The sequence below is a fragment of the Paenarthrobacter sp. TE4293 genome (genome assembly GCF_050435325.1).
Classification (GTDB): Bacteria; Actinomycetota; Actinomycetes; order Actinomycetales; family Micrococcaceae; genus Arthrobacter; species Arthrobacter nitroguajacolicus_C.
Map to the genome: position 1 here is coordinate 1 of NZ_JBNJRY010000014.1, position 57,671 is coordinate 57,671.

Below are 57,671 nucleotides of genomic sequence, written 5' to 3' on the forward strand. Positions count from 1 at the left end.
TCAGCCCGGCAGGCAACATGTGCGGACGTAGCTCAGCTGGTAGAGCACCACCTTGCCAAGGTGGATGTCGCGAGTTCGAATCTCGTCGTCCGCTCCATTCCCAAGAAAGCAGCTCCCCGGAGCTGCTTTTTTTGTGCCCATATCCGGCCCATTTCATAAACGTCACCTGAGCTAACCGATACACCTCAGATGAAGTCGCTTTATCTAATGTGATTCGACTCGCATAATGTACTGCGAGCTCATCACCGTTCCACGCCAACTGGCAGGAGTACCCCCATGAACCAACAGACGGCTTCCAAGTCCGTCCTGAGGCGCAAGCCCATCGACGACATCGAGGAAGAAAGCAAACACAGCGGACTTTTCAAAAGCCTTGGCCTTTGGCAACTGACGGCCATCGGCGTCGGCGGAATCATCGGCGTCGGAATCTTCTCACTGGCAGGTCTCGTGGCCCACGGCAGCGAAGGCAACCCGGGCGTTGGACCCGCAGTACTCTTTTCCTTCCTGATCGCCGGCCTGGCGTCCGGTGCAGCGGCACTGTCCTACGCCGAATTCGCCGGCATGATCCCCCGCGCAGGCTCGGCGTACACCTACGGCTACGTAGCGTTGGGCGAGATCATCGGCTGGTTCATCGGCTGGGACCTCCTGCTGGAATACATCGCCATCGTGGCTGTGGTGGCCATCGGCATCTCAGGCTATTTCGATGCGTTCCTTTCGGGCATCGGAATCCACATGCCAACCTGGATGACGTCCACCGCCGATGAAGGCAAGGGCGGCATCATCAACCTCCCGGCAATCCTTGTCTGCCTGCTGGTCACCTGGATCCTGAGCCGGGGTACCAAAGCCTTTGGCCGGTTCGAACTTGTCGCGGTGGCCATCAAGGTCATCCTGATCCTGTTCATCATCGGATTGGGCATTTTCTACGTCAACACCGAGAACTACAACCCCTTCATGCCCAGCGGCTTCGGTCCCGTCATTGCCGGCGCCGCGACGGTCTTCTTCGCTGTGTTCGGCTACGACGCCATGAGCACCGCCGCCGAAGAAGCCAAGGACGGCAAGAAGCACATGCCCAAGGCGATCATCCTGTCCTTGATCATTGCCATGCTGCTCTACGTTGCTGCCACGCTGGTCCTTACCGGCATGCAGAACTACAAGGACATCAATCCCACGGCTGGTTTCGCCTCGGCGTTCCAAGGCGTCGGACTGCCCGTGATCGCCACCATCATCTCGGTGTTTGCGGTCCTCTCCATCCTGACCGTCATGCTGACCTTCCTGTTGGGCGTTACCCGCGTGTGGTTCTCCATGAGCCGCGATGGCTTGCTGCCCGGCTGGTTTGCCAAAACGGACCGCCACGGCACTCCGCAGCGGGTCACGTGGATCGCCGGCATTGCCTCGGCCTTCCTTGCCGGAGTCTTCCCCATCAAGGAAGTTGCCGACCTCACCAATATCGGCATCCTGGCAGCCTTCGTGGTGGTCTGTGTTTCCGTGATCGTGTTCCGATACACCAAGCCCAACGCCCCGCGGACCTTCCGCTTGCCGCTCATGCCGCTCGTCCCCGCTTTCGGTGTCCTGGCATCTGCCTTCCTGATGTTCCAGCTGCACTGGGAAACGTGGGTCCGGTTCGGTGTGTGGCTGGTCATCGGCTTGGTGATCTACTTCGCCTACGGTCGCAGGCACTCCCTCATGAATCCGGACAGCCCGCGGCACAAGGTGGAAAGTACGCCGTTGGCGTAGTTTGTCCACAGCCCCGTCCGGGACCCTTGGCACCCCTGCGAACTGGTGTTAGGGTCGGACGCGGAGGAGCGAACTGGCTCCGCGATGGAAGGGAGGTGCCCGTGGGTTTAATTGACGACCTGAAGGGCAAGGCTCAGGGTCTCATTCAAGGCAACGAAGAAGCCATCAAGAATGGCATCGAAAAGGCCGGGGATTTTGTGGACGAAAAGACGGGCGGCAAATATGCCGGCCACGTCGACAAAGTCCAGAATGCCGCTTCCGACTTCGTGGCCAAGAACGACGGTCAGCCTGGACAGGCTCCCGTCACGGATGAGCCAAAGCAGCCGTAGCTGCCTGAGCCGCCGTACCAGATACGTCAAGGGGGCACCGGTCCCGCCGAGAGGCGCCACCGGTGCCCTTGGCGTTTAATCATGCAGTTCCCCTGACGCGGGATTCCAACAACCGGTCCGGTACTTTGGACTCTATGCCTTCCGCCTCCCCGCCCACGACACCAACCCGTTCCACCCGGGAGACGCTGGCCCCACCGATTACCGCCGGAATCGTCACAGCGCTGGTGGGCTTCACCTCGTCATTCGCCGTCGTCCTGGCAGGCCTGCAGGCCGTGGGGGCCAATCAGGCCCAGGCGGCCAGCGGCCTGCTGGCGCTTACCCTGACATTCGGCCTCGGAATCCTGTGGCTTTCCTGGCGTTCCCGGATGCCTGTGACACTCGCCTGGTCCACGCCCGGCGCTGCGCTGCTCGCCTCCGCCGGAGTGGTCGACGGCGGCTGGCCGGCCGCCGTCGGTGCGTTCCTGATCGTCGGGGTGCTGATCGTCCTGACCGGGATGCTGCCGTTCCTGGGCCGCTTGATGGCCAAAATCCCCACGGCTCTGGCTCAAGCCATGCTTGCCGGAGTCCTGCTCCCCCTATGCCTGGCGCCGTTCAGGTCGTTGGGATCGGTACCGCTCTTCATTGCTCCCGTGGTGCTGTGCTGGATTGTCCTGATGAAGTTCGCGCCACGGTGGTCGGTACCCGGATCGCTGTTGGTCGCCCTCGCCGTCATCGGGATCCACGTCGTCGCCAATGGCGTGCAAGTACCTTGGGACAGCCTCCTGCCCAAGCTGGAGTGGACCACCCCCGCCTTTTCCTTGGAAGCAGCCGTAGGACTGGCGCTCCCCTTGTTCATCGTCACCATGGCTTCGCAGAACATTCCCGGCGTCGCGGTTCTCGCATCCTTTGGATACACCACCCCGTGGCGGTCCTCGATGCTGGTCACGGGAGCGGGCACCCTTGCCGGCGCACCCTTCGGAGCGCATGCGATCAACCTTGCTGCCCTAAGTGCAGCACTGGCGGCAGGCGAGGAAGCCGGGAAGGACCGGGGGCGGCGCTGGATCGCAGCATTCGTCTCGGGACTGGCGTACCTGGTCCTGGCAGCCGGTTCCGCGGCGCTCGTGACCCTGGTGGCCGCAGCCCCGCCGGGACTCCTGGAGGCGGTCGCCGGCCTGGCGCTCCTCGGAACCCTCGCCTCGTCCATCTCCTCAGCCCTGGCCGTGGCCGAAGAGCGGATTCCCGCGTGCATCACTTTCCTGCTGGCAGCGTCGGGGCTCAGCTTCGCAGGGGTTGGGGCTGCCTTTTGGGCGCTGGCCGGAGGCATTCTGGTCCGCTGGATGCTGAAAAACCGCGAACCCCGTCAGCAAGCCTGAATCAGGCAGGCTCGTGGTTCTGGGCCTCCCGGGCAAGGGCTGTCAGCCTGGACACGGCCCGGAAGTACTTCTTGGTGTAACCGCCGGTCATCATCTCTTCAGTAAAGAGCTTGTCGAAAGGCACGCCGCTGGCCAGGATCGGCACATCCTTGTCATAGAGCCTGTCGGCCAACACGACAAAGCGGAGGGCCACAGCCTGTTCCGTGATGGTTTCCACGTCGCTCCACACCACGGCCTCGACGCCTGAGATGAGTTGCCGGTAGCGGCTGGGGTGAACGGCCGCCAAGTGGTTCACCAGGGTACGGAAGTCATCCACTGCCACGGTCTTGCCGTCGAATTCGGCCTTCATGCGGTGCTTGAGTTCTTCGGTCTTCAGCGGGGCCGGTGCAGCGGGCAACCCACGGTGCCGGAAGTCCTCGCCGTCGATCCTGACAACATCGAACTGGTCGGCAAGGACCTGGATCTCGCGTTGGAAATCGACGGCGGCAAAGCGCCCTTCACCCAGTGAGCCAGGCAGGGTGTTGGACGTGGCAGCGAGCTTGACGCCGGCGTCGGCCAACTCACGCATGAGGCGGGACATCAGCACGGTGTCCCCGGGATCATCGAGTTCGAATTCATCGATGCACACCAGTTTGTAGCTGCTGAGGGCTTCCACCGTTTTGCGGAAGGACAACGCGCCAACCAGGTTGGTGTATTCGACGAACGTACCGAAGGCCTTGGGTCCCGGGGACCTGTGCCACAGCGAAGCCAAAAGGTGGGTCTTGCCCACACCGAAACCGCCATCCAGGTAGATCCCTGCCCTCGTGGCGGGGGCCTTCTTGCCGAACAGTTTCTTGAAGAGACCGCCGGACTCGCCGTTGCCCACGCCATCGGCGAACGCGGAAAGCAGCTTCACTGCATTGGCCTGGCTCGGCTGCGAGGGGTCGGGCCGGTAGCTGTCGAACGAGACCTCTCCAAATCGCGGAGAGGGGTAGAAACCCTTGAGGAGTTCCTCCACGGAGACTGCCGGTGTACGGGCAGCCAGTTGTTCGATCTTTACCACGGTGGTCCGTTCCTTCGGTATTAAGTCCCCAGCAAGAATACCGGCATCGGAGGACGCGGGAAGGATACGTGACCAAGCCCATGTTTCACCGTGTGACCGCGGGGAAGCATTCCTGGCGGCCCGTGGTTAGTGTTGGGAGCACGCCGGGCCCACACCTGCACCACTTTCCATGGCCTGGCTCCCGTCCGTTGTCAGTGAAAGGCCATCACCATGTCCTACCCCGTTGAACAGAACGAAAAGTTCGCCTCGTACGCGAACCCCGAACGCCTTGTCTCCACAGAGTGGCTTGCGTCAGCCCTCGCTGACGGCGCCATCGCCGACGGCAAACTGGTGGTCGTTGAGTCCGATGAAGACGTCCTCCTGTACGAAACCGGGCACATCCCGGGGGCCGTCAAAATCGATTGGCACACAGATTTGAACGACGAGGTCACCCGTGACTATGTCGACGGCGCCGCGTTCGCTGCCTTGGCGGCTTCCAAGGGGATCTCCCGAGACAGCACGGTTGTCATCTACGGCGACAAGTCCAACTGGTGGGCTGCCTACGCACTGTGGGTGTTCACGCTTTTCGGCCACGAGGATGTCCGCCTCCTGGACGGCGGCCGCGACAAGTGGATCGCCGAAGGCCGGGAACTGACCACCGAAGCTTCACAGCCGGCCGTTGGCGAGTACCCGGAAGTGGAGCGCAATGACGCACCCATCCGCGCGTTCAAGGAAGACGTTCTGGCGCACCTGGGCAACCCCTTGATCGATGTCCGCTCCCCCGAGGAATACACGGGCCAGCGCACCCACATGCCCGCCTACCCGGAGGAAGGCGCACTGCGGGGCGGCCACATCCCCACAGCTGCATCGATTCCGTGGGCCCGCGCCGCTGCAGAAGACGGCACCTACCGCAGCCGCGAAGAACTGGAAGCCCTGTACCTCGGCGAGGCCGGGCTCAAAGCAGGCGACGACGTGGTGGCCTACTGCCGCATCGGAGAACGTTCAAGCCACACGTGGTTCGCACTCAAGTACTTGCTGGGCTTCGATACCGTGCGCAACTACGACGGCTCCTGGACCGAGTGGGGCAATGCGGTGCGCGTTCCCATCGTCAAGGGCGCCGAACGCGGTTCAGTCCCTGCAGCCTTCGCAAGCAACTAACCGCGTCTCCAAAGGCCCCGTAGTGTTGCAATACGGAAAGTGCATTCAGGACGGTTGTGCGTAAGCTGGAAGAGATGAGTACGAACACTTTGCCCACCGCCTTGGCGGAAATCGTTGATGACTTCCAGGCACTCACGGAGCCTGACCGTCTCCAGCTCCTGCTTGAGTTCTCCAGGGGCCTGCCGGAGCTGCCGGAGCGTTTGAAGGACCACCCGGAGTTGCTGGAGCAGGTTGTGGAGTGCCAGTCTCCGTTGTTCCTCACGATCGAGTCCGAAAAGAATCCTGACGGCCCCCGGAAATACCGGCTCTTCTTCAAGGCTCCGCAGGAGGCGCCGACGACCCGCGGCTTCGCCGGTGTGCTGCACGAGGGCCTGGACGGGCTCACTGCCGAAGAGATTCTTGCCGTTCCGGACGATATGCCCGAGCTGCTGGGATTGACCCGGGCCATCACTCCCCTGCGCATGCGGGGAATGACCGCCATGCTCGGCCGCATCAAGCGCAAAGTTGCGGCCGCAAACCGGCTGGGAAACTGAAAGGCGCCACTACACGGTATGGCCAGGAAAATGGCTTCACAGGGAACGCCGGCTACCGCAGCTCTTGCTGCGGCCGGCGTTCCTTTTGAGCTGCACCCGTATGCCCACGACCCCTCGGCAGCCAGCTATGGCCTGGAAGCAGCGGAGGTCCTGGGCATCGAGCCCGCCAGGGTCTTCAAAACGCTCATGGTGGACGTTGAAGGCCGGCTGGCAGTAGCCGTTGTCCCTGTGTCCGGAAACCTCGACTTGAAGTCCGTAGCTGCAGCGCTTGGAGCCAAGAAGGCTGCCATGGCTGATCCCAAAGCCGCTGAACGCCGCACAGGGTATGTCCTGGGCGGCATTTCCCCGCTGGGACAGCGCCAGTCCTCCCCCACGGTCCTCGACGAATCAGCGTTGGGCTTTGACGCCATCCTGGTATCCGGTGGCCGACGGGGACTGGACATAGAACTTGCTCCAGCGGACCTGATCCGGCTGACGGAGGCTACCGTCGCTCCCATCGGCACCACGCCGGCCGCCAAGGGCTGAACTAGCCGTTGATTCCCGGCTGACCCGGGGCACTCCCCTGCACCGCAGCGTCGGCCTGGCCCGGGTTGTTCCGCGGAGCCAGCTCCCGTTGCAACCATGAGTGGACCACGCGTTCCCACCTTTCGGGATCCACGTTCCATTCCTTGGTGTGCCGCGCACCGTTGAACGGCTCAAAGGTGACCATCTCCGGGTTCTTTTCGGCGAGGCTTGCGGACGGTCCGAAGGGAACGTAGTCGTCGTCAAGGCTGTGGATCACCAGGGTGGGGGTGCGCAGCTCGACGGCCCGGGCTTCCCAGTCCATGGCCTTCAGGTCAACGGGAGCCGCGAGGCCGGTCAGCCTGCGTCCCAGCGGGTGTCCCAGCATCAGCTGTCCATAGCGCCCCACGGTGTAGGGGATCCTGTTCATTTCGGCGTGGTGTGCCATCACGTTGACCCAGTTGATGACGGGGGCATCCAGGACCAAGGCCCGGATGAGATGCCGATGCTTGGACAGATCGGCGGTCTGGAGGCTGATCGCTCCGCCCATGGACCATCCGAAAAGAACCACTTCCTTGGCCCCGTGTTCGAGTGCATAGTCGATCGCGGCCTCCACATCATGCCATTCCGTGGATCCCAATCCGTAGCGCCCGTCCAGTGCCGACGGAGCCAGGCCATCATTGCGGTAGGAAATGAGCAGGCTGTCCAGCCCCAGATCCCGGGCCGTGCGTACCGCCCGGAGACCTTCGAGCCGCGTAGCGCCGCGTCCGTGCACCATGATCGCCCAGACCGGTGCCGGGGACGAAGCATCGGCGCGGATCAACCACGCCGGCGCCGTCCCGCCGTCGACCGTGATATTCACATCCTCCGCTGCCAGGCCGATCGCCGCAGGATCGGGGTAGGTTGCACCACTCCACCAGCCGCGCCGTGCCTCCGACAGGTTCCCGCTGTACACCTCTTCCACTTCGCGAAGGACCGTCTGTTCGGCTGGCGAGTACGAGACGATGCGGCCGATCCGAGCGTGCCCCTGGCCGCCTGAGAAGAAGAGGCTGAAGACACCGTCAATGGTCGAATCCGGGGTGGCGGCGAGGATGACCTGTGGCCCTTTGTCGCCCCGGATGACGGCGAGGACTTCCTGGTCCTCATGCCGGGCGGCCGGCGTAATGACACGGCGGGCAAAGTAAACGGCGAGCGCGGAGGAACCGGCTCCCACCAGTCCGGCGAGGCTGCCTCCGGCGATGAAGCCGGCGATCGCCCATTTGGTACGGGGGGACATTTTGTTCTCTGCAGCGTCGCTCGCTGACCGGTTAGTCGATGCCATGCTTCCATTGTTGCTGGTCCGTGACGCTGCCCGCCGCAGGTGGGGAGCGCGCGGCGTACCTACCCCTGGAATCGGGGACCAAAAGCCTGCGGACTCAGGTTCTGAGCACTACGCTGTAGCCATGAGTGATCCCATAGTCATCCTGACTGAAGAGCCCCTTGGCCCCGACGACCGCGTTAACATCGCCAAATTGGTGGATGGCGGTGACGTGCCCCTTGTTGTCCTGGTTCCCGCCAATACCGAGCGACATCTGCTGGTGGACTTCCTGGAGAATCTGTCGTTGCTGGATATCGCCAAGGCATTCCGCGAACTCACGTCACAGTCACCGGACCCCGAGGTGGAGCGTGCCGAGGCCTCGGATACGTTGGCTGCCTCGCTGGCGGCTTTGGCCGGCCTGGGCGGCGGGGTTACGGGGGAAGTCGTCGACGGCGATGCCGTGGCCGGCTTGGTAGCAAAGGTCCGGGCGCTCGATGCAGCACAAGCGGTTGTCGTGACGCGCCCCCATGCCATAGCCGATACCTTCCACACCGACTGGGCCAACAAAGCGCAGGATCAACTGGGGCTCCCGGTGCTCCACCTGTACGCGGGTTCGGGATTTATCGGCGACTCGTGAGCGTTGCATAAGACATGAACACTCCTGAAAACACCAGCAAGACAACTTCTGCACCCGTGGAGAAGAGCGATGCCCAATGGCGCGAGGAGTTGACGCCCGAGGAATACCGCGTGCTGCGGCAGGCGGGCACCGAACGGCCGTACACCGGCGAGTATTGGGACACCCACACCGAGGGCGTCTACCAGTGCCGTGCTTGCGGCAGCCAGTTGTTCACCAGCAGGGAGAAGTTTGATTCCCATTGTGGCTGGCCCTCGTTCTGGGCGCCGCTGGCTGAAGGCACTGTCCGCTACCTCCATGACCGCACCATGGGAATGGACCGTGTGGAGGTCCGCTGCGCGAACTGCGATTCCCATCTGGGCCACGTGTTCGAGGGAGAAGGTTACGGCACTCCCACCGACCAGCGGTTCTGCATCAACTCCATCTCGCTGCGTCTGGTCAACCCCGACGAAAGCTAGCCGGATCCGGACGGACGTGCCTGCCGGCGCGTTCGTCCGGTCTCTGACGGCTGAAACAGCGGGTCGCACTTGACCTCGAACTGTGCAGACGCATCTTGAGAGCAAGAGTTTCTAATGCTTGAGACAAATTTGGATTAGCAATGCTTTTCGCTTGCTACGCTCGGCCCAGAAGCAATCACTACTTCGGAAAGGGCCGAGCTCCATGACAACCATCGCCACCTCCACCCTCCCGCGTGTCACCGCCGACAACGCCGAGTGGACATCGTTGAAGGCTGCGGCCACTGCACTGCAGGCATACCAGGAACAGGATGGTTCCATCGCCGATCCTTCTGCACACGCCGATGCGGCTGCGCTCGTGGCAACGATCTCCGACGCCATCGCAGCGCTCGCTCCCCTGTTCCCCCACGACGCCAGGTACCTGGAGTTGCTGGTGCAGGACTTTGGACGCTGGGCGCAGGGCGGCTTCGGCATCCCTGACTTCCTGGACTCACTCCAAGCGTTCCAGCCGCAGGAACTGCGCGTAGACGGGCTCCAGCACTTGGTGGTGTTCCCCATGTACACGCAGAACGGCAGCACCAACAGGCTGGTCGAAGCGGTCCTGATCGAGGTCATCTGGCCGGAGTTCATCGCAGGCCTCGAAGCCGGAGAGTACTCCAACAAACTCTTCGTCCCCATCCGATTCATCGATTTCACCCCCGGGTATGACACAAACTCCGCGGTGCTGTTCCCCGAAACCGTTGCCGTGCGTGAAACCCCTACCTTCACCTGGGGTGCCATCTTCGCCGACCGGGAAGCTGCCCGCTTCCGCCGCGTCCTCAAAGCAGCCGCGGCAACCACGTCCCTGGAGCTTCCCGAGGACGCAGCACAGCTGATCGAAGACCAGGAACTCACACAGCGCACGTTTGTCATGTGGGACCTCATCCACGACCGCACCCACATGCGTGGCGACCTTCCCTTCGATCCGTTCATGATCAAGCAGCGCATGCCGTTCTTCCTCTACTCGCTGGAAGAGTTGCGCTGCGACCTGACGGCATTCCGCGAGTCCGTCCGCATCGAGAAAGACGAGAACGCCGATCCCGATGCACGCAAGCACGCGAAACTGGTTCAGTATGCCGTGATCTTCGACCGGATCTTCCGCTTTGCCATCACCGGCAGCCGGGTCCGCAACTACGACGGACTCGGTGGCCAGCTCCTGTTCGCATGGATGCACCAGCACCACGTCCTCCACTGGACGGACAGCAAGCTCTCCATCGACTGGGAAGATGCCGCCGCTGTCGTGGTGGAACTCGGCGCCAAAATCGAAGAACTCTACTGGCGTTCCATCGACCGCCCGAAGGCCGCCCACTGGCTGGCAGCCTATGAGCTCATCTCCGGTACCGTGACAGCCCACCCGGCGTCGGTCTGGGCCAAGGGCCCGGATGCCCTGCCTTTGGACGGCCCTCCGCGCGGGCTCACCGACCAGGTCCTCGACGATGAATTCCCCCTGTCCATGTTCTACGAAGCACTGGAGAAGAAAATGCGTCCTGTCATCGAGTCCACCACCGGCATCACCGGCGCGACAGCGGCCTGATGACCACTCTGACCATCCTTGTGACCGGCGGTAGCAGCGCGACCGGCATCGCTGCGGCGCGGGCGTTGGGGGCCGCCGGTCACAGGGTGTTTACCGTGGGCTCGGACGAGGTCCGGATCCAGGCGGCCGCGAGCGAAGCCGGAAACGGAGTGACACCCCTGGTGTGCGACCTCGCCGACCTTGGCTCAGTACGTGCCCTGGCGGAGGGCCTCCACAGCCGCGGCGTTGACGGCGTTGACGGTGTCATCCATCTGGTGGGCGGCTGGCGGGGCGCGAAGGGCATTGAAGACCAGTCTGACGAGGACTGGGATGCCATGGAACGCAGCGCGGTCACCACCCTGCGCAACGTGTCCCGCGTGTTCTACAGCCAGCTCGAAGCATCTCCGAACGGCCGGCTCGCCATGGTTTCATCCACTGCAGCGTCCGCCCCCACGGCCGCGGCCGCCAGCTACGCAGCAGCCAAAGCGGCTGCCGAGGCCTGGACCTTGGCCGTGGCGGACGGATTCCGCCGGATGCAAGCCGAAGAGCAGCACAGCGCGGCAGCCATCTTCGTGGTGAAGGCGCTGGTGGATCCGGCGATGCGCGCCGCCCATCCGGAACGCCGATTCCCCGGGTACACGGACGTCGAAGACCTGGCGGCCGCCGTCGTCGGGCTGTTCGGCGAACCGGCAGCAAACCTCAACGGCCAGCGCATCGTGCTGGCCAAATAGACTTGAAAGCGTGAATGAACAAGTGACGAGCACAACAGAGGCCATCCACAGCGCCAAAGCTACCGCCGGACCCAGCCAACTCCACGATCCTTCGGTTCGCGGATTTGCCTCGGACAACTACTCCGGCGTGCACCCTGAGATCCTGGTTGCGTTGGCCGCTGCCAACGGCGGCCACCAGGTTTCCTACGGTGAGGACGTTTACACGGCACGCCTCCAGGACGTTCTGGAACAGCAGTTCGGACCGGGCATTGAGTGTTTCCCGGTCTTCAACGGAACAGGTGCCAACGTCCTGTCGTTGCAGTCCCTGCTTCCGCGGTGGGGAGCGGTGATCTGCGCATCCACCGCCCATATCAACATGGACGAGAACGGCGCACCTGAGCGGATCGGCGGAATCAAGCTCCTGCAGGTACCCACCGGGGACGGCAAGCTCACCCCTGAGCTGATTGATCGCGAAGCCTGGGGCTGGGGCGACGAACACCGGGCACAGCCCCTGGCCGTCTCCATCACCCAAACCACCGAGCTTGGCACCTGCTACACCCCCGAAGAAGTACGTGCCATTGCCGACCACGCCCATGCCAAGGGCATGAAACTGCACATGGACGGTGCGCGCCTGGCGAACGCCGCCGCCCACTTGGGTGTCCCCCTGCGGGCTTTCACCCGGGACGCCGGCGTGGACATCCTGTCCTTTGGCGGCACCAAGAACGGGCTGCTCTTCGGCGAAGTGGTGGTGGCCCTGAACCCTGAAGCCGCCGACGGACTGAAGTTCCTGCGCAAGATGAACATGCAGCTCGCTTCAAAGATGCGCTTCATTTCGGCCCAGTTCATCGCCTTGCTGGAAGACGGGCTGTGGCTTCGGTCTGCCGCCCACGCCAATGCCATGGCAGCACGCCTGCGCACTGCCGTGGAAGCGATCGACGGCGTCGAGCCCACCCAGGCGACACAGTCCAATGGCGTCTTTGCCATCCTTCCGCCAGGTGTTGCCGATCGCCTGCGGCAGAGCTTCGCCTTCTACGATTGGGACGCGGCCCGGGGAGAAGTTCGGTGGATGTGTTCCTTCGACACCACGGAGGCCGACATTGACGCCTTCGTTGCGGGCATCAAGCGGGAACTTGGTTCCCTTTAAGCACGTGCGCCCGGGGCGGCGAGCCTGCACGGAATCGCCGCCCCGGACGCATAACCTGCGAGGGTGAACGCCCTCGCACAGGTTCCCTCGGACTTTCTTGTCGCCTTGGGAACGCTACGAAAAGCACAATGCCGCAGCGAACTGCGGCTTGACGAAATCCCTGCGCCCGCACGGCTCGCCCCTTACGCAGTGGCCTTGGGAGCCGAAGTCTTTAGTCCCACCGCGGCCACCCGGCAGGTCCCTGTCCACGGGCCGGCTGCGAAGGCCTTCGCAGCGAGCCAAGCCAACTCACCGGCAAGCGAAGACGACGACGAACTGGCCACCGGCCGCTTCATCCTGCTTTACGACCCCGACGGATCGGCGGTGTGGGAAGGCGAGTTCCGGATTGTCACCTACATCCGGGCCCAAATGGACGCAGAGATGGGCAATGACTCCATGCTCGGCTCTGTCGCCTGGACGTGGCTGGTTGACGCCTTGGAGAACCATGCCGCCCCCTACCGGGCCGCCGGGGGCACCGCAACGAGAATCCTTTCTGAGAGCTTCGGCACACTGGCCGAACGTCCAGACACCATCGACATTGAACTCCGTGCTTCGTGGACCCCGGCAAGCGCTGACGTCAAGGCCCACCTGGAGGCTTGGTCGGACATGGTCTGCACTTTCGCAGGGCTCCCGCCCCTCCCCCCGGGCGTCACGGGACTTCCCAACAGGAGGCTCAATTGACCACTGACGACGCATCGCCCGAAGCGCCACCATTGGAGCCAGCACCCCGTCCTGGCATGAATCGGTAAGCTTAAGCCACCATGACCCCTGAAAACCTGGATAAAACCACAGCCGGCGATCCGGTTGCTGATCCCACCACACACATCAAGGTAGACGGCTTCGACAGCCACGTCCCTGAAGTCATCGATCTCGATACTCCACGCGAAGGCGTGCCTCTGGTCATCGATACTCCGTCCGGACTGGAGCGATGTGCCGCCGCCATCGCTGCCGGAACCGGACCGGCAGGTGTCGACGCAGAGCGGGCCTCCGGCTTCCGCTACGGCCAGCGTGCTTTCCTGGTCCAGATCCGCCGCGAGGGCGCCGGGACGTGGCTGATCGATCCCGAGCCGTTCGACAACCTGGAGATCATCAACGAAGCCCTCCGCGGCGTCGAGTGGATCCTGCACGCCGCCACGCAGGACCTGCCCTGCCTTTCCGAGCTCGGCATGTGGCCGGACAAACTGTTCGACACCGAACTTGCCGCACGCCTTGCCGGCCTGCCCAGGGTGGGACTTGCTGCCGTCATCGAACAACTCCTCGGATTCGGCCTGGCCAAGGAGCACTCCGCGGCAGACTGGTCCACCCGCCCACTGCCCGAACCGTGGCTCCGTTACGCGGCCCTCGACGTCGAGGTCCTCGCGGAACTGCGCGAGGAACTCATCGAGTTGCTCGAGGCCGACGGAAAACTGGAATACGCCGAACAGGAATTTGCCGGAATCCTCGCCGCAGGTATCTCACCTCCCCGCGTGGATCCATGGCGGAAGACCTCGGGCCTTCACCAGATCCGGGACCGGCGCCAGCTGGCAGCCGTTCGTGAACTGTGGCTGGAACGCGACCAACTGGCGCGCAAACGCGACGTGGCTCCGGGGCGCCTGATCCCCGATTCGGCCCTCGTCGCCGCCGCAAAAGCCATGCCCACCACGGTCCCACAACTCCTCGCCACCAAAGGATTCCACGGCCGGTCGGCCCAACGGGAGGCACCGCGTTGGCTGCGCTGCATCACCAACGCCCGCACCTTGACCGATGTGCCTCCCCTCCACCTGCCCACCAATGCTCCACCGCCGCCACGCGTGTGGGTGGACCGCGACCCGGAAGCGGCCGCACGGTTGGCGACCGCACGGCCCGCGCTGCAGGCAAAGGCTGACGAGCTCAACCTGCCGGTGGAGAATCTCCTTACTCCGGACTTCCTGCGCCGCATTACGTGGCGGCCGCCGGCTGATGTTTCGCTGGACACGGTTGCCGCTGAACTCCGTGCGCTTGGTGCCCGGGAATGGCAGATCTCCTTTGCCGCGCCCATCCTTACCGAAGCCTGCTTGAATCCCAAGCCCCTTCCGGCCAAGGAATCCAAAGCCAAGGACAGCCAGCAGCCCCAGGCAGCCCAACAGTCCCAGGACTCCGCCTGACGGGCTCCTGCACCAGGCCCGTTACCCGAACCACGGTTCGCGGTAGCGGGCCTTTCGCGTCTTCCAAACGGCCCGCCGGTTCTACGGCGACACACCTTGCACGCTAAGTTACCGGCGAGTAACATTGCATCAATGCCAACCGGAGCACCCGCCACGCGGGCCGGCACCATGTCTCAACGAGGAGTTAATACATGAGTCCAACACGCAGTGCCCAGAGGAACGTCCGCGACGTCGTTTTCGTCGATGGCGTCCGCACACCCTTCGGCAAAGCCGGCGACAAGGGAATCTACGCGGGCACCCGGGCCGATAACCTCGTGGTGAAGTGCATCCGCGAACTGATGCGCCGGAACCCGTCGTTGCCTGCCGACCGCGTGGACGAGGTAGCCATTGCCGCCACGACCCAAACCGGAGATCAAGGACTGACCATCGGCCGCACAGCGGCATTGCTGGCAGGGCTGCCGCGGACCGTTCCCGGATTCGCCATCGACCGCATGTGCGCAGGTGCCATGACGGCAGTAACGACGACGGCGAGCGGCATCGGCTTCGGCGCGTACGACGTGGTCATTGCAGGCGGCGTGGAACACATGGGCAACCATCCCATGGGTGCCGGGGCCGACCCCAACCCCCGTTTCATGTCCGAGCGGCTGGTGGACCCGGCTGCCCTGAACATGGGGAACACGGCGGAAAACCTGCACGATCGTTTCCCCGCCATTACCAAGGACCGCACGGATGCCTATGCCGCAGCGTCACAGGCCAAGCTCGCCGCGGCGTACTCCAACGAGCAAATCCAACATGACCTCGTCCCCGTCGCAACCATGAAGCCCGGACAAGGCTGGACCCTCCACACCACGGACGAACCCCCGCGCCCGGGGACCACAGTTGCCGACCTCGCCGAACTGCGTACGCCTTTCCGGGCCCACGGACGCGTCACCGCCGGCAACGCCGCAGGACTCAACGACGGCGCCACAGCAGCAGTTCTGGCATCGGCCGAAGCCGCTGAAGAGCTGGGCCTGTCCGTCAAGATGCGGCTCGTCTCCTACGCCTTCGCCGGTGTCGAACCCGAGGTCATGGGCATTGGCCCCGTGCCGGCAACGGAAAAAGCCCTCAAGAACGCCGGGCTTGGAATTGAGGACATCGGGCTCTTCGAGATCAACGAGGCCTTTGCCGTCCAGGTGCTGAGCTTCCTGGACCACTTCGGCATCGCGGACGACGATCCGCGCGTCAACCGCTACGGCGGGGCGATCGCCGTCGGACATCCGCTGGCTTCTTCCGGTGTTCGCTTGATGAACCAACTTGCGCGACAATTCGAGGAAGATCCCACGGTACGTTACGGCATCACCACCATGTGCATCGGCCTTGGCATGGGTGCCACAGTGATCTGGGAAAACCCCCACTACACCGATGACGCACCCTCCAGCACAGACCAGGCCACCACAGCCACCACCGAAGGAGCCGCAGCATGAGTGCCGCCGAATTCCAGAAGCTCGCCGCCCTCTTCCCCGATGAAGTCGTGACGCATTCCTATGTCCAGGACATCCAGCTCCCCGGTGCAGGCACGTTCGCCCTTATCACGCTGGACAACGGTCTGGACCACTCCAAGCCCACCACGCTTGGCCCCAACACGCTGGTTGAACTGGGTGGCGTCCTGGAGAAGCTCAAGGAGCGCGCGTCCCTCGGTGAAATCGTAGGCGTCGGCGTTACCGGCAAACCGTACTTCCTGGTGGCGGGCGCCGACCTTTCGGCCGTCAAAACGCTGAAGGAACGAGAGCATGGCCTCTGGATGGCCCAGCTTGGCCACGCCGTCTACAGCACCCTCGCAGATCTGGGAGTGCCAAGCTTCGCCTTCATCAACGGCCTTGCCCTGGGAGGCGGGCTGGAGATCGCCTTGCAGTCCACCTACCGGACCGTGTCCACAGGTGCCGGCGCCCTTGCATTGCCCGAAGCCTTCATCGGCCTCGTGCCGGGCTGGGGCGGTGTCTATATCCTCCCGCGCCTGATCGGTCCTGAAAATGCCGTTAAGGTCATGATCGAGAACCCCCTGAGCAACAACCGGACCCTGACAGGGCCGCAGGCCTATGAGCTCGGCGTTGCCGATGCCATGTTCGAACCGGCCGACTTCGTTGAGCAGTCGCTGGCTTGGGCAGCACGTGTCATCTCCGGGGAAGTAGAGCCCGAACGGAAGAATGCCGTCGATGCCACCGATGAGGGCGTTGCCGGGCGCTGGGCAGCCGCCGTGTCGGCGGGACGGGCTCTGGTTGAGGCAAAGACCTCCAACGCCTCTCCCGCACCGGCCAAGGTATTGGACGTCATGGAAGCCAACCGCACCATGACACAGGCGGAATCGGCCGAACTGGAGTGCGAGACCCTCGCAGGCCTGATGCAGACCGACGAATTCCGTTCGACGGTGTACGCGTTCCTGGATCTCGTCCAGAAGCGCTCCAAGCGACCTGCCGGCGCCCCTGACCGTAAGCTGGCCCGTCCGGTGACCAAGATCGGCGTCGTGGGTGCCGGACTCATGGCGAGCCAGCTGGCGTTGCTGTTTGCACGGCAGCTCAAAGTCCCCGTGGTGATGACGGACATTGACCAGGCCAGGGTGGACAAGGGCGTGGCCTACGTCCACTCCGAGGTGGACAAGATGCTGGCAAAGAAGCGGATCAAGCCCGACGCCGCCAACAGGACCAAGGCGCTCGTGACCGGTTCGGTCTCCAAGGCAGCGTTCGCCGACGCCGACTTCGTCATCGAGGCAGTCTTCGAAGAGCTCCATATCAAGAAGCAGGTCTTTGCCGAAGTCGAGGCCATCGTCTCCCCCGAGTGCATCCTGGCCACCAACACGTCTTCATTGTCAGTCACAGCCATGGCGGAGGACTTGAAGCACCCCGAACGCCTGGTGGGCTTCCACTTCTTCAACCCCGTAGCTGTCATGCCTCTCTTGGAGATCGTCAGGGCGCCTAAGACCGACGACGCTGTCCTGGCGACCGCTTTCGAACTCGCCAAGGGCCTCAAGAAGACCGCGGTGCTGGTGAAGGATGCCGCGGCGTTCGTCGTGAACCGCATTCTTCTGCGCCTCATGGGCGAAGTCATCGCAGCCTTCGACGAGGGAACCCCCGCCGACGTCGCTGACACTGCGCTGCGCCCCATGGGCCTGCCAATGTCGCCGTTCACCCTGAGCGCCATGGTGGGCCTGCCGGTTGCGCAGCACGTCCAGGAATCCCTGCACACGGCCTTCGGCGACCGGTTCCCCGTGTCCCAAAACCTGCAAAAGCTCATCGACAACGGCGTGAAGTCCCTCTGGGTCCCGGGCCCCGACGGAACCCCTGTCATCCCGGCCGAGACCCTGGCCATCCTGTCCTTTGGTGACACCCCATCCACGGGCGAAGAGGTCCTCCGACGCACCCAGGATGCCTTGGCAGAGGAAATCGGGCTCATGCTCGAAGAAGGTGTTGTTGCCGGTCCTGAGGACATCGATCTGTGCGTCATCATGGGCGCCGGCTGGCCGATGTTCCTCGGCGGAATCACACCTTATCTTGACCGGGTGGGCGCCTCCGAACGCGTCAATGGCAAGAGGTTCCTGGAACCGGGCATCGCCTCGGCACCTGCCTAAGCCGCACGTCCCCCAGGCGTCCTTAACGACGAGGGCCGTGGCCGGAGCACCTGCTCCGGCCACGGCCCTCGTGGTGTTCGGCTAGAAGAGCGCCACCTTGGGCGCCCGCGGGAAGATCTCGTCCAGTTCCGCCCGTTCCTCCTGGGTGGGGACCCAGCACACCGCATCGGCGTTCTCCCGGATCTGCCCGGGACGCGTGGCTCCGGCGATGACGCTGCTGACTCCAGGCTGCGCTGCCAGCCAGGAGAACGCCAGTTGCAGTTCGCTGATGCCGCGCTCCTTGGCGAACTGGCCGAAGCGGCCCAGCTGGTCCCAGTCAGCGTCGTGCACCAGGTTGGTGCGGGTATGGCTCAGCCGTGAGCCCTCCGGGGCCTTACCGGCTGAGTACTTACCCGTCAGGAGCCCGTTGGCCAGCGGAAAGTATGGGAGCACGCCCAAGGAGAAGGCCCCCGCCGCGGGAAGTACTTCCAGCTCAGCACGGCGGTCCAGCAGGTTGTAATGGTTCTGCGTCGAGATGAAGCGGACGCCTCCGGCCTGACGGCCGACGTACTCGGCTTCGGCGATCTGCCAACCGGCGAAGTTGGAGTGTCCGACGTAGCGGACCTTTCCAGAGGTCACCAGATCGTCCAAGGCCGCCAGGGTCTCTTCGATGGGGGTCAGCGGGTCCGGCGTGTGGAACTGGTAGAGATCGATCCACTCGGTGTCCAGACGGCGGAGTGATGCCTCGACGGCTTTGATGATGTAGCGGCGCGAACCGCGGGCCCCGAAATCGTTGCCGTTCACACCGCGCATGTCCATGCCGAACTTGGTGCCGATCACAACGTCGTCGCGCCGCCCCTTCAGGGCCTTGCCGAGCATGGTCTCGCTCAGGCCCGGCTCGCGCCCGTAGACATCGGCGACGTCGAAGAAAGTCACGCCGGCATCGAGCGCGGCATGGACGACAGCGTCCGTGCCTTCCTGGGATTCGGTCGGTGTATTGGCGCGGCCCAGATTGTTGCAGCCCAGCCCCACAGCTGAGACGGTCAGTCCGGAATGGCCAAGGCGTCGGTATTCAGTCATGAATTCAGCCTAGCCGCCGCTGTAGGAGATTCCCGATTCCTCCATGGCGTCCTCAAGCTGGGCGATGGCCACGGGCCCCATGCCGTGGAGCTTGGAGATTTTCGTTTCGCCAAACTCCGCCAACTGCTCCAGAGTTTCAATTCCCTCATGCGCCAAGGCACGTCTCGCCGGTGCAGCGAGGCCCTTGGGCAGCGGGGTATGTCCGGGCCAGTTGCTCTTGGACGACATGGGGATCCCTCCTGGTGCGTTGGGGTGCTACTTAGAGAGTAAAGCCCACGCCCTGCTTGGGCGAGTGCTTGACCCGGAATGCACCGGGGTCGCCGTAGGGTGCGGCGGCAACAGTGAGCTTGGTGAAGTCCAGGTCCTCACCACGAACGCAGATCTTGATGGCGTTCACGGCCTTATTGACGTCGGGGCAGAGGCAGAAGATGTTCAGGTGGCCATTGCCGATCTCGGACCGGTCAACGACGCCGAGCCCACGCCACGCCAGTTCACCCGTGAGGGCCGCTTTGGCTTTCCGTTCAAGATGCCGGTCCCGCTCGGTGCCGTCCTTGCTCTTGAGGGCGATCTGGGCAACCACCCAGAACTGCTCGGACTCCGGGATCTCGGCGTACCCGTCTTCCTGGCACTGTGCGGCAAAGGCCGACATCAAGCCCTCCACGGACGATTCGTCGCCGACTTCTGTTTCATCGGTCTTGCTCTGGTGACCCACCACGCCGTGATTGATCACGAACTGCTGGTCCTCGTCGTCGTACCAGGCTTCCCGAAAGTGAAGGATTCCCTCGTCGTCCCGCTTGTACGTGCGAATTATGCCGCTCATGCCCGTCCTTTCCTGAACCATTCGGCGCTGGTGCTGTCGGCACCGGTGACGTCGAACGGTTTGTTCATGGCCGCTACTGCCTCGAAGAGGACCGCGCATTCCGTGCGCATAGCGTCCACTGTTTCGTCCGGATAGCCCATGGCCACCCGGTGCTGCTCAAACTCGTCTTCGTCATCAACAAAGACGCCGTGCTTGGTGGAGCGGATCACGTCCAGGTCCATGTCGATCATATGGAACTCCGTGACCCCGGGCTTGATGGGGTTCCAGCCGTGGGCGGTGGCCAGGTCAACGTAAATCCGGAAGTCCCCCGGGTAGCTCTCGTCATAGAAGGTCGCCACGAATTCGCCGGTCCGAGGGACCAGCAGGACAGCATCGGAGGCCGTGTAGAAGGCTGCTCCAGGACGCGAACAGAACTCCCCCGCGCCCTGGAAGATCCACCACCCGTGAATGTCCTCGCCGAGATACCTGCCAGGGACCACCCAATGGGCTTTGCCGTCCCATTTCCTGTTCCTCGACACCACAAGGTCACCGGGCTGCAACGCGCCCGGTTCGCGGTGGTCCGTCACAGCGTCGGCAGACTGCCGGTGGTGGGGTGTTCCTGGCCTGGGAGGGGCCTCGCAAACGGGACTTTGGTCCCCAGAACCTGCGCCACGACGTCGTGGGTGATCTTCTGGGCAGTCAGGCCAACGCGCTCCAGCACCTGGCTCCGGGAACCATGGACCAGGAATTCAACGGGCAATCCAACCTCGTTGAGGGCGGTGTCAACGCCCGCTGCACGCATTTCCTGCCGGATGCGGGAACCGACACCGCCTGCCCGGACACCATCCTCAATGCAGATGACCAGGCGATGGCGGGCAGCGAGGGCAATGATTGACTTACGGACAGGCAGGACCCAGCGGGGGTCCACCACCGTGGAGCTGATGCCTTGGGCACCCAAGCGGCCGGCCACGTCCAGCGCCAGTTCCGACATGGCACCGACGCTCACAATGAGGACATCGTTTTCGGTGGAACCCTCAGGCCGCCGGGCAAGGATGTCCACGCCGTCGTGGAGCCGTTCAATGGCTTCGACCTCGGAACCGACGCTGCCCTTGGAAAAGCGCACCACAGTGGGGGCGTCATCGATGGCGACGGCCTCCCGCAGTTCCTCGCGGAGCCTGGTTGCATCACGGGGCGCTGCCAGGTGAAGTCCCGGAACAATCTGGACCATGGCCATATCCCACATCCCGTGGTGGCTGGGCCCATCGGGGCCGGTGACCCCAGCCCGGTCCAGGACAATCGTGACGCCTGCCTTATGCAGGGCCACATCCATCAGGAGTTGGTCAAAGGCACGGTTCAGGAAGGTCGCGTAAACCGCCACCACGGGGTGAAGGCCGCCGAAGGCCATACCCGCAGCGGATGTGAGGGCGTGCTGCTCGGCAATGCCGACGTCGATAACGCGCTCCGGATGCCGCTCGGCAAATTTGTGCAGTCCCACGGGAATAAGCATGGCCCCGGTGATGCCGACGATGTCCTCGCGCTCATCGGCAATATCAGCGATCTCTTCAGCGAACACCGAGGTCCATGACCTGGCGCCGGGCATCTCCGTGGATTCGCCCGTTTCGGGGTCGATGATTCCCACGGCATGGAACTGATCCGCCTCATTGGCCAGGGCCGGGGCGTAACCGTGGCCCTTCTCGGTCATCGCGTGGACGATTACCGGGCCGCCGTAAGCTTTGGCGGTGTTGAGCGCATTTTCCATGGCCTGGAGGCTGTGCCCGTCCACAGGGCCGATGTACTTCATGCCCAGGTCTTCGAACATCCCCTGGGGAGCCCACCAGTCCTTGATGCCCTTCTTCATGGCGTGCAGGCTCTTGTACGTGAACTGCCCGGCGGGTCCGCCGCTCTGCAGCTTCTTCTTCCACCAGTCCAGCATGCGCTCATAGGCGGGCGTGGTCCGCAGCGAGTCAATGGTGGGGCGCAGCGAGGCGAGGTAGTCGGCAAAGCCGCCAACGGTGGGTGCGTAGGAGCGGCCATTGTCATTGACCACGATAACGACGCGACGACGTTTGTCCGCGGCGATGTTGTTGATCGCTTCCCATGTCATGCCACCGGTCAGGGCGCCATCGCCCACCACGGCGACGACGAACCGGTCGCCTTCGCCGGTCAACTGGCGGGCACGGGAAATACCGTCGGCCCAAGACAGCGAGGACGACGCGTGGGAACTCTCCACGATGTCATGCTCGGATTCGGCACGGTCCGGGTAGCCGGAGAGCCCGCCTTGTTGACGGAGCGTGCTGAAATCCTGCCGGCCCGTGAGGAGCTTGTGCACATAGGACTGGTGCCCGGTGTCGAAGACAATACTGTCCCTCGGAGACTCGAAAATCCGGTGGACAGCCAGGGTCAGTTCGACAACGCCCAGATTGGGCCCGAGATGGCCACCTGTCGCGGCTACGTTGGTGATCAGGAATTCCCTGATTTCGCCGGCCAGTTGTTCCAGCTCGGTGCCGGACAGTTTGGCCAGGTCCTGTGGATCCTTGACGGTTTCCAAAAGTCCCAACGGCCCTCCTTAGGGTGAATGACGTGCTTGTTAACTTTAGCGCGTGCCCGCGACCCGCGCGTTCCCCACGCCATCGCACTGCGTGGCATGGACCCGCGGAACGCCAACAGCCCCGGCTGGTCAGTCGACCGGCCGGGGCTGTAGGCATCTGAATCAGCTGGAAACCAGCTGGTCAGCTATGCGGAGATCTGGCGCAGAACGTACTGCAGGATGCCACCGTTGCGGTAGTAGTCCGCTTCACCCGGGGTATCGATGCGCAGAACGGCGTCGAAGGACTTGGACGTGCCGTCCTCCGCCGTGGCAGTCACCTTGAGCGTCTTCGGCGTGGTGCCGTTGTTCAGCTCGGTGACGCCTTCAACTGCGAACGTTTCCGTACCGGTCAGGCCCAGCGTTGCTGCCGACTCGCCGGCGGGGTACTGCAGCGGAAGGACGCCCATGCCGATCAGGTTGGAGCGGTGGATGCGCTCGTAGCTTTCAGCGACGACGGCCTTGACGCCCAGGAGCGCGGTGCCCTTGGCTGCCCAGTCACGGGATGAACCGGAACCGTACTCCTTGCCTGCCAGGACCACCAGCGGCGTTCCCGCGGCCTGGTAGTTCTGCGCGGCGTCGTAGACGTATGCCTGCGGCGCACCTTCCTGGCTGAAGTCGCGGGTGAAGCCACCCTCGACGCCGTCCAGGAGCTGGTTCTTGATGCGGATGTTGGCGAAGGTACCGCGGATCATGACTTCGTGGTTTCCACGGCGTGAACCGTAGGAGTTGAAGTCCTTGCGCTCCACACCGTTGGCCAGGAGGTACTGGCCGGCGGGGGTGTCCGACTTGAACGAGCCGGCCGGGGAGATGTGGTCCGTGGTGACCGAATCGCCGAGCTTCAGGAGCACGCGGGCGCCCGAGATGTCCTTGACGGGATCCGGCTGCGCCTTCATGCCCTCGAAGTATGGGGGCTTCCGGACGTAGGTGGAGTCCTCGGCCCAGGCGAAGGTGTCGCCGGCCGGGGTGTCGAGGGCCTTCCAACGGTCGTCGCCGTCGAAGACGCCTTCGTAACCCTTGGCGAACATCGCCTCGTCGATGGAGGAGTCGATGACTTCCTGCACCTCGGTGGGGTTCGGCCAGATGTCCTTCAGGAAGACCTCGTTACCTTCGGAGTCCGTGCCCAGGGCATCGGTGTCGAAGTCGAAGTCCATGGAACCGGCCAGGGCGTAAGCGATGACCAGCGGCGGCGAAGCCAGGTAGTTCATCTTGACGTCCGGGTTGATACGGCCTTCGAAGTTACGGTTGCCCGAGAGGACTGCCGTAACGGAGAGGTCGTTGGCCTGGATCGCTTCGGAGATTTCCGGTTCCAGCGGGCCGGAGTTGCCGATGCAGGTGGCGCAACCGTAGCCGACGATGTAGAAGCCGAGCTTCTCCAGGTACGGGGTGAGGCCGGACTTCTCGTAGTAGTCCGTGACGACCTTGGAACCCGGGGCAACCGAGGTCTTGACCCACGGCTTGGACGTCAGGCCCTTGTCAACGGCGTTGCGTGCCAGGAGGGCAGCTGCCAGCATGACGGAGGGGTTGGACGTGTTGGTGCAGGACGTGATCGACGCGATCGAGACTGCACCGTGGTCCAGTTCGAATTCGCGGCCATCGGCCGTCTTGACCGTGACCGGCGCCGACGGACGCCCGTGGGCACCGTTGGCGGCGGACGCAACGCGTGCCGTTTCCGTGGTGTGCGAATCAGCATGCGTGAAGGACGGTGCGTCCGATGCGGGGAAGGATTCGTCCAGGGACTCGTCCACACTGCCGTCTTCGATGGCAACGTAGTTGTGGATGTCCTTGCGGAACTGTTCCTTGGCATCGGTGAGTTCGATGCGGTCCTGCGGACGCTTCGGGCCGGAGATGGACGGAACAACCGTGGAAAGGTCCAGCTCGAGGAACTCGGAGAAGCGCAGTTCGCGGGAAGGATCGTGCCAGAGGCCCTGTTCCTTGCTGTATGCCTCGACGAGTGCCACGTTCTCCTGTGACCGGCCGGTCAGGCGCAGGTAGTCCAGGGTGACGTCGTCGATCGGGAACATGGCGGCAGTGGAACCGAATTCCGGGCTCATGTTGCCGATGGTGGCGCGGTTGGCCAGCGGAACAGCCGCCACGCCTTCACCGTAGAACTCAACGAACTTTCCAACAACACCGTGCTTGCGCAGCATTTCGGTGATGGTGAGGACCACGTCGGTGGCGGTGGCACCGGCCGGGATGTTGCCGTTGAGCTTGAAGCCAACAACGCGGGGGATCAGCATGGAGACGGGCTGGCCGAGCATGGCTGCTTCGGCCTCGATGCCGCCGACGCCCCAACCCAGGATGCCGAGACCGTTGACCATGGTGGTGTGCGAGTCGGTGCCAACGCAGGTGTCGGGGTAGGCGCGGAGAACGCCGTCCACCTCACGGGTCATGACGGTGCGTGCCAGGTACTCGATGTTGACCTGGTGGACGATGCCGGTTCCCGGGGGGACAACCTTGAAGTCGTCGAACGCCGTCTGGCCCCAGCGAAGGAACTGGTAGCGCTCACCATTGCGCTGGTACTCGATCTCCATGTTGCGCTCCAGTGCGCCGGAGTTGCCGAAGGCGTCGATCTGGACGGAGTGGTCGATGACCATTTCCGCAGGCGCCAGCGGGTTGACGCGCTTGGGGTCGCCGCCGAGTTCCTTGACGGCTTCGCGCATGGTGGCGAGGTCAACTACGCAGGGAACGCCGGTGAAGTCCTGCATGATGACTCGGGCGGGGGTGAACTGGATTTCCGTGTCGGGCTCCGCATTGGGATCCCAACCGGCCAGGGCGCGGACATGGTCCGCCGTTATATTGGCGCCATCCTCAGTCCGCAGGAGGTTTTCAAGCAATACCTTAAGGCTGAACGGAAGGCTGTCTGCGCCCTCTACGGAGTTCAACCGGAAAATTTCATAATCGGTGCCGGCTACATTCAGTACGCCTTTGGAACCGAAGCTGTCCACAGTGCTCATGGCAGGACTCCTCTCGCAACAGTTTCATCTTTGTCGCGTGGTTGGCCGCTAGCCAGTTAGGCGCACCTTACTTAGCCGGGCGGCATCTCTCTTGGTCACCCCGGTCCACGGCGTTGATTCCTGCGGAGCGGGACTACTACGCCCATCGTAGTGGCATACGCCCCAAGAGTGGCAGGCGCCGCCGAAAGCCGGTGCCGCCCGCCGCACTCCGGTGCAGGGACGGCACCCGGCTATGAGGACGGGACGATCAGCGCCACGGTTTCAAGGTGGTGCGTATTCGGGTAGAGGTCGAAGGCGCGGAGCGACTCCAGCCGCCAACCACCGTGATGGAAGTAACCCAGATCACGCGCAAAGGAGGCAGGATCGCAGGAAACATAGGCGATGGCCCGGGGACCTGTTGCCATCAATTGCTTGACCACGGCCTTTCCGGCTCCGGCACGTGGCGGATCAAGTACCAGCGAGTCAAAGCTCCTGGCACGCTGATGGAGCACGCGCTCGACCCGGCCCTGGACAATTTCCACCTGCGGCTCGCCATGCAGGTTTTTTCGGGCGTCCCGGCTGGTGCCGGGGGCACCTTCCACCGACAACACCGAACCGGTGACACCGACGGCGTCGGCCAGTGGGGCCGTAAACAGCCCGGCGCCGGCGTAGAGGTCGGCAACGGCTGCGCCGGGTTGCAGGTACCCACCCCGGGAAAGATAGGCGGTCACAGCGCTCACGAGGGTGTCCGGCGCGTCCTTGTGGATCTGCCAGAAACCTTCGCCGGAGACACGGTATTCATGGCCCGCGGCGCTTTCCTGAACCCAGGTCCTCCCCCGCAACTGCAGGACTTCCCCTTTACCCGGGTCGAAGCTTGCAACCGAAACATCGTGCGGCAGCTGCGACAAGATGCTGTGCAGCCTCTTCGGGCTCGTGCCTTCCTCCGGCGCCAACAGCACCAGCGGGCGCGAACCATTGGCCGGGACGGCCACCTCAACGCGGGCAATACCCGACAGGTCAAGATCCCACAGCTTCAGCTCATTGACGCCCGGCAGTGCCAGGGGCATGTCCTTGATGGGCAGCACCGCATCCGATCGGTGGGCATGCATGCCCAGCCGTCCTTTGGGGGTCACGGCGAAGCTGGCACGCGTACGCCAACCAAGTCCTCGGTCATGGTCGTCCCCCACCGCTTCCACGTCGGTGGCGAGGTCGAGCCCGGCCAGGCGCTTGAGCTGTTCAGCCAGCACGTCGGCTTTAAGCGCACGCTGATGCTCCAGCGACACGTGTCCGAGCTCGGCACCGCCTACCGGCGGTCCACCGCGGCTCCAGGAGGCCAGCGAGTCTGCCGCCTTCCAGAAGTGCGGCACGCGGTGCGGCGAGGCTTCAAGGACTTCGACGACGTCGGCACGCCAGAAGCGCGACGAGTCACCGGAGTCGGTCAACCGGATACGGACCTTCTCCCCCGGGATGGCATGGCGGACGAAAATGACACGCCCTTCGTGCCGCGCGACGAAGTGCCCTCCATGCGCGATGGGGCCTATGTCGACGACAAGTTCTGAACCGGGCTCCCGTTGCTGGTGGTCAGCGGGGTGATCGGTGTGGGGGGAATTGCTGTGGAGGGTCATTTAGGTATCCTGCAGTGCCTTTGCTTCTTCGGACGACTTCAGCTGCCACGGAACACTGGCAACCATGACTCCAGGTTCAAAGTGGAGCCGCGTCTTGATTCTGAGTGCTGTTTGGTTGTGGACCAGTTGTTCCCACCATTTGCCCACCACATATTCGGGGATGTAGACCACGATCAGGTCGCGGGGCGAATCGCGGCGCATGTTCTTGATGTAGTCCATGATGGGGGTCACGGTTTCACGGTAGGGGCTGGCAAGGACGGTCAGGGGCACGGGAATTTCAAGCTTCTCCCAGTCCCGGACTGTGTGTTCGGTCTCTTCGGAGTTGATGTCCACCGTGATCGCGTCCAGGCGCGATGGCCGCGAAGCGCGGGCATAGGCCAGTGCGCGGAGTACCGGCTTTCGCACATGGGACACAAGGAGGACCGCGTGGACCCGCGTCGGGAGCGCCCGCGGGGACGAGTCCTCGTCCACGGCGAGTTCCTTGGCCACATTGTCATAGTGGGCCCTGATGCTCCACATGATGAGGAACAGGACGAACATGGCGAGCAATGCGATCCACGCACCCTGCTCGAATTTGGTGATCAGCACAATAACCAGCACCAATGCCGTCATGCCGAAGCCCACCATGTTGATGGTGCGGGACTTGATGATCCGGCGGCGGATGGCCTTGTCGCGGGCAAGTTTGAGTTCACGCCCCCAATGCCGGACCATGCCGAGCTGGCTGGCGGTGAAGGAGATGAAAACACCCACGATGTACAGCTGGATCAGCTTGGTGACATCCGCGTTGAACGACAGAATCAGCACCAACGCGCCGGCGGCCAACGCCAGGACACCGTTGCTGAACGCCAGCCGATCACCGCGGGTCCGCAGCTGGCGGGGAAGGTAGCCGTCCTGGGCCAGGATGGAGCCCAGCACCGGGAAGCCATTGAAGGCGGTGTTCGAGGCAAAGACCAGGATGACGCCCGTCGCCGCCACGACAATGTAGAAGGGAATGGACCCCGCCCCGAAAATGGTGTCGGCGATCTGGCTGATGGCGGGATTCTGGATGTACCCCTCCGGCAGCGGCTTGCCATCCACCAGGAATTCCGTGGCCGGGTCCAGCACGATGTGGACCTTGGTGGCATTGGCCAGGAACAGGATGCCGGCCAACATCGCGGCCGCGATCGCTCCGAGCAGCAGCAAGGTGGTGGCCGCGTTCTTGCTCTTGGGCTTCTGGAAGTTGGGCACTCCGTTGCTGATGGCCTCGACGCCGGTCAGGGCTGCGGCACCCGAGGAGAAGGCCCGAAGCAGGAGGAACGCCCCAGCCAGGCCCACCAGGCCTTCGTCGAAACCGGACTGCGGGACGATGGTGAAGTTGGCCGACTGCGCTTCCCCCAGTTGCCCTGTAGCAAACTGGAAAATGCCCACCGCGGTCATGCCGAGGATCGATGCCATGAAGATATACGTGGGGACGGCGAAGACCGAGCCGGCTTCCTTGATTCCTCGCAGGTTCACCAACGCCAGGATGACCACACCGACCGTTGCGATGAGCGCCTGCTGGCCGTGCAGCGAAGGAATGGCCGTGGTGACATAGGCCGCCGCGGAAGACATGGACACCGCCACCGTCAGGACGTAGTCCACCAGGAGCGCCGAGGCCACCGTCAGACCTGCGTACTTGCCCAGGTTGACGTTGGCGATTTCATAGTCACCGCCACCCGAGGGGTAGGCGTGGACATTTTGGCGGTAGGACGCCACCACTGTGAGCAAGACCACCATGACGGCGAGTCCCACCAGCGGGGAGAACGCAACCGCGCTGACGCCGGCCAAAGCCAGCGTCAGCAGGATTTCATCAGGGGCATAGGCGACCGAGGACAGCGCGTCCGAGGCGAAGATCGGCAAAGCGATGCGTTTGGGCAACAAGGTGTGGGACAGGCGGTCATTCCTGACTGGCCGGCCCACCAACACCCGCTTTGCGGCATTCAAAATAGTCAGCACTCCGCAAAGCTACTCTGAATCCCCAGCGATGTCATGACGGTTGTCGCAGGGTTCACCACGCCGCAACGGTAAAGTCATACCGAGCGGGACGGACAGCACACATAAAGGAGACATGGTGGCTCACTTCGTGATCATGGGTTGCGGCCGTGTTGGCGCAACCCTGGCACACACTTTGGAGGATGCCGGCCACTCGGTCGCCATCATCGACCAGGACGAGCGGGCTTTCCGCCGACTGCGCAATACGTTTACGGGCCGCAAGGTTACCGGTGTCGGTTTCGACCGGGACACCCTTAAGCAGGCCGGCGTGGAAGAGGCATATGCCTTCGCCGCCGTCTCCAGTGGTGACAACTCGAACATCCTCGCCACGCGCGTGGCCCGGGAAACCTTCCATGTTGCCCACGTGGTGGCCAGGATCTACGATCCCGGCCGCGCCGAAATTTACCAGCGCCTCGGCATCCCCACGGTGGCAGCCGTCCGCTGGAGCGCCGACCAGGTCCTCCGGCGCATTCTTCCCGAGCAGCATTTGGCCGGGGATTACCGCGAGCCCTCAGGCAGGCTGGTACTGGCCGAAGTGGACCTGCATGAAGACTGGATCGGGCACAGCCTCACGTCCATCGAGGACGCCTCGGGAATCAGGATTGCCTTCCTCACCCGCTTCGGTGAGGGCTTGCTGCCCCAGGCCGGGACGGCCTACCAGGAAGGCGACACAGTCCACGCGATGGTGAGCCTGGACAGAACATCCGAGGTCAGCCGGATCCTCGCCAAAGCACCCGCCAAGGAGTCTTAGTGAAAGTTGTCATTGTTGGCGCAGGAAGCGTCGGCTCGTCCATCGCGCGGGAGCTTCTGGCCCACAAGCACCAAATCCTGCTCATCGACCTGAAACCCGAGGTCATTGGCCGCAGCGGGCTGCGGGGTGCCCGCTGGTTGGTGGGCGATGCCTGCGAACTCAGCACCCTGCAGGACGCAAAACTTGAGGATGCCGACGTCGTCGTTTCCGCGACAGGTGACGACAAGGTGAACCTCGTGGTGTCCTTGCTGGCCAAGACCGAGTTCGGCGTCGGGCGCACCGTGGGGCGTGTGAACAATCCCAAGAACGACTGGATGTTCAATGACTCCTGGGGCGTCGACGTCGCGGTCAACACTCCGCAGCTCATGACGGCGCTGGTGGAAGAGGCGGTGGAGATCGGCGACATCGTTCGCCTGCTGACGCTTCAGACAGGCGTGGCGTCGATCGTTGAGTTCACTGTGCCGCACGATTCCCACGTTATTGGCAGCACCGTGGGCGGGATCGACTGGCCGGAGGACGCTACGCTGGTGGCCATCCTGCGCGACCAGGCACCCATCACACCGACCCGTGACGATGTCCTTGATGGCGGCGACGAATTGTTCTTTGTCACCACCATCGCGGCCGAGGACGGTCTCCGGGCGTTGTTATCGCCGGGTTCCGACGACGGCCAGGAACCCCGTGAGGGAATGTCCGACGCCGCCGATCAGTCCACCGAGGACGACGGCTTCGACGGCTGAGCTGCAGGCCTGGTCACCAGCCAGGCCACCCAAAGCCCCAGGATGTACAGCGGGGCGCCCATCAGCAGCCTGGTGGTCGCCAACGCTGTCAGGCCGGCCTCCGCCATGAAGTACAACGGGACCTGTACCACCAGGCGCAGGGCCAGTACAGCCACCACGATCCACGTTCCAAGCTTGTAGGCCCTGAGCCGTTCCGGGTCCTTCCGCCACTCAAGGCCCTCGTTCCGCACAAAGCCGAAAAGAAGCCCGGCCACGGGCCACTTGAGGATGATCGAGAGCACCATCGCGACAATGTAGGCGATGTTGGTGAAGAAGCCGAGGACGTAGAAATCCTCCGCTTTGCCCGTGGTGTTGGCCAGCCACGCAGAGATGCCGACACCAACAACGCCGGCCAACGCCTGCGTCAGGGGTCGGCGTTGGATGAGCCTGACCACCGTGAAGACGGCAGCAGCAGCCAAGGCCGACACCAAGGCCGGGGTCAGGTCCCTCGTGATGGTGAAAACCACCAGGAACACCAGGCCCGGGAGGATACTTTCGGCAATGCCCTGCCATCCACCTGCGGACTTCAGCATGTCCACATGTCCCGCGCTGTTCCGATGCAGGCCGGCCTTTTCGGCGTAGCCCGCAGCAAGATCGGACATACTGGCGCCCTCGGCTGGCGGCTTCGCGGAACTGTTCAAGGGGGCTGCGTGGTCTTCGGGGGCCGAGCCCCCGCCTTCTGGTGGTTCTGATCCGTGGGCCACGGTCATAGATGCTCCTGACGGGAAAGTATTTCGTAGCGTGGGTTGAACATGGCCGGCAATCCGTCGACGTGTGTGACCATGCCATTCAGGCGGACCTGAACACCGGCTTCGATGCCCGGTACCCGTGTCCTGCCCAGCCAGATAACCCGGAGGCGGTCGTAGGCCTGGCGCACTCCACCGGAGCTGCCCGTCGATCGGGTGCCGGGCCGCAGGTCATCGACCACCACAGCGGAGAAGAACGGCTGCTCGCTGGGTGGCTGGTGCGTGACCGACTCTATGAAGCCGGTGCATTCGGCCCTTCCCCGGACAGGAAGATCATGGACTCCCTGCGTCCGGGGCTGCCGGCCGGCCACGCCTCCCTTGCCCGACGTGTCAGCCAATCTGCGTGATCTCCGGCCCTCGCTCGGGCTGCTGCATCGCCGGGGAACCCTGCGGAGCGCCGGCCTGGCCGGGAACGGCAGCGTCCTTGGGCAGACGCAGCTGCAGCAATTCGCGCGGAGGCATCGGGTTGTCACCGCGGACAACTACAACGCGGCGGAAGAGCTCTTCCAGTCCCGCCGCGGCCTCGCGCTCCAGCGCAGCCGCACCACCAAGGACGCCACGGAGGAACCAGCGAGGTCCGTCCACACCCATGAAGCGGGCAGCACGGAAACCGCGGCTGCCGTCGGCTGCTTCTGCGGGCAACTTGGCGACCAGTTCGGTCCCGAACGTCCCCGATACCTCTTCGGTTTCCCCACCCTGGCTTGCTACCGACTGGGTGATCTGTTCCCGGATCTCGTCCCACAGGCCTTCGGACCGCGGAGCCGCAAACGCCTGGAGTTGCAGGCTCGATCCATCGAGGTCCATGGTCACGGCCACCACGCGCTGGGTGGCTTCTTCGACCTCAAGGCGCAATTGCAGACCCTCGGCCGGTGCGATCAGCAGCGCGCCGAGGTCGACGTATCCGTCACGGTCATCGATCTCATCGACGTCCAGGGGACCCTTGGCGAGCCGGAAGTCACCGGGCTGGCCTGATACAGGACTCTGTGCTTCAGCACCGGATTCCTCGACGGTGCCGGCGGTTTCCGACCGCTCGTCCTTGGACTTCTTGCCGCGCCCAAAAAGCATTGGGTTTTCTCCTTAGTAGTGGTCTATCCCCAAGTAAAGCGCAACCACGCTAAACCACGCCGCAGCGACAGGCGGCAGCCTGCGGCCCCTGCCGGTCCCAGTGGGTTTGATCAGGCCTTCGGGGCGTTGAAACCCCCGGTGGACCCGAAGCCGCCGGTTCCCCGAACGGAATCCGACAACTCGTCGACGGTCACGAACCGCGCGTACTCAACACGCTGAATCACCATTTGTGCAATTCTATCGCCGCGCTTGAGGTCAATGGCGTGGTTTTGGTCGGTGTTCAGAAGCGTCACTGCGATTTCCCCGCGGTAGCCGGCGTCCACAGTGCCAGGGGCGTTCACGACAGTCAGCCCATGCTTGGTCGCCAGCCCGGAACGCGGGTGGATGAGCGCAACAAATCCATCCGGCAGCGCAATGGACACACCGGTGGGAACGAGCTTTCGTTCTCCGGGCGCGAGATGCACGTCCTCCCTGGCCCGAAGATCGGCGCCGGCATCGCCGGGGTGCGCGTAGGACGGGGCTTCCAGCCCGGCGTCGAGCATTTTCAGCTGCACGTCCAGGGTGGGGGCGCCGTAGCTGGCTGGGGTGTCCCGGCCGGCTGCGGCTGAGGGGGCGGCGTCTGTACTGAATACTGCGGTCTCGTTGCTCACAGTGGTCCATTCTACGGGGAGCTGCAACCCGCAGGCCCGGGTGCCCGATAAGCTGGAGGCATGCCTACGCCTGACCAGTCCTCCCCTGTGCCCGCCCGGAACACCCCCTCGGCCACGGAGGTCCTGTACACCGAGAAGCTGTGGCCGTCCGTGTGGATTTGGGTCGTAGTGGTTGGTCTCTCGGGTGCCGGCATCCTGATGTTCGGCCCCATCAGCGCACTTACGGGCATCATCGCCGCGCTGGCCCTGCTGGCCATCATGACCACGATGTTGGTGCTGTCCACGCCCACCATCACCGTCACGCCGACCACTGTGCGGGTGGGCCGGGCCAGCATCGACCGTAAGTTCGTCGGTTCAGTGGAGGCGTTCACCAAGGACGAAGCCACCGCGGAGCGCGGCCCCCGCCTGAATGGCCTGGCCTACATGTGCTTCCGTGGCTGGATCGACCCCGTGGTCAAGATTGAAATCACGGACCCTGCCGATCGCACCCCGTACTGGCTGGCCTCTTCCCGGAAGCCGGCTGAGCTGGTGTCGGCCTTAACGGCCCCGCGGGGCTAGGGACTCCCTGCGGGCGCGCCCTGGCATGTTGTCTGCCTAGCTCTCACATTCAGTGCAATAGAGGTGGCCGCCGCGCTCGGTGGCAATTTGGGACCTGTGCTTGACCAGGAAACAGTTGAAACAGGTGAATTCGTCCGGCTGCGGTGGCATGACCTGAATCAGCAACTCTTCCCCGGACAGGTCCGCTCCCGGCAACTCGAAGCCGTCGGCGAGCTCCGTTTCATCGACGTCCACCGCCGAGGATTGCTTTCCCGATTGGCGGGTCTTCAGCTCCTCGAGCGAGTCCTCGCTGACGTCTTCCTCGGTCTTTCGAGGGGCATCGTAGTCAGTGGCCATGGTCCTTCCCTGTCCTCCAAACCTGCTGTGGGTGGATCCGGCGGGCTCATCCGCCACCGGTGTAAGGGTGCAACGCCGGACACCCCGGATTTGTGCCCGATATCGGCCAGATTGTCCTCCGCCTGCCTGGAAAAGTCCATAGCCCCTGTCTTGGCCCGAAAAGACCCGGGATACGGCCGGTTTTACCGGAATATCACGGCACGCCATCGCTCCTAGTAGGAAAAGGGCCCGACGGGTGGCAGAGTTTCGAATGTCAGTTATGCCATGTGGTGGAGGGTGTTATGCAGGATCTACGACTGGTAGGAGTCCACGACGACGGCGGGCATCTGCTTTTGAGCGGCCCCGGCGGTGCGATGTTCCAGCTTCCGATCGACGAGGCCTTGAGGGCCGCGGCGAGCCGGACCCCTGCCCAGGTGGCGGCCCGCGCCGCCAACACACCCATTGCCATGTCTCCCCGGGATATCCAGTCCAGGATCCGCAGCGGAGCCACCGCAGCCGACGTCGCAGAACTCTCCGGCCTGCCCCTTGCCAACGTCCAACGCTACGAGGGACCCGTCCTGGCGGAGCGTGAGTACGTGGCCCGGCAAGCCCGCAACATCGAGGTAGCAGCCCCTGCTCCCGGCCACGACGCCTACCGCTCTGCCTTTGGCGACAATCCGGCCACGCTGGGCGAAATGGTGGATCACCGGCTCGCCGCCCATGGCATCGACTCCTCTACGGTGGAATGGGATTCGTGGCGCCGTACGGACGGTTCCTGGACCGTCGTCGCACGTTTCGAAACGGTGCCGGGCACCCACGGAAGCATCGGCGAGGAACCTCCCGCCATGTGGACCTTCAGCCCCCAGCGCAAGTCCCTGCAAAACGCCAACCGCTGGGCCCAGCAACTCAGCGAGCTCGAGCCACTGGACGGACCCGTCCCGGCCCGCAGGTTGGCCGCTGTGTCCGACCGGCCCTTCGATTTCGAAACCGATGCCGAAACGGCAGCCCGCGCCTCCGCGAAGGAATCGGACAGCCTCCTGGAAATGCTCCGTTCACGCCGTGGCCAGCGCCTGGGCGTGGATGAAGACGGCGACGACGCCTTGGCAGTCCTGCTCAGCAACGTTCCGGCAGCCCACCCGCGGCCCGGTGACGAGCACGACGATCCCGAAGAAACCGTCACTGCAGAACCTGAACCGGCCACCCCGGCGGTTGAAGAACCAGCGCGCAAGGACGGGCGCCCCTCCATGCTGTCGCGCCTGAGCCTGGCTCCCCGGCATTTCGAGCCCCACGTCGACGATGACGACGATTCGCTGAAGCTTCACAATGGGGTCAGCACGGAAACGCGTGAAATCACGGTGGTAGCGAGCCCGCTGCGCCCCGTCACTTCACTCTCGGGCCGCAAACCCGCAGGGCTTGACGAACTTCTGGGGGGCAGCGTTGCCCGCGATGGAGACGGAGCACTGCAGGAAGAAGCGCGCGGTGAAAGCCGCAACGACAAGACGCCGGCGGGCAACGTCGAGGAACCTGAGGACCCCAGGGACGTCGACGCCCCTGTTGAACGCCAGCCGTCCAGGCCCAAAAGGTCCAGCATCCCGAGCTGGGACGAGATCGTTTTTGGGGCCCGGGGAGACTAGTCCTGCCGCCTAGCCGCGTTGAAGGTCCCCGGCGCCCGGCCAGAGGCAGGCGTCGATGTCGAACGGAAGCGGCTGGTCCGCCCCTGCCATCAGGTTGGCACCGTGTGCCGTGACGCGTCGCATGTAGTGGCGGCGGCACAGCGTTTCGTAACCCACGACGCCCGTATCCGGGGTGTTGGTGGAGTCGTCTTCTTCGCTGGTGGTCGCTACGTCGCCCACCATCACCTGTTCGCCTTCCACCACCATGATGCCGTTGACCGTGCGGGCGTTCTGCGTAGCCCTGCGGCCACACCAGCACAGAGCCTCCACCTGCAGCACCTGCACCTTGTCCGCCAGCTCAATCAGGCGCTGGGAGCCGGGGAACAACCGCGTACGGAAGTCTGAGGTGATGCCGAACGCGAACACGTCCACGTCCATCTCATCCACCACGCGCGCCAACTGCTCCACCTGGGCCGGTGAATAGAACTGCGCTTCGTCGCAAATGAGGTAGTCCACGCGGAGTCCGCTGGTGCGGCGGACCACAACTTCGTCCCAGAAATCCGTGCTGCCCTCAACCTCCACGGCGTCGGTTTGGAGGCCCAGCCTGCTGGAGATCGTGGAGTCGCCGGCACGGTCGTTACAGCTGAAGCGGACACCCCCACGGCCCCTGGCACGGTGGTTGTGGTCCATCTGGAGGGCGAGCGTGGACTTGCCGCAGTCCATGGTGCCGGAGAAGAAGACCAGCTCAGCCACGTTTGCCCTTCCTGCCGGCAGCGGCGACGCATACAAGGGGAACTTCGCGTTCGGCCTTTGTCAGCGAACCGTGCTGCCCTACGACCTCCAGCGAAGCGGGACGGGCACGGCGGGTGTCGTAGAGGGCCAGGGTGTCGCGGGCAGCGATCATGATGTCGCCAATGCGGGGTGCGACCTCCGGACGGACCGTGCCGAACAACCCGGCGTCCACGCCCTGCTCCCGGGTGAAAGCCCAGATCCGCTCACCGAAGCGGCGACGCCAGGAGGCGAGGAGGGCGTCCCGATGTGCCACAGTGGCGTCCGGTTCAAGGTACAGGTGCACCATGCGGGGCTCCCCTGCTGTATGCCGGACACCGGCCACCAGGGTTTCATCAGCGGAGTAGTCGAGCCGCTGCGACTCAGGAACGTCCACCATTCCATGGTCGCCGGTCAGCAGGATGGTGGTGCCTGCCGGCAGCGTCGCGGAGAGCCTCTTCACAGTGGCATCGAGCTCTTCGAGCTGATGTTCCCACCGGTCCGACTGGGAGCCATAACGGTGCCCGGCTTTGTCGAGTTCATTGACATAGAAATACATCAGGGAACGCCCGCCACCGGACATTGCCTCCGCGGCTGCGGCCGTCCGTGCATGCAGGGTTGTGCCGCCAACAAAACGGCTCCCCCGCAAGGCGGCTTGCGTCATCGGCGAATTCCCGAACTGCGGCAAGCTGACAGTCACCACATCCAGTTCCCCGGCAACGCGTTCGAAGACGGTGGGATGGGGCTGCCACTCAACGGGGTCCACCTGTGAATCCCAGTTGCCCAGGAGATTGACCACCTTGTCCTGCGCCGGATCCAGGACGTCGTAGCCCACCATGCCGTGTTGCCCGGCGGGCAGGCCGGTCCCCAGGCTCGCCAAGGACGCAGCGGTGGTGCTGGGAAAGGCCGAGTCAAGCCAGCGCGGGACGTTGCGTTGGCCCGCGGCGAGGGCTGATCGGAGGAACGGCGTGTGGGAAGCCTTCTGCTTGAGCAGGTTACGGCCCAAACCATCGGCGAGAACGACGCAGACACGCTGCGATGCCGGCAACTGGAGATGGTTGGTGAAACCGGGCACCCCGAGCGCTGCTGCCGAACTCGTGAAAACTTCGGCGATCGATTTGCTTCCGAAAAGTGGTGCGGAGGGAAGCTCTGCTCCCGGGAGTATCCCGGTGGTTGTGTCCACGTGGTCCTGTGCAGTTTCCCTCAACGCTGGTGTCCGCGGCTCAGGCGGTTGCTGAAGACGCCCGACCGGGGGCGTGGAGCGGGGATGCCGGCGTGCTGGACAGGGCCCGGATTCCCCGTGTTGACCGCACGCAGGGCGCGGGCGAAAAGCTTGGCGTCCTGGACCGCCTGCAGGCCATCGGCTTCAGCGCTGATTCGCAGCACAATGTCTTCCTGGGCGATGGTTCCGCTGTAGCCATGATCGGCCTCGCATTGGGGGTCGCCGCAGCTCGCCGGACCCATGTCCAGCCGTTGGCCACCGGACCATGCGATGGAGACGGTGAGCTCCCGTACAGGATCGGAGGGCTTGTAGTCCTGGGGCTGGGAGTACATGTAGCTGAGGACCACCGAACGGATCTGGGCCACTGGGACCGATTCCGTGGAGATCTGCGCCACGATCTGCTCGCCGGCCTCATCCAACTGCTGGTCGTCGACATGGGTAATCACCAGCATGTCTTCGGTGAGCACCAGCACGGTAATGTGCCTGCGGACCTCGGCGCGATCGAAGTGCGTCTCAAGATGCACCAGGTGGGAGAGGCACTCGCGGCCGTCCAAGGCGTCATCCACGACGTCGGCCACCAAGCGCGGATAGAAACCGGCCTGCTGCAGTGCCTGATCCAGGCTCTGCCCCTGCAAGTTATGGTTGTGCGCTGTGTGGTGCCCGGTATTGGACGGGCGTGATTGAGGCGTCGGAGACTGGGTGCTCATTCCCCCATTTTCACAGATCGTGTAGTGACTTCCTAACCACGCGCTTCGCCCTGTGGCTAACTCCGCATCGCACGGCGGGCGCTGTCCGTGCGCTGCGCGGCATTGCCGATCCAGACCTCGGCGCCCAGGATCGTGGCGCCCGATGGACCGGCCAGGACAGGATTGAATTCCACCAGCGCGATTCCGGGGTGGTCATCCTTCAACTTGGCGAGCCTGGCGGCAATGTCTTCCAGGGCGGCCACGTCCACCGCAGGCAGCCCTTGGTAGCCAAACAGTTTCCGGGAGGCACGCGGAGAGCGGATGACATCGTGCAGGTCCGCGGCGGAGAGCGGCGGCACCCGGTGGGCCCAATCGTCCAACAGGTTTACGGCATCGCCCGCCAACCCAAACGACAGCACCGGCCCCAGCAAGGGATCCTCCATGGCCCGGAACGTGCATGCTTGTCCCACCGGCGCCATGGCTTGGACTTCAAGCGAAGGCGAGCCGTAAGGTTCCAGGGCGCGCCGCATCTGGGCAACGTTCTGGCGCAGCGATTCAGCGTCCTGGATGTCCAGCCGCACCCCACCGAGGTCCAGCCGGTGCCGCAGTGCGGGGTCAGTGGTCTTGAGGACAACGGGCCAGCCCACGGTGTCCGCCGCCTGCACTGCTTCATCCGCTGTTCCGAATCCCAGCGTGGGCACGACGTCGATTCCATAGCCCGCAAGCAGTGCCGCGGCGGCTCCGGCGTCGAGCTTCCTGATCTTTTCGCCAGTGACGCCGGCCAGCATTGCAGCCAATGCCTCCCGGGTGCCATCGACGTCGCAGCCTTCAGGTTCGACGAAGAGTCCTTGGTCCCGGTCCCGCCATTGGGCGTAGCGCACGATGGCCGCCAAGGCGGCCACGGCGGCGCCTGCGTTGGAATAGCACGGAAGGACGGGCTTGCCGGCAGCTCCCACCATGCCTTCCACGTGCTTGGACGGGTCAAGAATTCCGGTGAAGGCAGCAACGACAGGCTTTCCGGACTCTGCGGCACATTCTGCGAGAACACCGGCAAGGGCTTCGACGGTGAGTCCCCGCGCCGGGAGAAGTGCGGCCACCACCGCATGGACGGTATCGTCGGCGAGGCTTTCCTGGAGGCTTGCCCGAAGTGCCGGGAGGGCCATCGACATGCCAGCGTCGAGGTCCACGTCGGTGACAAGGCGCGTGACGTCCAGTCCCAGCGGGCCTGCGCTGTCGGACACCACTTTGCCCAGGGCCACCGAATTGGAATAGACGGCAACTCCCGGGCCTTGGGGAAGCGCCTGGGAGGACACGATCTGGGCTATGTCCATGAGTTGTTCGATGGTTTCAACGCGGATGACGCCCGCCTGGCGCATCATGGCATCGACGGCGGCAGCAGGAGCCTGGGTGGTCCGTACTTCGTGCCCGGGGGGCAGGCTCAGGCCGGTGACGTCAGATTTGGCAACGATTACCGGTTTGCTCCGCGACAACCTCCGGGCAAGGCGGGAGAACTTGCGGGGATTGCCGATGGATTCCAAGTACAAGCCCACTGCGGAGGTATCGGCGTCGTCTTCCCAATACTGCATGGCATCGTTGCCTGACACATCGGCACGGTTGCCTGCGGAGAGGAAGGAGGATAATCCGAGCCTGCGGCGGCTGGCAGCGGCATACACAGCAACACCCACGGCTGCGGACTGGCTGAACAGGCCGAGGCTGCCCCTTGGCGGCATGGTGGGAGCCATGGAGGCGTTGAGGGAGACAGCCGGGTGGGTGTTCAGGATTCCGAGGGACTCGGGGCCGATAACCCGCATGCCGTTGGCCCGGGCGCGTCGCACCAACTCGTGCTGGCGCGCCAGGCCCCGCTCGCCGTCGTCGGCGAATCCGGCAGTGGCCACCACGATTCCCTTGACGCCCGCGACTGCGCAGTCATCCACCACCTTGGGCACTTCCTCGTACGGCACGGCGATGATTGCCAACTGCACAGGGCCCGGGATTTCCGACAACTTTGCGAAGGAGACCATGCCGGCAAGTTCGAAAGCTTCGGGATTGACGGCGTAGACGGGACCCTTGAAGCCGCCTTCGATGATGTGTTCGAGCAATTGGTAGCCGACGGTCCCCCACTTGCGGCTGGCACCGATGACGGCCACGGACGACGGCGACAACAGGTCGCGCACGCTGCGCGCCTCCGCGCGGTGCTCACGGGATTCCATGACGGCCCGCGACTTCTCCGTGGGGTCGATGTTGAACTCAACGCTCACCACGCCGTCGTCGAACTGCCGCGTGAGGTCGTACCCGGCGTCGGCAAAAACCATCAGCATCTTGCGGTTATCCGGCAGGACCTCTGCGGTGAAGCGCCGGATGCCGTTTTCGCGGGCAGCGACAGCCAGGTGCTCCAGGAGGATGGAGCCGATGCCACGGCCTTGATGGGCATCGGAAATGTTGAACGCGACCTCGGCTTCGTCAGGATCATCGAGCCGGTCGTAGCGGCCGATGCCCATGATTTCGCCGCCGATGGTGATCACGAAGGCCACCCGGTTGATATGGTCCACTTCCGTGAACCTCCGCACTTCCTTGCCGGAGAGCCGGGGCTTGAAGGAGAAGAACCGCATGTAGATGGAAGCCTGCGATTGTCCCGCGTGAAACGCCTGCAACGCCTCGCCGTCCTCGGGCCGGATGGGGCGAAGGTGGGCTGTACCGCCGTCGCGCAGCACGACATCGGCCTCCCAATATTCCGGATAAATGCCGACGCCGGGCTGATCCACCATAGGCTTAGCCTAGCTAAAACATCCGCAGTACAACTTTCAAGGATTTACCGACCCCATGGCCCGCAGCCAATCTTCCGCACGCAAAGCCGAGCCCCTCGGCGATTTCACCGAGAACATCGTCGATATTGACGTCACTTCCGAGATGGAAGGCTCCTTCCTGGAGTACGCCTACTCGGTGATTTATTCGCGTGCCCTCCCGGACGCCCGCGACGGACTGAAGCCTGTTCAACGGCGCATCCTCTACATGATGGCGGACATGGGTTTGCGCCCTGACCGTGGACATGTCAAGAGCGCACGCGTCGTGGGCGAAGTCATGGGCAAGCTCCACCCGCACGGCGATGCTGCGATCTATGACGCCATGGTGCGCATGGCACAGGACTTCTCCCTGCGCCTGCCCCTGATCGACGGCCACGGCAACTTCGGCTCGCTCGACGACGGTCCGGCCGCACCGCGGTATACCGAGGCACGCCTCGCGGCCGCTGCACTGACCATGACGGACCACCTCGACGAAGATGTTGTGGATTTCGTCCCCAACTACGACAACCAGCTGACCCAGCCGGACGTCCTCCCGGCTGCTTTCCCCAACCTGCTGGTCAATGGCACCACGGGCATCGCTGTGGGCATGGCCACGAACATGGCCCCGCACAACCTCGTCGAAGTCATCGCCGCCGCCCGGCATTTGATCGCCAACCCGGACGCGACCCTTGAGGACATCATGCGCTTCGTCCCGGGGCCCGACCTCCCCACGGGCGGCCGCATCGTGGGCCTGGACGGCATCCGTGATGCCTATGCCACGGGCCGGGGCTCGTTCAAGACACGGGCCAAGGTGGAAGTGGAACAGCTGTCCGCCCGCCGCACCGGCCTGGTGGTCACCGAGCTTCCGTACATGGTGGGTCCGGAGAAGGTGATCGAGAAGATCAAGGATGCCGTCAACGCCAAGAAATTGACGGGCATCAGCGATGTGGTTGACCTGACGGACCGCAACCACGGCCTGCGCCTGGTCATCGAACTCAAGAACGGTTTCAACCCCAACGCCGTCCTCCAGCAGCTGTACCGCTATTCGCCCATGGAGGATTCCTTCGGCATCAACAACGTCACCTTGGTGGACGGCCAGCCGCAAACGCTGGGACTTTTGCAGTTGTTGCAGGTGTACGTGGAGCACCGGCTGAATGTGGTGCGTCGCCGCACGTCCTTCCGCCTGGGCAAGAAGAAAGACCGCCTGCACTTGGTGGAGGGCCTGCTGATCGCGATCGTGGACATCGACGAGGTCATCCAGATCATCCGGTCCTCGGACGAAGCGTCCGCCGCCCGCGAGCGGCTGATGTCCATTTACGACCTCACGGAGATCCAGGCCAACTACATCCTGGAACTCCGCCTGCGGCAGCTGACGAAGTACTCCCGCCTGGAACTGGAGAAGGAACAGGACGAGCTGCGCCGCGAAATTGAGGCCCTTGAGGCTATCCTGGCCTCCGATGAGCTGCTGCGTGATCTTGTGTCCGGCGAGCTGGGAGTCATCGCAGAGAAGTACGGCACACCCCGGCGTACGGTGCTTTTGGAGTCCGAAGCTGTTTCCCCCACCGTGGCAGCGGCCCTTGCGGCGGCCACACCCGGACCGAAGGGCAAGGCCGCGGCCCTCCCTTTGGAGATTCCTGACGACCCCTGCTGGGCCCTGCTCAGCGTGTCCGGCCAGATCGCCAGGACCTCCAACCAGGAGCCGCTGGCCGAAGCCGGACCGCGGGCCAAGCACGATGTCTTCCGTTCGGTGGTCAAGACCACCGCCCGGGGCGAGATCGGTGCGGTCACCTCGCAGGGCCGCATGCTCCGGCTGCAGGTGATGGACATGCCTGTCCTGCCGCCCGTTTCGGGCCTGCCAAACCTCGCCGGCGGCGTTCCGGCGAAGGATTTCATCACCTTGGTCAAGGGCGAGACCCTGGTCGCCTTCGTTCCCCTGGACTCCATCCTTGCCGTTGGCACTGTCCAAGGCGTCGTCAAGCGCGTCCAGCCGGACTACCCCTTGAACCGTGAGGACTGGGAAATCATTGCCTTGAAGGACAAGGATTCGGTCCTTGCCGTGGAACCGGCGCAGGAGGACGACGTCGATCTCGTCTTCGTGACGAGGCAGGCACAATTGCTGCGGTTCAGTGCTTCCAATGTGCGCCCACAGGGCCGCACGGCGGGCGGCATGGCCGGTATCAAACTGGCCGCGGGCGATGAGGTGATTCACTTCGGTACTGTGCGCGCCAACGATCCTGCCGCCGTCGTGGTCACCATCGCCGGAACCAATGGCGCCCTGCCGGGCACGGCACCTGGCACCGCGAAGGTGACCGCTTTTGAGGAATATCCGGCCAAGGGCCGTGCCACCGGCGGCGTCCGGGTGCACCGCTTCCTGAAGGGCGAAGACACGTTGCTCCTGGCGTGGGCCGGCCATGGACCCGCCAAGGCGTCCTCCGCCGCCGGTGTGGCCCGGGCCCTCCCCCACGAGCACGGACGCAGGGATGGTTCGGGGGTACCGTTGTCACAGCCGGTTGAGGCGATCGGGCCAAGCATGGCCTGGAATGAGACCTCGGAATAACGACCCAAGCACAGCAAAGGCCGGGGTATGGCACTCCGGCCTTTGCTGCAGCCATGGCCCGCTCGGCCACCGCGTGGGCTAGCCGGTTTGGTTGATGCTGAGGATGTTTCCCTCGCTGTCCAGGAACCACGCTGCAGCGCTGCCGTCGGGCATCGTGGCAATGCCATCCTCGGTCTTCAATCCAGGGAAGTCGTAGTCCTCAAAAGTGACGCCCTTGGCGCGCAGTTCCTGCACCGTGGCCTTGACGTCACTGACCGTCCAACCCATCTGGGTATTCTTCGCCGTCCCGGCATTCGATGTCTGGTACACGAAGAAGCCCGTTCCATCGCCGCACCTGTATTGGAGGTTGTCGTCGGCATCCGGATTTTCGGGTTCGAGTCCGAGTTTTTCGCTGTAGTACGCGCGGGCCCGGGCTATGTCCTGTGCCGGTAGGACGGCACCAACCTGCTGATCCTTGAGCATGATTTTCTCTTTCCGGCTCTCCCCCCGGAACGAACTTTACTCTTGGGCGGGCCGGGAAGTAATCGAAAACGACACCATATTTCAGGGTGGGTCGCGGGGTGCGCGGAGCCTCGGCTTAGACTGGCCGCATGCCAATCATTCCTGATGAAAAAGACTGGACCTGGGTGCTTTCCCAGCCCTGCCCCGAGTGCGGATTCGACCCTGCCACGGTGACACCGTCGACGGTGCCGGGCACCGTCTTGAACATGCTTCCCCGGTGGAGGGCCGTCCTCCGTCGTGAGGAGGCAGCCGTACGCCCGAACGACCATACGTGGTCCAACCTGGAGTACGCCTGCCACGTGCGCGATGTGTTCAGCCTGTTCGACCAGCGCCTTAACTTGATGCTGACCGAAGACGATGCCCGGTTCGCCAATTGGGACCAGGACCAGGCTGCCATCGACGGCGACTATGGGTCAGCGGATCCACGAACCGTGGCAGATGAGCTTGAGGCGGAGGGCAAGGAGATCGCGGAATCCTTCGCCCGCGTGGTGGAGGACGATTGGCAACGCACCGGGACGCGCAGCAATGGATCCTCGTTCACCGAACTGACCTTTTCCCAGTACTTCCTTCACGATGTGGTCCACCACCTGCATGATGTGGACGGCTAGGAGGGACTAAAGCATCTTCTCCCACGTCATGCTGCGGTTCACTGGCGCATATCCCATCCCGAGGTACAGTTCGAGCGCCCCGGTGGGGTTTGCCGAATCCACGTCCAGTGACGCGACGTCCATTCCGGCGCCAGTGTAACGGCGCATGGCGTCCGCCAGCAGGGCCTGCGCTATCCCACGGCCGCGGAAGGCGCGCCTCACGCCTAGAAGCTCCGTGTAGCCTTCCTTGAAACCGCGGTCGGAGGCGGAGTCGGGATCGAAACTGGTCAACTGGTACCCGGCCACCTCTCCCGTGGCGGAATCGAGGACCACGGCGCTGAGATCGTGCCGGGCTGTGGGTTCCTCAAGGGTGAACCGCCAGGCCTCTTCGTCCTTGGGCTCACTCCCCCAGTGGTCCCTGAAGGCGTCGTTATGTGCTTGCCGCACCGGCTCAAACAGCGTGGGGTCCAGGGTCCGCAGTTCCAGTCCTGCACCCAGCGGCGCCCTTGGCAGTTCCGCGGACAAGGGCCGATGCATCTCATTGAACCACCGCACCGCACCGTAGCCATGCCCCATCAGGAGGGTCGCCTGATGCTCGTGCTGTTCTTCGGTCTGGATACGAAGCCGGGGCGGTGCCGTGGTGTGCCCGGCGACGGCATCGGCCCGGAATCGCACGCGCACCTGCTCTTCCTGCCAGACCAGGACAGCGGAGCCGATGCCCCGTTGTTGCCATTCGGGGTCCACACAGGCCATTCCGGTGGCTTTGTCTCCTTCGGGGTTCTTGGCGATGCGCCCATACGCGCGCGCTGCCCCGTCGGAGTCCAGGCCCAGCAGCGTGCTGGTCTGCGGCGGGTTCTTGCTGGACTCCAGGATGTGGGCCAGGTCCCCGCGCTTCTCGTACCAGACGGGATGTTCGACGGCGGCCGTCCGGGCAATCAGTCCCGCCCAGTTGTCGAGGTCCGCCGCAGTGGCCGGCCGCCAGTGGAGCCCGGTGGCGTTGGTGTCAGGCAGGGACTGGCTCGCGGCGTCGAAAGGCATGCACACAGGCTACTGAGGAGTAAGCTTCCCTACCAGTTCCGCCGCGCCGGAGCTTCGCGGTGCACCGACTCGGCCAACGGGCAGTTCCAGCCGCGCATCTCCCGGATCGATGTCGTCAGGATTGTGCGTCACCAGGACGACGGTGACGTCCTTGAGGCCTTGCCGCAGGATGGCCATCATTTCCCGGGCAGAACCGGCATCCAAGTGGGCGGTTGGCTCGTCCAGCAACAATACGGAGGCACCTGTCAGGAGCGTCCGAGCCATCGCAAGCCGCTGCCGTTCGCCACCACTGAGGAAGGAGCCACCGGGGCCGATCCTGGCGTCGAGCCCGCCCGGCAACGCCGCCACCACTGCATCAAGTCCGACGTCGGCCAGGGCCTTGTGCATCTCTGCTTCGGTGGGCTTCGCCGTGGCCGGACGGGCCAGCAGGAGGTTGCCGCGGATGGTGGAGTCGAACAGGTGCGCCTCCTGGGGGCACCACGCCGCCGTTCCGGTCAGCGCCACTGTTCCTTGGGTGAGGGGCAGGAAGCCCAACAAAACGGACAACAGCGTGGTTTTTCCTGCACCCGAAGGTCCCGTCACGGCGAGCCAGCGGCCCGGTCCCGCCTCGGCCGTGATCCCTGAGAAGGCGTTCGGTCCCCCGGGCCAGGCAGCCGCGGCGTCCCTCAACTCAAGCCCCACCTTCCCGTCGCGATCCGGGAGCGGCCCGGGGCCGCCGTCGGGCCCTTCGGGGAGATCCGCTGTTGAGGGAGCATCCAAGGCACCGGATGCTGCCACCCGTCCGAGGACGGCAGCGAGCGCCGGAGCTTGGCGCACCGCGGAGACGATGCCACCAAAAGCATCCACCAGGGCGAGCTGCATCAGGACGATCACAGCTACGAGCTCCGGGGGAACAGAACCGTTGGCCACTGAAGGAGCGCCGAGGACTCCCGCCCACAAGGCCGTCAGGGAGCACGCCAGGACGATCACGGCTTGACCGAGACCTTCCGCCCAGGCCGATCGTTGTGCCGAGAGGGTGGCGGCGCGGTCCTTGGTCCGCAGGTCCTGAAGGATCGGCCCGCCGACCCCGTTGGCCGTCAGTTCTGCTTTGGCGTCCAGGGCTGCAGCGACGCCGCGAAGCACTACAGAGCGCATCTGTTGTTCGGCCCTGGCCGCATTCCGGTCGGCCAACATGGCAAGGAGTGGAGCAACGGCCAGTCCCATGACACTTGCAATCACCACGGCGGGCAGTGCTGCGGGCAAGACGACGGCGGTCGTGATGATCGCCGCGGCTCCGACCCCGAGCGCGGTCACGGGGGGCAGCGCAACCCGGGGCAGGAGGTCCCGGAGGGTATCGACGTCATCGACCACTGAGCCGAGGATGTTGCCTCCCTGCAGAAGGCGCCTGAGGGACAGTGCCCTGCGGCTCAACGTTGCCCACAGTGCCCCGCGAAGGCGGGTCATGGCGGCAAATACTGCATCGTGGGTCAGGAGCCGCTCGCAGTAACGCAGTACCGCCCGCCCGATGCCAAAGAACCTGACACCCACGATTGCGCCGAGCAGGTAGAGGATGGGCGGTTGTTCGCTGGCCCTGATGATCAGCCACCCGGACAGACCGGACAGTGCCACGGCGAACAGGGCAGCCAGGACCGCCACGATCCCGGCGGCGGCGAACTTCCACCGGACGGGCTTCAGGATTCCCAGCAGGCGCTTCAGGCTTCCGGTCTTCGGAACGGGCTGGGTGGCAGGGTCGATCGCTGGTGCCACTGGACCACGTTCTGCAGCGAAGGCTGCGTCCCCGGCGCGCACCGCAGGAACAGCGGCGGCCATCGGCGTGTGCTTGCTCCGGAGTGTGCGCTTGCTTCCCAGGGGCACCAGATGGTCCGCGAGAGCGCGGGTGCCGGCATCGTGGGCCACCAGGATCACGGTGACCTCGCCTCGCAGCGACTCGATGGCATTGCGGACCACACTGGCCGAGTAGTCGTCCAGATGGGCTGTGGGCTCGTCAAGCAGGAGGACGGTGGCGCCCGCTTCAACCCTGGCGAGTCCGCGGGCCAGCGCGACGCGGCGTAGTTCGCCGGGACTGAGTTCGGCGGGGTTCCTCCCTGCCAGGTGCCCGGCTTTTGCCTGCAGCAGGACGCGTGTGACGGCCTCGGCGCGGGCGCCGCGGTATCCGTCAAGATACAGTTCGATCTCTTCCTGGACTGTCCCTGCTGCCATGACGGGGTGTTGCGGCACCCAGGCCACTGTTCCCTGCCCGGCTCCCGTCACGGTTCCTGTGACGGCAGCGTCCGGTCCGGGTCCGATCAGTCCGGCAAGGACGGCCAGGACAGTGCTCTTCCCGGTGCCGCTATCGCCGTCGAGGGCAGTGATGCTGCCCTGCGGGGCGGTGAAGCCAACAGGCCCGACGGCGGCCGCGGACCTCCCGCGGTAGGTCACCGACAACCCGGTCACGACGACGCCGGCCGGTGCAGTACGTGAGGGGGCACTGTCTGTGGGGGCACTGTCCGGCAGCTGCTGGTGGATGGGTGCCTCGAGCACTGCGTTGGTGGTCTCCAGGGCGGCCCGGCCGTCGTCGCTGGCGTGATGGGCCGTGCCCAGCTCCCGCAGTGGCAGGTAGCAGTCGGGGGCCAGGATGAGGGCCAAAAGGCCGGCTTCCAGCGCCATATCCCCTGCGACGAGCCTGACTCCGATGAACACGGCCACCACGGCGACGGAGATGGTGGCAATGAGTTCGAGCGCCAAAGCGGAAAGGAACGCCGTACGGAGGGTGCCCATGGTCCGGCTTCGGTACTGCTCGGAGATGTCTTCCAACGCTGCACGCTGTTCGCTGGCGCGGCCCAGGCCAACCAGCACCGGCAGGCCCTTGGCCAGTTCAAGAATGTGGCCGGAGAGTTTACGGAGGGTCGTCTGGGCATCCCTGACGTTGTCCTCCGTGTGCCGGCCAATCAGGACCATGAACAGCGGTACCAGCGGGACGGTCAGGACGATGACCACCGCACTGACCCAGTCGGCAAAAAGTATCCTGGCCCCAATCAGCAGCGGCACGGTGGCGCAGTTGACCAGGGCGGGCAGGTACTGGGTGTAGTAGTCGTCCAGCGCGTCCAAGCCCCGCGTCGCCAGGATCGCCAGGCCGCCGTCGTTCATTCCTTCCACCCTCGACGAACCGCCGTCGGCCAGCGCGCGCCGCAGCAGTTGCGCCCGCAGTTCCTCCTTGACACCCAGGGCCGCACGCCGGGAGGCGACGCCTTGGCCCCAGACCGTCAGCGACCTCAGGACGGCTCCCACGGCACCCCAGATGAGACCGCTGTTCCAGTCCCCCGTTCCCGAGGCGAGACCAGCCAACATCCCGGCAATGGCCTGCGCCATAAGCACCAGGGACAGTGCCTTGAGGGCGGACATGAACCCGATGGCGTAGAGGGCGGATCGGGTGGCAGGGCCGGAGGGGAACACGGGTTTCATGTGGCGGCTAGTCTCCCGCTGGGGTGGTGGTTGACGGGCTGTCCTTGGAGATCAAGACCTTGGCAGCGATCGCCGGAAGGAAGCCGTGCGCTTCGGGGATGTGAGTGGCGCTGACACGCCGTCGGAACACCCAGTACGTCCAGGACTGGTAGGCGATCACCAAGGGCAGTCCCACGGCTGCCACGATGCTCATGAGCCCCAGCGTGTAATCGGACGACGAAGCATTGGAGATGGTCAGGTTGAACGCTGGATCAAGGGTGGAAGGAATGACCACAGGAAATGCTGCCCCAAAGATCGAGGCTGTGGCGCACACAATGAACGCGCCCAAGGCACTGAAAGCCCGCCCTTCGGATCCGGCCCGGGCCAACGTCCAGGCCAGGACGACGGCCACTACCGCGGCCGCCACCAGCGCCCAGGTCCACGGCTCGCCGCTGAGGAACTGTACTGACACCATCCACCCGAACATCGGCAGCACCGCCCAGGGGACCAGCCGCACAAACCAGCGACGGGCACGATGCCGCACGTCGCCGTCGGTCTTCAGGGCAAGGAAGGCCAGGGCATGCACCAGGGCGAAGGCGACGACACCGAAACCGCCCAGCAGGGCGTAGCCGCTGAACCACGACATCGGGCCGCCGCTGCGGTCTCCGTTGGCGTTCAAAGGAAGGCCCGTGGTGGTCAGCGCCAACGCTGCACCGATACCAAAAGCTGCTACGAAGGACCCGACGGCGATGGCCCAGTCCCAGCGGTTCCGCCAGCGCTCCGAGTCAACCTTGCCGCGGTATTCGAACGCGACGGCACGGAAGATCAGTGCCGCCAGGACGCAGAGCAGCGGCAGGTAGAGCGCCGAAAACAGGGAGGCATACCAGAGCGGGAAGGCGGCAAAGGTGGCTCCGGCCGCGGTGAGCAGCCACACCTCGTTGCCGTCCCACACGGGGCCGATGGTGTTCAGCAACACCCGACGGTCGGTGTTGTTGCGGGCGAACAGCTTCATCAGCATGCCGACGCCGAGATCAAATCCCTCCAGGAAGAGATATCCCGTCCATAGCACCGCGATGGCCACGAACCAGATGGTTGGCAACAGTTCCATTGTCAGTTTCCTCTGCTCCTAGTAGGCGAATGCCAGGACGTCGTCGCCGGATTTGTCCGGCCCGGCGTCGTTCTTATCGCTGTGGTCCTTGTCCGTGGCGGGGTGCGCCAGCTCCGGCATCGCCGAAGCCACGCCACCGCGGATGTACTTGACCAGCAGCTTCACTTCGACCACCAGCAGTACGGCGTAGATGGCCGTGAGGACCACCAGCGAGGTCATGAGCTCGCCGGCACTGACCCCCGGCGATACGGCCGCCGCAGTGAACATGAACACCTGGTCGATACCGTTCATGTCAGGGTTGGGGGCCACCACGAACGGTTGCCGGCCCATTTCGGTGAAGATCCACCCCGCGGCGTTGGCTCCGAACGGTGCGAGGATGCCGAAGACGGCCAGGCGCATCAGCCACTTCGACCGGGGTACCACGCCCTTGCGGGTCACCCAGAGCGCCAGGAGCGCGGCGAAGGCTGCTATCCCGCCGAAGCCGATCATCATGCGGAATCCCCAATAGGTCACTTCCATGACGGGCACGTACTGGATTTCCTGGCCGGCGCGCTCGCCGTACAGCGGGTTGTCCGGAAGGTGGGTGCCGTACTTTTCCTTGTACTCTCCCAGCAGGCTGTTGACGCCCTTGACCTCGGTGGTGAAGTCGCCCTTGGCCAGGAAGGAAAGAATGCCGGGCACCTCGATGACTGCAACGATGTCATCGCAGTTGGTGGCTCCCAGGTTGCCGACGCTCAACACCGAGAATCCCGTGCCATCGTGGCAGGCGGCCTCAGCGGCGGCCATCTTCATGGGCTGCTGTTCGAACATCAGCTTGCCCTGCAGGTCCCCGGTGATGGCGGTTCCGGCGAAAGAGATCATGGCCACTACTGCGCCGATCCTCAGGCTGGTCATCCACACGGTGTAGTCGGACTTGTCCCGGCCGGGAATCGCGGCTTCGCCGGGTACCAGCTTGCCGTCCTTGCCCACCACGTCAATGCCGTCATGCCGGCGCCGCCACAGGTGGTACCAGGCGATGCCCAGAAGGAATGCACCGGCAACGGCGAGTGCACCGAACAGCGTGTGCGGTACGGCGACCAGGGCTGTGTTGTTGGTGAAGACGGCCCAGGCGTCGGTCATCACGGGCCGGCCGTCCACCATCTCCACGCCCACGGGGTGCTGCATCCAGGAGTTCGCCACGATGATGAAGTAGGCGGAGAAGACGGAGCCAATCACGGCGATCCACAGGCAGGCCAGGTGCACGCCGCGTTTAAGTTGCTTCCAACCGAAGATCCACAGTCCCAGGAACGTCGATTCAACAAAGAATGCCAGCAGGGCCTCGAGGGCGAGCGGCGCGCCGAACACGTCGCCGACGAACCGGCTGTACTCGCTCCACGCCATTCCGAATTGGAACTCCTGCACAATGCCCGTAGCTACGCCCATGATGAAGTTGATGAGGAACAGCTTTCCCCAGAACTTCGTCATCCGCAGGTATTCGGGCTTGCCCGTGCGGTACCAGATGGTTTGCATGATGGCCACCACCAGGCCCAGGCCAATAGTGAGTGGCACCATCATGAAGTGGTAGACGGTGGTGATACCGAATTGCCAGCGTGCGATTTCCAAGGCGTCCATGGCTGTCCTTTGTACGGCGGACCGAAGTACGATGACGTTACTTCTACGTTTCGTAGAAAACTTCTCTTCTACACAGTGTAGAACAAATGGCTGGCGACGAAACCCATTCTTCAAGTGGCGTAACCCACGCGCAAGGGTCCACTGCGGGTCGCGGCGCGCCGATAGTTCTACCTCACGTAGAATGAAGGTCTGAAAAGCGGTAGATTTATCGTGGAATGTTGGATCATCGCTCCCACTGCAGTTAACCTGCACCGGGAAGCGGAAGGTAGGGAAGAATCGATGGCAAGTCTTGGGGAACTGGAACGGGCAGTGATGGATCTGCTCTGGGCAGGCCAGGAGGCTGCAACTGCCAACACCCTGCGCGATCTTCTGGCGCAGGATTCCGAGGCCGGAGACGGCACTGCGGGACATCAAGGCAAGGACCTCGCTGTGACGACGGTCCTGACCGTCTTGTCACGGCTGGAAAAGAAGGGGCTGGTGGAGCGTGAACGCGGCACTCGTCCGCACCGCTACCAGGCTGTTTCCAGTCGCGCGGACCACACCGCTGAACTGATGCATGAGGTCCTGGGCTCCGCTCCTGACCGCGAGGCCGTCCTGGCCCGCTTTATTGGTTCCGTCACTGAAAGCGAAGCCGCTACCCTGCGCAAACTGCTCGGCTACAATTAGCCACTATGTTCTGGACCTCATACCTGCTTGCGGTCCTGGCATTGATTCTGGCATGGCCGGTGCCGGTCCTGCTGTCCCGGGCCCAGTGGCCGGCACGCTCCCCCTTCACTGCCATGGTGCTTTGGCAGGCCATCGCCCTTGCGGGTGGTTTGTCCATGATCGGGGCGATGCTGGTCTACGGCTTGGAGCCCATAGGCGACAATCTCATCGCCGGGCTCAGGAGCCTGGCCGGCATGGTTTTCAATAACGAACCCACCACTGCGCTGGGTTTTTGGCACCTTTTCGCCCTGTCCGCCGCGGCATTGTTGACAGCGCATCTGGTCTTCACGCTGCTGCTGACCTACTACAAGATCGAGCGCCAGCGCCGCCGCCACCGTGAATTGTTGGCCTTGCTTGCATCACCGTCCGACGACGGCCCCGGCACCGTGGTCATCAACCACGACTCCCCCGTTGCCTACTGCCTGCCCGGCGGAGCCCGATCCGTCACGGTCCTCTCCGATGGACTGATGGCAGCCCTGGAGCCGGCCGAACTCAGGGCGGTCCTCATTCACGAGAATGCACACCTGTCCCAGCGTCATGATCTCCTGCTGTGGGCCTTCGCAGCCTGGCGCCAGGCCCTGCCCTGGTTCCCCACCACCCGGCTGGCCCAGACTGCGGTGAACTCACTGATCGAGATGCTGGCCGACGACGTCGCCCTGCGGACCGAGAGCAAAGGCACCTTGATCAAGGCCATCGCCATCGTCGCCAGCGGAACTTCCCAGCCAGCTATCGGAACCGGGTCACTCAACGCCGGCGGCGCGGTGGTGGAAGCAAACGCTGTGAGCGCCACCGGAGGGGCGGACTCCCCGCGCACGACGGCGTCACGCGTCAGCCGCCTGCTGTCGCCACAGCCGCCGCTCACCCAAGGCCTGCGCATCCTGGTTCTTGTGGCATCGGCCCTGCTGCTGGCAGTACCGACCGCACTGCTGATCGTGCCCGGACTGCTGGGCTAAATCCAGCGCCTTCGAAGGTTGACCGGGCGTGCTGCTACCCGGGGAGCGTAGCTTCATAGACCATGGAAGCGTAGCCTTCCAAAGCCTCCGCGCAACGAGCCATCTGCGCAGCCGCTTCCCCGGCCTGGGGCAGATGCAGGACATCACGCGACTTCAACTCCCGGTACCAGCGCCGCAACCGCTCCAGGCTCTGCTCTTCTTCTTCCAGCTCCGCGAAAGTGAACTTGCCCCGTGAAATTTCCTTCGCGATTTCCTGGTCAAACTTGCCGCAATCGGCCGTGAACTCCGCCCACTCCTCCAGCCGCGCAGCTTCGAAGGCCGCGCGGAAAGTCTCCGCACCCTGGTTTCGCGGCGCAGCGTCCACCAGCGTCCAGGATCCACCCCCTTTGGCTACCAGCGACTCTGCCTTCTGCAGCCCCACGTCAAAGGCCGGATGGGCGGGAAGTACCCACGTCCCGGGGGACAACGGGACCGCCCCCATGCGTCGCAACTCCCGCCAGACAGCCACCCTGTGCCGGGATGGCTGGGAAGGAACCTGGACAAGAATCAGTAACCAACGCTCATCAATCACAATCATGAATGTAGCAGCTGTTACATTGTGAGCGTGGAACTACTCGATGCCGCGTCCTCTCCGGCTCAAGCGACCCAGCGCTGGCCCCTCTACGCGGCGGGATTCACCACCGCCTTCGGCGCCCATGCCGTAGCTGCCGGCCTGGGGGCCGAAAGCGCAGACATCGGGTTGAACCTGTTGGCTTTGGGCATCCTGTTGGCTCTCTACGACATTGCTGAGGTGTTCCTCAAGCCAGTTTTTGGTGCCTTGAGTGACCGCATCGGACCCAAGCCGGTGATTGTTGGCGGACTGCTGGCCTTTTCCGCGGCATCCTTGGTCGGCTTGTGGGCCGATCAGCCCGCCATGCTCGCCGCCGCCCGACTGGGACAGGGCATGGCGGCTTCGGCTTTCTCTCCGGCGTCCTCGGCAAGTGTGGCCCGGCTCTCAGGGAAGTACACCGGACGATATTTCGGGCGATACGGTTCGTGGAAGGGACTCGGCTACGCGATAGGGCCACTGCTGGGAGCCGTTGCCATCATCAGCGGCGGCTTCACCCTGCTGTTCGCGGTCTTGTCCGGGCTGGGACTTGTTGTGGCTGGATGGGCCGCGATGGCCGTGCCATGCCTTGCCCCTCTGCCCCGCCCCCGCTACACCATTGTGGATGTATGGCGCCAGAGCACTGAGAGATCATTCCTCGGCCCCACCCTGGTCCTTGCAGCAGCCACCGGGGCACTGGGTGCTGCGGTGGGCTTCCTTCCGGCGCTGGCAGCACGCGAAGGCTTGGGCACTGGGGGCAGCGTGGCAGTCGTGACGGTGCTGGCCCTCACGTCGTCGCTGATACAACCGCGCATCGGCACGCTGCGGGACCAAGGCATCATCGCCGACAGGCCAGGCATGGTGGCAGGTTTGCTCACCATCGCAGTGGGCACCCTGGTGGCCGGGCTCCTGCCCGGAGTGGCCTGGATCTACCTGGCCGCCGTCCTGATCGGCGCAGGAATCGGCGTTTCCACGCCCTTGGCCTTCGCGCACCTGGCAGATTCAACCCCCTCGGAGCGGCTGGGCCGAACCATGGGGTCGGCCGAACTGGGACGGGAACTCGGCGATGCCGGCGGTCCGCTCTTAGTGGGCGGAGTCGCCGTAGCAGCCGGGCTTCCCTGGGGTTTGGGAGCCTTGGCCTTGCTGGTGGGGGTTACCGCGTTCGCCGCCCCCGCATCCCGCACACCGCGGAAACCTGACGACGATCCGGTTCCCCCAACAAAGACCTAGGCGTCGATGCGCTCCCGGTCCAGCGTGGCAGCACCGGCGATGATGAACTCCTTGCGCGGCGCAACGTCCGAACCCATCAGGAGGTCGAAGACTTCCTCAGCGCGCTGGGCACTGTCAATCCCCACCTTCCGCAAGGTCCGGTGCCGTGGGTCCATGGTGGTCTCGGCCAGTTGCTGGGCGTCCATCTCACCCAAGCCCTTGTAGCGCTGGATGGGCTCCTTATAGCGCTTGCCTTCCTTGGCAAGGTTGGCAAGGAGGACGTGGAGTTCGGCCTCCGAGTACGTGTAGATCATTTCGTTGGCCTTTTGGCCGGGGTTGATGACCTCCACCCGGTGCAAGGGTGGAACAGCCGCAAACACGCGGCCAGCCTCCACCATGGGCCGCATGTAGCGGAAAAACAGAGTGAGCAACAGGGTGCGGATGTGCGCGCCATCCACGTCGGCGTCGGTCATCAGGATGACCTTGCCATACCGGGCCGCGTCAATATCGAAGCTCCGGCCCGAGCCTGCACCAACCACCTGGATCAGCGCTGCGCACTCGGCGTTGGAAAGCATGTCGCCAACGGAAGCCTTTTGGACATTCAGGATCTTTCCGCGGATCGGCAGCAGGGCCTGGAAATCGGACGAGCGGGCAAGCTTGGCCGTGCCGAGCGCGGAGTCACCCTCGACGATGAACAGCTCCGAGCGGGCTACATCGTCCGTGCGGCAGTCAGCCAGCTTGGTGGGCATCGAGGAGGTTTCCAACGCATTCTTTCGGCGTTGGGTTTCCTTATGAACCCGCGCGGAGATGCGCGACTTCATCTCGCTGACCATCTTTTCCAGCAGCAGCGCCGACTGGGCCTTGTCGTTTCGATTGGCTGAACCCAACCGTGCAGTGATTTCCTTTTCCACCACCTTGGCCACAATGGCCCGCACCGCCGAGGTGCCCAGAATCTCCTTGGTCTGACCCTCGAACTGCGGCTCCGCAAGCCGTACTGTCAGGACAGCCGTAAGTCCGGCAAGGATATCGTCCTTCTCGACTTTGTCGTTGCCCGCTTTGAGCTTCCGGGCGTTCGTCTCCACAGCCTTGCGGAAGGTCTTCAGCAGGGCAGCCTCAAAACCGGACTGGTGGGTACCGCCCTTGGGCGTTGCGATGATGTTGACGAAGCTGCGCATGGTGGTCTCGTAGCCGATACCCCAGCGGAGCGCGATGTCCACCTCACAATCGCGTTCAACTTCAGCAATCTTGCTGTGCCCGTTCTCGTCAAGGACGGGGACGGTTTCCTTGAACTTACCGGAACCGTGCAGCCTCCAGACATCGGTCACTCCAGCGTCCGCCGCCAGGAATTCAACAAACTCCGAGATGCCGCCGTCGTGGTGGAATACCTCTTCATGCGCACCGTGCTCGCCTGGAGTTCCGGCAAGCTTGCGTTCGTCGCGGATGGTGATCTTGAGGCCGGGTACAAGGAAGGAAGTCTGGCGCGCCCTGGAGGCGAGGTCGTCATACGAGAACTTCGCGTCAGGCGTGAAAATCTGGCGGTCAGCCCAGTAGCGCACCCGGGTACCCGTCACACCACGCTTCGCCTTGCCCACGACATCCAGCACGGACTTCTCGACGAACGGCTCGAAAGGAGCATCCGGCCCAGGCTTGGAACCCGAGTCAACGAACCGCCCGGGTTCACCCCGGCGGAACGACATTTGGTACGTCTTGCTGCCGCGGTCCACCTGGACATCCAGACGGCTCGACAAAGCATTGACCACCGAAGCGCCAACACCATGCAAACCGCCCGAGGCCGTATAGGAACCGCCGCCGAACTTGCCGCCTGCGTGCAGCTTGGTGAAAACCACCTCGACGCCGGACAAGCCCGTCTTGGGTTCGACATCCACGGGGATACCACGGCCATCATCATGGATTTCCACCGAGTTGTCGGCGTGCAGGATCACCTTGATGTCATGGCCGAAGCCCGCCAACGCTTCATCAACGGCGTTGTCGATGATTTCCCACAGGCAGTGCATGAGGCCACGGGAGTCGGTGGAACCGATGTACATGCCCGGGCGTTTCCGGACGGCTTCCAGGCCTTCAAGGACAGACAGGTGCCGGGCGTTGTATTCAGAACTCGGTGCCACTCGCGGTGTGCTCCTTCAGGGTATATCTCGGGGTGCTACCCAGCCGTAATTTTGCTGGTAATGCAAGGCAAACACTGCCCATACTAGGCTAGCCCCGGCGGTCCGCCGGCACCGGTTGCCACTCCCGGCAGAGCCCAACCTGCATGG

At 64.1% G+C, this 57,671-nt stretch carries 50 protein-coding genes and 1 tRNA gene; 26 read left to right on the top strand and 25 right to left on the bottom strand.

Annotation, left to right across the window (positions count from 1 at the left end):
• Positions 1 to 21 precede the first annotated feature (21 nt).
• The 4 genes from QF015_RS21185 to QF015_RS21200 all read left to right on the top strand — a co-directional run bounded on the left by QF015_RS21185 (position 22) and on the right by QF015_RS21200 (position 3,412).
• Positions 22 to 97: transfer RNA gene (locus QF015_RS21185), tRNA-Gly, on the top strand.
• Positions 98 to 276: 179 nt separating this feature from the next.
• The gene (locus QF015_RS21190; protein ID WP_310209702.1) at positions 277 to 1,731 is read left to right on the top strand and encodes an amino acid permease; all 1,455 of its coding nucleotides are present in this window, start codon (positions 277 to 279) and stop codon (positions 1,729 to 1,731) included.
• Between the two features lie 95 nt (positions 1,732 to 1,826).
• Positions 1,827 to 2,060 (top strand): antitoxin, encoded by a 234-nt coding sequence (locus QF015_RS21195; protein WP_026540338.1) that lies wholly within the window; start codon positions 1,827 to 1,829, stop codon positions 2,058 to 2,060.
• 134 nt (positions 2,061 to 2,194) lie between these two features.
• On the top strand, positions 2,195 to 3,412 hold the full coding sequence (locus QF015_RS21200) for a benzoate/H(+) symporter BenE family transporter (protein ID WP_429390653.1): 1,218 nt from the start codon (positions 2,195 to 2,197) through the stop codon (positions 3,410 to 3,412).
• Position 3,413: 1 nt separating this feature from the next.
• On the opposite strand, the gene zapE is transcribed toward QF015_RS21200, so the two are convergent.
• Entirely contained in the window at positions 3,414 to 4,454 is a 1,041-nt protein-coding gene (zapE, locus tag QF015_RS21205; protein ID WP_310209709.1) for a cell division protein ZapE, read from the bottom strand.
• A 210-nt stretch (positions 4,455 to 4,664) separates the two neighbouring features.
• Here zapE and QF015_RS21210 point away from each other — a divergent pair, with 210 nt between their 5' ends.
• The 3 genes from QF015_RS21210 to ybaK all read left to right on the top strand — a co-directional run bounded on the left by QF015_RS21210 (position 4,665) and on the right by ybaK (position 6,649).
• Entirely contained in the window at positions 4,665 to 5,591 is a 927-nt protein-coding gene (locus QF015_RS21210) for a sulfurtransferase (protein WP_310209711.1), read from the top strand.
• Between the two features lie 74 nt (positions 5,592 to 5,665).
• Positions 5,666 to 6,124 (top strand): SufE family protein, encoded by a 459-nt coding sequence (locus tag QF015_RS21215; protein WP_310209714.1) that lies wholly within the window; start codon positions 5,666 to 5,668, stop codon positions 6,122 to 6,124.
• Positions 6,125 to 6,142: 18 nt separating this feature from the next.
• Positions 6,143 to 6,649 (top strand): Cys-tRNA(Pro) deacylase, encoded by a 507-nt coding sequence (gene ybaK, locus QF015_RS21220; RefSeq protein WP_429390654.1) that lies wholly within the window; start codon positions 6,143 to 6,145, stop codon positions 6,647 to 6,649.
• Between the two features lies 1 nt (position 6,650).
• On the opposite strand, the gene QF015_RS21225 is transcribed toward ybaK, so the two are convergent.
• A complete protein-coding gene (locus tag QF015_RS21225) occupies positions 6,651 to 7,946 on the bottom strand; it encodes an alpha/beta hydrolase family protein (protein ID WP_429390655.1) in 1,296 nt (431 codons plus the stop codon).
• A gap of 121 nt (positions 7,947 to 8,067) precedes the next feature.
• Here QF015_RS21225 and QF015_RS21230 point away from each other — a divergent pair, with 121 nt between their 5' ends.
• The 9 genes from QF015_RS21230 (at position 8,068) to QF015_RS21270 (ending at position 18,180) form a co-directional block, all read left to right on the top strand.
• The gene (locus QF015_RS21230; RefSeq protein WP_310209722.1) at positions 8,068 to 8,559 is read left to right on the top strand and encodes a hypothetical protein; all 492 of its coding nucleotides are present in this window, start codon (positions 8,068 to 8,070) and stop codon (positions 8,557 to 8,559) included.
• A 14-nt stretch (positions 8,560 to 8,573) separates the two neighbouring features.
• The gene (gene msrB / locus QF015_RS21235; protein ID WP_310209724.1) at positions 8,574 to 9,014 is read left to right on the top strand and encodes a peptide-methionine (R)-S-oxide reductase MsrB; all 441 of its coding nucleotides are present in this window, start codon (positions 8,574 to 8,576) and stop codon (positions 9,012 to 9,014) included.
• 202 nt (positions 9,015 to 9,216) lie between these two features.
• Entirely contained in the window at positions 9,217 to 10,584 is a 1,368-nt protein-coding gene (locus QF015_RS21240; protein ID WP_429390656.1) for a DUF6421 family protein, read from the top strand.
• Positions 10,584 to 11,294 (top strand): SDR family NAD(P)-dependent oxidoreductase, encoded by a 711-nt coding sequence (locus QF015_RS21245; protein ID WP_429390657.1) that lies wholly within the window; start codon positions 10,584 to 10,586, stop codon positions 11,292 to 11,294. Before QF015_RS21240 ends, QF015_RS21245 begins: the two co-directional genes overlap by 1 nt.
• A gap of 43 nt (positions 11,295 to 11,337) precedes the next feature.
• Positions 11,338 to 12,417: a threonine aldolase family protein gene (locus QF015_RS21250; protein WP_429390715.1), complete on the top strand. Its 1,080-nt coding sequence runs from the start codon at positions 11,338 to 11,340 to the stop codon at positions 12,415 to 12,417.
• 63 nt (positions 12,418 to 12,480) lie between these two features.
• Positions 12,481 to 13,137: a DUF3000 domain-containing protein gene (locus QF015_RS21255; RefSeq protein ID WP_429390658.1), complete on the top strand. Its 657-nt coding sequence runs from the start codon at positions 12,481 to 12,483 to the stop codon at positions 13,135 to 13,137.
• Positions 13,138 to 13,217: 80 nt separating this feature from the next.
• Positions 13,218 to 14,579 (top strand): HRDC domain-containing protein, encoded by a 1,362-nt coding sequence (locus QF015_RS21260; protein ID WP_310209735.1) that lies wholly within the window; start codon positions 13,218 to 13,220, stop codon positions 14,577 to 14,579.
• Positions 14,580 to 14,770: 191 nt separating this feature from the next.
• The gene (locus QF015_RS21265; protein ID WP_429390659.1) at positions 14,771 to 16,042 is read left to right on the top strand and encodes a thiolase family protein; all 1,272 of its coding nucleotides are present in this window, start codon (positions 14,771 to 14,773) and stop codon (positions 16,040 to 16,042) included.
• Positions 16,039 to 18,180: a 3-hydroxyacyl-CoA dehydrogenase NAD-binding domain-containing protein gene (locus QF015_RS21270; protein WP_429390660.1), complete on the top strand. Its 2,142-nt coding sequence runs from the start codon at positions 16,039 to 16,041 to the stop codon at positions 18,178 to 18,180. The genes QF015_RS21265 and QF015_RS21270 overlap by 4 nt, the downstream gene beginning before the upstream one ends.
• A gap of 81 nt (positions 18,181 to 18,261) precedes the next feature.
• Here QF015_RS21270 and QF015_RS21275 read toward each other — a convergent pair whose 3' ends face one another.
• From QF015_RS21275 to QF015_RS21310, 8 genes are all read right to left on the bottom strand, one after another.
• Positions 18,262 to 19,239, bottom strand: a complete 978-nt coding sequence (locus QF015_RS21275; RefSeq protein WP_429390661.1) for an aldo/keto reductase — start codon at positions 19,237 to 19,239, stop codon at positions 18,262 to 18,264.
• Positions 19,240 to 19,248: 9 nt separating this feature from the next.
• Positions 19,249 to 19,467: a hypothetical protein gene (locus QF015_RS21280; protein ID WP_310209749.1), complete on the bottom strand. Its 219-nt coding sequence runs from the start codon at positions 19,465 to 19,467 to the stop codon at positions 19,249 to 19,251.
• Between the two features lie 31 nt (positions 19,468 to 19,498).
• Positions 19,499 to 20,059 (bottom strand): hypothetical protein, encoded by a 561-nt coding sequence (locus QF015_RS21285; protein WP_310209752.1) that lies wholly within the window; start codon positions 20,057 to 20,059, stop codon positions 19,499 to 19,501.
• A complete protein-coding gene (locus QF015_RS21290; protein WP_429390662.1) occupies positions 20,056 to 20,625 on the bottom strand; it encodes a DUF402 domain-containing protein in 570 nt (189 codons plus the stop codon). The genes QF015_RS21285 and QF015_RS21290 overlap by 4 nt, the downstream gene beginning before the upstream one ends.
• Positions 20,622 to 22,595: a 1-deoxy-D-xylulose-5-phosphate synthase gene (gene dxs, locus QF015_RS21295; RefSeq protein ID WP_310209759.1), complete on the bottom strand. Its 1,974-nt coding sequence runs from the start codon at positions 22,593 to 22,595 to the stop codon at positions 20,622 to 20,624. Before dxs ends, QF015_RS21290 begins: the two co-directional genes overlap by 4 nt.
• 176 nt (positions 22,596 to 22,771) lie before the next feature.
• Entirely contained in the window at positions 22,772 to 25,579 is a 2,808-nt protein-coding gene (acnA, locus tag QF015_RS21300) for an aconitate hydratase AcnA (RefSeq protein WP_310209762.1), read from the bottom strand.
• Between the two features lie 230 nt (positions 25,580 to 25,809).
• Positions 25,810 to 27,183, bottom strand: coding sequence for a class I SAM-dependent RNA methyltransferase (locus QF015_RS21305; RefSeq protein ID WP_429390663.1), 1,374 nt, complete (start codon positions 27,181 to 27,183; stop codon positions 25,810 to 25,812).
• Positions 27,184 to 29,157, bottom strand: coding sequence for an APC family permease (locus QF015_RS21310; RefSeq protein ID WP_429390664.1), 1,974 nt, complete (start codon positions 29,155 to 29,157; stop codon positions 27,184 to 27,186).
• A 115-nt stretch (positions 29,158 to 29,272) separates the two neighbouring features.
• On the opposite strand from QF015_RS21310, the gene QF015_RS21315 reads away from it, so the two are divergent.
• Positions 29,273 to 29,944 (top strand): potassium channel family protein, encoded by a 672-nt coding sequence (locus tag QF015_RS21315; RefSeq protein ID WP_429390717.1) that lies wholly within the window; start codon positions 29,273 to 29,275, stop codon positions 29,942 to 29,944.
• On the top strand, positions 29,944 to 30,681 hold the full coding sequence (locus QF015_RS21320) for a potassium channel family protein (protein ID WP_429390665.1): 738 nt from the start codon (positions 29,944 to 29,946) through the stop codon (positions 30,679 to 30,681). The genes QF015_RS21315 and QF015_RS21320 overlap by 1 nt, the downstream gene beginning before the upstream one ends.
• Here the strand turns inward: QF015_RS21320 and QF015_RS21325 are convergent.
• Positions 30,648 to 31,430, bottom strand: a complete 783-nt coding sequence (locus QF015_RS21325) for a DUF3159 domain-containing protein (RefSeq protein WP_429390666.1) — start codon at positions 31,428 to 31,430, stop codon at positions 30,648 to 30,650. The two genes, QF015_RS21320 and QF015_RS21325, sit on opposite strands and share 34 nt — an antisense overlap.
• A 2-nt stretch (positions 31,431 to 31,432) precedes the next feature.
• Between QF015_RS21325 and QF015_RS21330 the strand changes: the two genes are divergently transcribed.
• Positions 31,433 to 31,813, top strand: coding sequence for a hypothetical protein (locus QF015_RS21330; protein WP_429390667.1), 381 nt, complete (start codon positions 31,433 to 31,435; stop codon positions 31,811 to 31,813).
• Here the strand turns inward: QF015_RS21330 and QF015_RS21335 are convergent.
• Positions 31,797 to 32,531: a DUF3710 domain-containing protein gene (locus QF015_RS21335; protein ID WP_310209776.1), complete on the bottom strand. Its 735-nt coding sequence runs from the start codon at positions 32,529 to 32,531 to the stop codon at positions 31,797 to 31,799. The two genes, QF015_RS21330 and QF015_RS21335, sit on opposite strands and share 17 nt — an antisense overlap.
• 110 nt (positions 32,532 to 32,641) lie before the next feature.
• The gene (gene dut / locus QF015_RS21340; protein ID WP_429390668.1) at positions 32,642 to 33,181 is read right to left on the bottom strand and encodes a dUTP diphosphatase; all 540 of its coding nucleotides are present in this window, start codon (positions 33,179 to 33,181) and stop codon (positions 32,642 to 32,644) included.
• 60 nt (positions 33,182 to 33,241) lie between these two features.
• Here dut and QF015_RS21345 point away from each other — a divergent pair, with 60 nt between their 5' ends.
• Positions 33,242 to 33,739 carry a DUF3093 domain-containing protein gene (locus QF015_RS21345; protein WP_429390669.1) on the top strand — a complete coding sequence of 166 codons (498 nt, stop codon included), beginning with the start codon at positions 33,242 to 33,244 and terminating at the stop codon, positions 33,737 to 33,739.
• A gap of 36 nt (positions 33,740 to 33,775) precedes the next feature.
• On the opposite strand, the gene QF015_RS21350 is transcribed toward QF015_RS21345, so the two are convergent.
• Positions 33,776 to 34,075 carry a DUF4193 domain-containing protein gene (locus QF015_RS21350; RefSeq protein ID WP_310209784.1) on the bottom strand — a complete coding sequence of 100 codons (300 nt, stop codon included), beginning with the start codon at positions 34,073 to 34,075 and terminating at the stop codon, positions 33,776 to 33,778.
• 281 nt (positions 34,076 to 34,356) lie between these two features.
• Here QF015_RS21350 and sepH point away from each other — a divergent pair, with 281 nt between their 5' ends.
• Entirely contained in the window at positions 34,357 to 35,688 is a 1,332-nt protein-coding gene (gene sepH / locus QF015_RS21355) for a septation protein SepH (RefSeq protein WP_429390671.1), read from the top strand.
• Between the two features lie 9 nt (positions 35,689 to 35,697).
• Here sepH and QF015_RS21360 read toward each other — a convergent pair whose 3' ends face one another.
• From QF015_RS21360 to QF015_RS21375, 4 genes are read right to left on the bottom strand one after another with little or no spacing between them, the layout of a single operon-like run.
• Positions 35,698 to 36,420 carry a thymidine kinase gene (locus QF015_RS21360; RefSeq protein ID WP_429390673.1) on the bottom strand — a complete coding sequence of 241 codons (723 nt, stop codon included), beginning with the start codon at positions 36,418 to 36,420 and terminating at the stop codon, positions 35,698 to 35,700.
• The gene (locus tag QF015_RS21365; protein WP_310209790.1) at positions 36,413 to 37,642 is read right to left on the bottom strand and encodes an alkaline phosphatase family protein; all 1,230 of its coding nucleotides are present in this window, start codon (positions 37,640 to 37,642) and stop codon (positions 36,413 to 36,415) included. The genes QF015_RS21360 and QF015_RS21365 overlap by 8 nt, the downstream gene beginning before the upstream one ends.
• Positions 37,639 to 38,364, bottom strand: a complete 726-nt coding sequence (locus QF015_RS21370; RefSeq protein ID WP_310209793.1) for a DUF5998 family protein — start codon at positions 38,362 to 38,364, stop codon at positions 37,639 to 37,641. Before QF015_RS21370 ends, QF015_RS21365 begins: the two co-directional genes overlap by 4 nt.
• A 56-nt stretch (positions 38,365 to 38,420) precedes the next feature.
• Positions 38,421 to 41,108: a GNAT family N-acetyltransferase gene (locus QF015_RS21375; protein WP_429390678.1), complete on the bottom strand. Its 2,688-nt coding sequence runs from the start codon at positions 41,106 to 41,108 to the stop codon at positions 38,421 to 38,423.
• 55 nt (positions 41,109 to 41,163) lie between these two features.
• Between QF015_RS21375 and QF015_RS21380 the strand changes: the two genes are divergently transcribed.
• Entirely contained in the window at positions 41,164 to 43,680 is a 2,517-nt protein-coding gene (locus tag QF015_RS21380; RefSeq protein ID WP_310209798.1) for a DNA gyrase/topoisomerase IV subunit A, read from the top strand.
• 78 nt (positions 43,681 to 43,758) lie between these two features.
• Here QF015_RS21380 and QF015_RS21385 read toward each other — a convergent pair whose 3' ends face one another.
• Entirely contained in the window at positions 43,759 to 44,142 is a 384-nt protein-coding gene (locus QF015_RS21385; RefSeq protein ID WP_310209801.1) for a VOC family protein, read from the bottom strand.
• A 128-nt stretch (positions 44,143 to 44,270) separates the two neighbouring features.
• Between QF015_RS21385 and QF015_RS21390 the strand changes: the two genes are divergently transcribed.
• Complete coding sequence (locus tag QF015_RS21390; protein WP_429390683.1) at positions 44,271 to 44,789, top strand: DinB family protein; 519 nt, start codon at positions 44,271 to 44,273, stop codon at positions 44,787 to 44,789.
• A 6-nt stretch (positions 44,790 to 44,795) separates the two neighbouring features.
• Here the strand turns inward: QF015_RS21390 and QF015_RS21395 are convergent, their stop codons facing one another.
• The 4 genes from QF015_RS21395 to QF015_RS21410 are packed head-to-tail and all read right to left on the bottom strand — an operon-like array spanning position 44,796 to position 51,945.
• Complete coding sequence (locus QF015_RS21395) at positions 44,796 to 45,806, bottom strand: GNAT family N-acetyltransferase (RefSeq protein ID WP_429390686.1); 1,011 nt, start codon at positions 45,804 to 45,806, stop codon at positions 44,796 to 44,798.
• 9 nt (positions 45,807 to 45,815) lie between these two features.
• Positions 45,816 to 49,247, bottom strand: a complete 3,432-nt coding sequence (gene cydD, locus QF015_RS21400; protein ID WP_429390689.1) for a thiol reductant ABC exporter subunit CydD — start codon at positions 49,245 to 49,247, stop codon at positions 45,816 to 45,818.
• Between the two features lie 7 nt (positions 49,248 to 49,254).
• On the bottom strand, positions 49,255 to 50,334 hold the full coding sequence (cydB, locus tag QF015_RS21405) for a cytochrome d ubiquinol oxidase subunit II (RefSeq protein ID WP_310209810.1): 1,080 nt from the start codon (positions 50,332 to 50,334) through the stop codon (positions 49,255 to 49,257).
• Between the two features lie 18 nt (positions 50,335 to 50,352).
• The gene (locus tag QF015_RS21410; RefSeq protein ID WP_310209813.1) at positions 50,353 to 51,945 is read right to left on the bottom strand and encodes a cytochrome ubiquinol oxidase subunit I; all 1,593 of its coding nucleotides are present in this window, start codon (positions 51,943 to 51,945) and stop codon (positions 50,353 to 50,355) included.
• A gap of 279 nt (positions 51,946 to 52,224) precedes the next feature.
• On the opposite strand from QF015_RS21410, the gene QF015_RS21415 reads away from it, so the two are divergent.
• A complete protein-coding gene (locus QF015_RS21415; RefSeq protein WP_011774471.1) occupies positions 52,225 to 52,611 on the top strand; it encodes a BlaI/MecI/CopY family transcriptional regulator in 387 nt (128 codons plus the stop codon).
• A 5-nt stretch (positions 52,612 to 52,616) separates the two neighbouring features.
• A complete protein-coding gene (locus QF015_RS21420; RefSeq protein WP_310209816.1) occupies positions 52,617 to 53,603 on the top strand; it encodes a M56 family metallopeptidase in 987 nt (328 codons plus the stop codon).
• A gap of 34 nt (positions 53,604 to 53,637) precedes the next feature.
• Here QF015_RS21420 and QF015_RS21425 read toward each other — a convergent pair whose 3' ends face one another.
• Positions 53,638 to 54,180, bottom strand: a complete 543-nt coding sequence (locus tag QF015_RS21425; RefSeq protein ID WP_310209819.1) for a Chromate resistance protein ChrB — start codon at positions 54,178 to 54,180, stop codon at positions 53,638 to 53,640.
• Positions 54,181 to 54,207: 27 nt separating this feature from the next.
• Between QF015_RS21425 and QF015_RS21430 the strand changes: the two genes are divergently transcribed.
• Positions 54,208 to 55,419 (top strand): MFS transporter, encoded by a 1,212-nt coding sequence (locus tag QF015_RS21430; protein ID WP_429390694.1) that lies wholly within the window; start codon positions 54,208 to 54,210, stop codon positions 55,417 to 55,419.
• Here QF015_RS21430 and QF015_RS21435 read toward each other — a convergent pair.
• Positions 55,416 to 57,524, bottom strand: a complete 2,109-nt coding sequence (locus QF015_RS21435) for a DNA gyrase/topoisomerase IV subunit B (RefSeq protein WP_310209826.1) — start codon at positions 57,522 to 57,524, stop codon at positions 55,416 to 55,418. The genes QF015_RS21430 and QF015_RS21435 overlap by 4 nt on opposite strands.
• Positions 57,525 to 57,671 lie beyond the last annotated feature (147 nt).

Coding starts and splice junctions, on each gene's coding strand:
- QF015_RS21190 (WP_310209702.1), top strand. CDS start 277: ATGAACCAACAGACGGCTTCCAAGTCCGTCCTGAGGCGCAAGCCCATC.
- QF015_RS21200 (WP_429390653.1), top strand. CDS start 2,195: ATGCCTTCCGCCTCCCCGCCCACGACACCAACCCGTTCCACCCGGGAG.
- QF015_RS21210 (WP_310209711.1), top strand. CDS start 4,665: ATGTCCTACCCCGTTGAACAGAACGAAAAGTTCGCCTCGTACGCGAAC.
- QF015_RS21215 (WP_310209714.1), top strand. CDS start 5,666: ATGAGTACGAACACTTTGCCCACCGCCTTGGCGGAAATCGTTGATGAC.
- ybaK (WP_429390654.1), top strand. CDS start 6,143: ATGGCCAGGAAAATGGCTTCACAGGGAACGCCGGCTACCGCAGCTCTT.
- QF015_RS21225 (WP_429390655.1), bottom strand. CDS start 7,946: ATGGCATCGACTAACCGGTCAGCGAGCGACGCTGCAGAGAACAAAATG.
- QF015_RS21230 (WP_310209722.1), top strand. CDS start 8,068: ATGAGTGATCCCATAGTCATCCTGACTGAAGAGCCCCTTGGCCCCGAC.
- msrB (WP_310209724.1), top strand. CDS start 8,574: ATGAACACTCCTGAAAACACCAGCAAGACAACTTCTGCACCCGTGGAG.
- QF015_RS21240 (WP_429390656.1), top strand. CDS start 9,217: ATGACAACCATCGCCACCTCCACCCTCCCGCGTGTCACCGCCGACAAC.
- QF015_RS21245 (WP_429390657.1), top strand. CDS start 10,584: ATGACCACTCTGACCATCCTTGTGACCGGCGGTAGCAGCGCGACCGGC.
- QF015_RS21260 (WP_310209735.1), top strand. CDS start 13,218: ATGACCCCTGAAAACCTGGATAAAACCACAGCCGGCGATCCGGTTGCT.
- QF015_RS21265 (WP_429390659.1), top strand. CDS start 14,771: ATGAGTCCAACACGCAGTGCCCAGAGGAACGTCCGCGACGTCGTTTTC.
- QF015_RS21270 (WP_429390660.1), top strand. CDS start 16,039: ATGAGTGCCGCCGAATTCCAGAAGCTCGCCGCCCTCTTCCCCGATGAA.
- QF015_RS21275 (WP_429390661.1), bottom strand. CDS start 19,239: ATGACTGAATACCGACGCCTTGGCCATTCCGGACTGACCGTCTCAGCT.
- QF015_RS21280 (WP_310209749.1), bottom strand. CDS start 19,467: ATGTCGTCCAAGAGCAACTGGCCCGGACATACCCCGCTGCCCAAGGGC.
- QF015_RS21285 (WP_310209752.1), bottom strand. CDS start 20,059: ATGAGCGGCATAATTCGCACGTACAAGCGGGACGACGAGGGAATCCTT.
- acnA (WP_310209762.1), bottom strand. CDS start 25,579: ATGAGCACTGTGGACAGCTTCGGTTCCAAAGGCGTACTGAATGTAGCC.
- QF015_RS21305 (WP_429390663.1), bottom strand. CDS start 27,183: ATGACCCTCCACAGCAATTCCCCCCACACCGATCACCCCGCTGACCAC.
- QF015_RS21325 (WP_429390666.1), bottom strand. CDS start 31,430: ATGACCGTGGCCCACGGATCAGAACCACCAGAAGGCGGGGGCTCGGCC.
- QF015_RS21330 (WP_429390667.1), top strand. CDS start 31,433: ATGCTCCTGACGGGAAAGTATTTCGTAGCGTGGGTTGAACATGGCCGG.
- QF015_RS21335 (WP_310209776.1), bottom strand. CDS start 32,531: ATGCTTTTTGGGCGCGGCAAGAAGTCCAAGGACGAGCGGTCGGAAACC.
- QF015_RS21345 (WP_429390669.1), top strand. CDS start 33,242: ATGCCTACGCCTGACCAGTCCTCCCCTGTGCCCGCCCGGAACACCCCC.
- QF015_RS21350 (WP_310209784.1), bottom strand. CDS start 34,075: ATGGCCACTGACTACGATGCCCCTCGAAAGACCGAGGAAGACGTCAGC.
- sepH (WP_429390671.1), top strand. CDS start 34,357: ATGCAGGATCTACGACTGGTAGGAGTCCACGACGACGGCGGGCATCTG.
- QF015_RS21370 (WP_310209793.1), bottom strand. CDS start 38,364: ATGAGCACCCAGTCTCCGACGCCTCAATCACGCCCGTCCAATACCGGG.
- QF015_RS21375 (WP_429390678.1), bottom strand. CDS start 41,108: ATGGTGGATCAGCCCGGCGTCGGCATTTATCCGGAATATTGGGAGGCC.
- QF015_RS21380 (WP_310209798.1), top strand. CDS start 41,164: ATGGCCCGCAGCCAATCTTCCGCACGCAAAGCCGAGCCCCTCGGCGAT.
- QF015_RS21385 (WP_310209801.1), bottom strand. CDS start 44,142: ATGCTCAAGGATCAGCAGGTTGGTGCCGTCCTACCGGCACAGGACATA.
- QF015_RS21390 (WP_429390683.1), top strand. CDS start 44,271: ATGCCAATCATTCCTGATGAAAAAGACTGGACCTGGGTGCTTTCCCAG.
- QF015_RS21395 (WP_429390686.1), bottom strand. CDS start 45,806: ATGCCTTTCGACGCCGCGAGCCAGTCCCTGCCTGACACCAACGCCACC.
- cydD (WP_429390689.1), bottom strand. CDS start 49,247: ATGAAACCCGTGTTCCCCTCCGGCCCTGCCACCCGATCCGCCCTCTAC.
- cydB (WP_310209810.1), bottom strand. CDS start 50,334: ATGGAACTGTTGCCAACCATCTGGTTCGTGGCCATCGCGGTGCTATGG.
- QF015_RS21410 (WP_310209813.1), bottom strand. CDS start 51,945: ATGGACGCCTTGGAAATCGCACGCTGGCAATTCGGTATCACCACCGTC.
- QF015_RS21415 (WP_011774471.1), top strand. CDS start 52,225: ATGGCAAGTCTTGGGGAACTGGAACGGGCAGTGATGGATCTGCTCTGG.
- QF015_RS21420 (WP_310209816.1), top strand. CDS start 52,617: ATGTTCTGGACCTCATACCTGCTTGCGGTCCTGGCATTGATTCTGGCA.
- QF015_RS21425 (WP_310209819.1), bottom strand. CDS start 54,180: ATGATTGTGATTGATGAGCGTTGGTTACTGATTCTTGTCCAGGTTCCT.